Consider the following 57,671-nt stretch of genomic DNA (forward strand, 5'->3'; position numbering starts at 1 on the left):
ATGGCGGGGTGGTTCTTGAAGTAGGCGCCGGCCAGCTCGCCGTAGTAGGGCCAGTCGTATTCGGTGTCGGCGGCGGCGTGCACGCCCACGTAGCCGCCGCCTTGGTCGATGTAGCTCTGGAAGGCGGTCTGCTGGGTGTCGTCCAGGACGTCGCCGGTGGTGTTGAGGAAGACGACGGCCTCGTAGCCGGCCAGGTTGGCGCTGGTGAAGGCGGTGGCGTCCTCGGTGGCGGTGACGGTGAAGCCGCCGGCCGCGCCGAGGTCGCGGATGGCCTGCAGGCCCGTCGGGATCGAGTCGTGCCGGAACCCGGCGGTCTTGGAGAACACCAGCACCTGATAGGCCGGATCCACGGGAACGGCGGTCAAACCGGCCGCCACGAGCGCGAGGCTCAGGAGTTTGTGAAGCATCGCCGCCTACCTGGTGATCGTGAACGTGTCGATGTCGAAGAGGTTGCCGCTGCCGCCGGTGAAGACCAGGAAGAGCGGTCCGGTGGCGGAGCCGGTCAGCGTGGTGGTGACGTTCTGGAAGCTCTCCCACCCGCCCGTGACGGGTACGGCCACCGAGCCGAGCAGGGTGCCGGTCGCCGACCCCGAACGCACCTGGATCGTCCCACCCACCCCGCCGGACGAGACCCGCGCCGAGAACGTCTTCGCACCACCCGTGTCAACGCTCGAATAGCCCGCCCAGTCGCCGTTGTCCACGTAACCGAGCGTCCGGCCACCGCTGGCCGGCGCGTGCGTGGCCACCTGCACCCCGGAACCGGAGGTGTACGACTCCCCCTCGGCCGTCGTGCTCGGCGCCGTCCCGGTGGCGAAGGTGAAGGCGTCCACGTCGAACAGGTTGCCCTGCCCCGACACGCCCTTGAAGACCAGGAACAGCTCGGTCGTGCCGCCGGGGGCGTTGCCCAGGCCGGCCGAGACGTCGGTGAAGGTGTCCCAGCCGCCCGTGCTCGGCACCGCGAGCGTGCCCAGCAGGGTCCCGGTCGCGGAGCCGGCCCGTACCTCGATCGTCCCGCCGGGGCCGCCGGAGGAGACCCGCGCGGTCAGCCTGGTGACCCCCGCCAGGAGGTAGGGCTCGAAGGAGATCCAGTCGCCGTTGTCGGTGAAGCCCACGGTCGCGCCGCCCTCCGCCCCGCCGTGATTGGCGATCTGGATGCCCTGCTGGGCGCCGAAGTGCTCGGCCTGGCGGTGCGCCGGTTGCAGGGTGCGTACGCTGTGGCCGGTCAGCCCGCCCTTGTCGGTGTACTCGGCGTCGAAGACGCCGTAGAGGTTGGCCGCCGCGTCGTGCTCGCCGTCGGGCGGGATGGTGATCGACCCCTCGCAGCCGTTCTTCGAGGTGATGGCGTGGGTGTGGCTGTCATGGCCCACCAGGTACGTCACCTTGACGGCCGTGCAGGCCACGGTGCCGTCCTCGGGGTCGGTGACGGTGACCCTGAACGGCACGGCCTGCCCGTAGGTGAAGATCTGGCCGTCGGCGGGGGCGTTGAGCGTCACGGTGGGCGCGGTGTTGCCGACGGTGATCACCAGGCTGGCGGTCCCGGTCAGGCCCTGCGGGTCGCGTACGGTCAGGGTCGGCCGGAACGTGCCCACGGCGGTGTAGGTGTGGGCCGGGTCGGCCTGCGTGGAGGTGGTGCCGTCGCCGAAGTCCCACGTGTACGCGAGCGCGCCGCCCTCGGGGTCGGAGCTGCCGGCCGAGGAGAAGGCCACGGTCAGCGGCGCCTTGCCGGAGGTCCGGTCGGCGGCGGCCTTGGCGACGGGGTTGCGGTTGGCGCCGCCGAGGTACTCGATCCGGTACAGCGCCTGGTTACCGCCGCCCGTGCCGTAGTCGAGGACGTAGAGGGCGCCGTCGGGGCCGAACTCCGAGTCGATGATCTGCGTGCCGTCCCACGGGAAGTCCTCGATCACGCCGGGCGTGCCGTCGCTCTCGACCTCGATCGCCTTGATCCACTGGCGGCCGAACTCCGCGGCGAAGTAGCGGCCGTCGAGCGACTGCGGGAACTTGACCGTCGAGGAGGAGCCCGCGTCGTAGCGGTAGACGTCGCCGCCCATGGGCGACTCCGAGCCGCCGCCGAACTCCGGGGGCGAACCGGCGTCGCCGTACCTGATCCAGCTCGGCTTCGCGGCGGGCAGCCGGGCGAGGCCGGTGTTGCGGAAGGAGTTGTTCACCGGGCCGCCCGCGCAGTCGTACCTGGCGCCGGAGGGGCCGCTGGGGAAGGTGTACTCGTTGTAGGTCTCGGCGGCGGTGTTGGTGCCGGTGCAGTACGGCCAGCCGTAGTTGCCCGGGGCGGTGATGCGGTCGAACTCCACCTGGCCGCCGGGGCCCCGGCCGGGGTCGGCGGTGCCCGCGTCCGGGCCGTAGTCGCCCAGGTAGACCGTGCCCGTCTGCCGGTCGACCGACATGCGGAAGGGATTGCGGAAGCCCATGGCGTAGATCTCGGGCCGGGTCCCCGCCGTGCCGGGCGGGAAGAGGTTGCCCGCCGGGACGGTGTAGGTGCCGTCGGGCTGCGGCTTGATGCGCAGCAACTTGCCGCGTAGGTCGTTGGTGTTGCCGGAGGAGCGCTGCGCGTCGAACTGCGGGTTGCGGTCGGTGCGCTCGTCGAGCGGGGAGAAGCCGCTGGACTCGAAGGGGTTGGTGTCGTCGCCGGTGGTCAGGTACAGGTTGCCCGCGGCGTCGAAGTCGATGTCGCCGCCCACGTGGCAGCACTGGCCGCGGTCGTTGGGCACCTCCAGCACGACCTTTTCGCCGGCCAGGTCGAGGGGGTTGTCGGGCCTGAGGGTGAAGCGCGACAGGTTGAGGTGGCCCTTCCAGGGCGCGAAGTCGGCCGCCGTGCCGGTCACGGGGGCGTCGCCGGCCGGGGTGCTCAGCTTGGGCGAGTAGTAGAGGTAGACGAAGCGGTTCGCGGCGAAGCCGGGATCGACGGCGATGCCCTGCAGCCCCTCCTCGTCGTGGGTGTAGACGTCCAGCTTGCCCGCCACCTTGGTCGCGCCGGAGGCGTCGGTGTGGCGGATCGTGCCGTCGCGGGCGGTGTGCAGCACCGACCTGTCGGGCAGGACGGCGAGCGACATGGGCTCGCCCAGTTCGGACGGTCCGAGGGCGAGCTGGACGTGCTGGTAGTCGCCGGGTGGGATGTCGATCGCCGCAGCGCCGGTGAACACCAGCGACGCCGCGACGAGCAGCCTCGACCACGCAGACATGGGCTTCCTTTCCTGACCGGGGGGACGTCAGGCAAGGCGCGCGCCGACCGCGCTTTGCTGTGAGGGCTGGAGGGGTGCTGCTCCAGGTTGCGCTTGACGTTTTGGGGACGTTTCGGGCACTCAAGGAGATGCTTACCGCGCCGTAATGTGGCTGTCAAGGCGTCTTTACTTCAGTGGATGAACGGCGAGAACCGACGAAGATCCGCAAAATATCGATCATTTTGCGCAATTTCCTTTATGGAACGGTCCTGCCCCTTGCACCTCCGGGGAGGGCGGCATTTAATCCAGACTCACGCCCGCCTGGCACCGACGGGAGATTGCGGCGACCCCCTACCGCCGACCACGGGACCCGCCGCATGGGGTGCCTTCCCATCGGGCCAGGCGGGCGGGCCCCGGGTGGAACCCCGCGGCGGGCCGCTTCTTCCGGCGCGCAAAACTTACAGTCGCTGTACGCACCTTGACACCCCTTCCGCTTCCCATGCATGCTTTTCTTCACAAATCGATTTGCACATGGGGAGTACATGACCGACTTTCCGCGACGGGTGCTGGTGACGGGGGCGGCCGGAAGCGTCGGCCGGGCCACCCTCGACCTCCTCGCCCGCCAACAGGTGGCGGTGACCGGGCTTGACCTGCGCGACCCCGGTGACCTGCCGCTCGACCGCATGGTGGCAGGCAGCGCCGGCGATCCGGAGACCGTGCGGCGGGCGCTGGACGGGGTGGCGGCCGTGATCCATCTCGCCGCCCTCCCGGCTCCCGCGCTGGGCACCCCGGAGGAGGTGTTCTGCGGCAACACCCGGGCCACGTTCGTCGTCCTGGAGGAGGCCGGCCGGGCGGGGGTGCGGCGCGCCGCCGTCGCCAGCAGCATGTCGGCCCTCGGGCTGGCCTGGGCCGGCGGGACGTTGCACCCGGCGTACGTGCCTGTCGACGAGGAGATCCCGCTGCAGGTCGAGGATCCGTACGGGCTGTCCAAACAGGCCGACGAGCTCACCGCGGCGATGATGAGCCGCCGGCACGGCATGACCACCGTCGCGCTGCGCTTCCCCCGGCTGGGCGGGCCGGAGGACAAGCTGCAGCAGACGGCGGAGGAGTGGGCCGTCGACCGGGCCGCCGGCGCCAGGGAGTTGTGGAGCTACCTGGACGTCCGCGACGCCGCGCGGGCGGCGTGGCTGGCCGTCACGCGCCCGATCGAGGGCCACCACGTGGTGACCGTCGCCGCGCCCAACACGCTGATGTCCGAACCTACCGAGGAGTTGCTGGCCGTGTTCCATCCCGACAGCGAGCGGCGGGCCCCGTTGCCCGACCGCGCCGTGCCGGTCGACCTGCGCGCCGCCGAGCGGGTGCTGGGCTTCACCGCGCGGCACGTGCTGCCATGACGAGCCCGGACGCACGCGCCGCCGCGACCCGTTCCGAGTCGGGCACCGCCGCGACCGGCCCGATGGCGGAGATGCGGGCGCCCTGGCCCACCCGTGACGGCCTGCGCATCACGCGGGTGCGGGCCATCGTCACCGCGCCGGAGGGCCCGCCGCTGGTCGTGGTGAAGGTCGAGACCAGCGAGCCGGGCCTGTACGGCCTGGGCTGCGCCACGTTCACCCAGCGGTTCCACGCCGTGGCCGCCACCGTCGAGCAGCACGTGGCGCCGATGCTCGTGGGCCGCCACCCGGCCGACATCGAGGACATCACCCGGATGATCCACCTGTCGTCGTACTGGCGCGACGGGCCGGTGCTGAACAACGCGCTGTCCGGCGTGGACATGGCGCTCTGGGACATCGCCGGCAAGCGCGCGGACATGCCGGTGTACGAGCTGCTCGGCGGCCGGGTCCGCGCCGCGGCCGACACCTACCTGCACGCGGGCGGGGCCACGGTGGCGGAGACCCTCGACCAGGCCCGCGCGATCCTGGCGGCGGGCTACCGCCACGTCCGGCTCCAGACCGGGGCGCCCGGCCTGGGCCACTACGGCGCTCCGGGCACGGCGAACGGCTACCCGGGGCAGCCGTACCCCGACGGGTGGGACGTCCAGCGGTACCTGCGCGAGACCCCCGCCCTGTTCGAGCGCGCCCGGCAGGAACTCGGGGACGAGCCGGGTCTCATGCACGACGTGCACTCCCGGCTCACCCCGAAGCAGGCGATCGGGCTGGCGCGGGCGCTGGAGCCGTACCGGCTGTTCTTCCTGGAGGACCCCATCGCACCGGAGTTCTACGACCGCCTCCCCGAGGTACGCCAGGCGGCGCCGATGCCGATCGCGGCGGGCGAGCAGCTCGGCTCCGTCACCGACGCGGCCCGGCTGATCAGGCAGGGCGGCGTGGACCTGCTGCGGCTGCACGTCTCCTCGATCGGCGGCCTCACCCCGGCGCGCAAGCTGGTCGCGATGTGCGAGCTGACGGGGGTGGGCACGGCCTGGCACGCGCCCGCCGACGTCTCCCCCGTCGGGGCGGCGGCCAACCTCGCGCTCGACGTGACCACGGCGGCGTTCCAGATCCAGGAGGGACACGTCTACCCCGACGCCGTCCTGGAGACGTTCCCCGGGACGATCAACCCGCGGCAGGGGTACCTCTATCCCCATGACACGCCCGGCTGGGGCGTCGACCTGGACGAGAAGGTGGCGGCCCGGCACCCGCCGGTCACCCACCTGCACGAGCGCTGGGCCGCCCGGGTCCGCAGGCCCGACGGGGGGCTGGAGGCGCCCTGACCGTAAAATTTTAGTGACTGAAAGGATTATGCCAATGTAATATCTCCGCATGCCGACCGAGCAGCCCCCGGCCAGACGCGAGCGGAAGAAGGCCGAGACCCGGCGCGCCATCGCGGACGCCGCGCTGCGCCTGTTCGCGCTGCGGGGGTTCGACGCGGTGACGGTCAACGAGGTCGCCGAGGCGGCGGACGTGTCGGCGAAGACGGTCTTCAACTACTTCCCCGTCAAGGAGCAGCTGTTCTACGAGCACGAGCCGCTGCTGTCAGGCGACCCGGCCGAAGCGGTCCGCCACCCACCGATCGGCCGGCCGACGGGCGCGGGGGTAGCGGACGGCCGGGCGGCGAGCAGCCGGGAGACGGGCAGCCGAGCCGCGGGCCGGGCGGCGGGCGTGCGGGCTCCGGGCGGCCGATCGGGCGCGTGGGTGACGGTCGCGCTGAGCGGCCTGCTGCGCGCCGAGCCGGTCGGTGACCTGGCGGTCTTCGGCCGGGTCTACCGCGACAGCGAGACCCTGCGCGCCTACGGCCGCGAGCTGTTCGCCGCACGCGAGCGCGCCCTGGCGGAGTCGCTGGCGGAGCCGCTGACGGGACCGCTGAAGGAAGCCGCGGCTAGGCCACCTGTGGCGTCACCGGAGACGCCACCAGCGGGACCACCAGCAGGGCCGCCGGTGGGATCACCGGAGGGACTGCCGGAGGGGCCGCCGGAGGGGCCGCCAGCCGGCCCACCGGCGAGGTCAGCAGCGGGGCCGTCGGCGGGTGCCGTGGCGGAGGAGGCGGGCGGTCTGAGGCCGCGGATCCTGGCTGCGGCGGCGCTCGGGCCACTGCGGCAGGTGTGGGAGTCGATCCTGCTGGAGGCCGCCGACCGGGTGCCGCCCGCCGAAGCCGTCGCGCGCGGCGTGCGCACGCTGGAGGAGGCGTACGCCGTCCTGGGCGGCGCGTTCGAGGGCTTCCTCCACGGTCGCGGCGCGTCCGACAGCCTTCCTCGGGTCCACGGCCCGGCCGCGGGCTTTCCCCCGGGTCGCAGCCCGTCCGAGGACCTTCCCCCGGGTCGCAGCCCGTCGGAGGGCCTTCCCCCAGGTCGCGGACCGTCCGAGGACGTCACCCCATTCGAAAGCTCTCCCCCAGGTCAGGGCCCGGACGAGGGCCCTCTTCACGACCGTGGGGCGGCGGTGTACCAGGTGCCGCCGGGGCTCGACGAGCAGCCGCGGGCCGTCCGGGGTGAGCGGCCGAGCATCAGGCGGGTCGCCGACCTGGCCGGGGTGAGTGCGACGACCGTGTCCCACACGCTGAACGGCCGCCGCCCCGTGGCCGAGGAGACGCGGCGGCGGGTGCTGCAGGCCATCGAGGAGCTCGGCTACCGGCCCAACGTGCTGGCCCGCGGACTGCGGACCAGCCGCAGCCAGACCATCGGGCTGATCATCCCCGACATCACCAACCCGTTCTACCCGGCGCTGGCCCGCGGCCTGCAGGACGTGCTCGGCCCGGCCGGTTACGACCAGATCATCAGCAACACCGACGGCGTGCGGCGGGTCGAGCGGGCCGCGATCGAGCAGATGATCGCCCGCCAGGTCGACGGGCTGGCCTTCGCCGTGTTCCACACCCACGCCGAGGACCTGCGGCCGGTCATCGAGGCCGGCATCCCGGTGGTGCGGCTCGGCGGCCGGCTGGTCCAGCGGGGCGTGGACCTGGTGCACAGCGACGACGAGGGCGGCGCCGCCGAGGCCACGCGTCACCTGCTCGGCCGCGGCTACCGCAGGATCGCGTTCGTGTGCGGCCCGGCGGCCGAGGGCCCGGCGGCCGAACGCGTCGCCGGTTACCGCGCGGCCCTCGCCGACGCCGGCGTGCCGGCCGACCGTGCCCTCGTGACGCACACCGAGTTCAGCCGCGCGGGCGGCGCGGAGGGCGTGGCGCGGCTGCTGGAGCTGCCGCAGCCGCCCGACGCCGTCCTGTGCGCGAACGACGTCATGGCGATCGGGGCCCTGGACGTGGCGGCACAGCGCGGCCTGCGCGTCCCGGGAGACCTGGCCGTTATGGGCTTCGACGACATCGAGTCCGCCGGCATGGTCTCCCCCGGCCTGACCACCATGGCCAACCCGGCCCGCGAGATAGGCCAGGCCACGGCCGTGCGGCTGCTCGAACGGCTGCGCGGCGCCATCGACGAGCCGTCCACCGAGCTCGTCGTGCCCGCCCGCCTCGTACGCCGTCAATCCGCCTGAGGCGAACTCTTGACACCGCATGCGTTACGTGTAGATTTCGGAGGCATCTTAACGATTTGCGCGCCCGGCAGCTTCCTTCACCCCCCGAAAGGACGCCATGATCGCAAAACGTCGGAACCTCGTCCTCGTCCTCCTCCTGACGGCCCTGGCCTGGCTCCCCCAGGTGCCGCCGGCCGGCGCGGCGAAGCTGTCGCCGAACGTCCATCTCTTCTACTACCCCTGGTACGGCACGCCCGCCGCGAGCGGCGAGTGGCGCCACTGGCAGCAGGGCGGCCACACCCCGCCCGACGACATCGGCGCCGACCTCTACCCCGCCCTGGGCGCGTACGACTCCGGCGACGCCGGGGTCCTGGCCCGGCACATGAAGTGGATCGGCCGGACCGGCGCCGGTGTGATCGTCTACAGCTGGTGGGGCCAGGGCAGCTACGAGGACGGCCTGGCCGCGCGGGTCATGGACGCCGCGGCCGAGAAGGGCATCAAGGTCGCCTGGCACCTGGAGCCGTACGAGGGCCGCACGGCCGCCTCCACCGTCGAGGACATCCGCTACCTGCACCGGACGTACGGCTCGCATCCCGCCTTCGACAACGTCTTCTACGTCTTCTGGAGCCTGCAGATCGCCGACTGGTCCGCGCTCGACGCGGTCAACGCGGACAACGTCATCCTCGCCCAGACCACCGACACCACGAAGATCGCCCACTTCAGCGGCATGTACACCTACGACGGCATCGCCGGGGCCACCGCGCCCGGCTGGAAGCAGGCCGGCGACTACGCCAGGGCGAACGGGCTGATCTGGGCGCCCTCGGTCGCCCCCGGCTACGTCGACGACCGTGCCGTGCCCGGCAACACCACGCCGACGATCGTCCGCGACAACGGCGCCGCCTACGACCGGCAGTGGACCAACGCCCTCGACCCGGCCATCGGCGGCTCGCCGACCTGGGTGTCGGTCACCTCGTTCAACGAGTGGCACGAGGGCTCGGTCATCGAGCCGGCCGACGGCACACCGCCCGCCGGCCACGGCTACCAGACCTTCCAGGGCGCCTACGGCAAGCAGGGCAGGGCCGCCGAGACGGCCTACCTGGACCGCACGCGGTACTGGGTCCAGAAGTTCGAGAGCGTGCGCTAGCCGTACGGAAAGGAAAGACCGATGACAACGGTGCGCAAGCGTGCGCTCGGCCTGGCCGTGGCGCTCACGATGGGACTCGCCGCGTGCTCGGGCGGCGGGAGCGGGGGCGGGCAGGAGCCGGCCGGGCAGTCGTTGCGGATGTGGACGTTCAAGAAGTCGCACGCCGACGCCCTGAACAAGGCGGCGGCACAGTTCACCGCCAAGACGGGCATCCGCGTCACGGTCGAGGCGATCACCCCCGACGACGTGTTCGTCAGCAAGGTCCAGAGCGCCGCGCAGACCGACGGCCTGCCGGACGTGCTGGAGGTGCACTCCTCCGGCGAGGACTTCGAGATGGGCGCATCGGGCCTGCTGCAGGACCTCGCCACGGACGTCACCGACGCCTGGAAACAGCGCCTGCTGCCCTCCACGCGGGAGAGCGGCGTGCTCACCCAGAAGAAGATCGACGCGGTGGCCGCCGACTCGCCGATCAAGAGCGGCAAGGCCGGGCAGCGCTTCAGCGTGCCGTTCACCGCGGGCGCCTTCGGCATCGTCTACGCCAACAAGGACAAGCTCCGGGCCGCCGGGCTCGATCCCGCCACCCCGCCGGCGTCGTGGGAGGAGTTCCTGAAGGCGCTGGAGACCACCACCGCCAAGGGCCAGGGCGGGCTGTCGCTGGGGCTGAAGGTCTCCCAGACCGGCTTCAACTGGATCTACCAGCCGCTCGCCTTCGCCCACCTTGGCAAGGAACGGTTCCACGCCCTGTTCGGCAAGGGCACAACGCAGGGGTTCGCGTCGCCGGACGGTGTCCGGACGCTGGAGGCGTACGCCAGGCTGACGCCGTACTGGATGCCCGGCACCACGACGCTCGGCATCGACGAGGCCGACATCGCCTTCGCGCAGGGCAAGTCGGCCTTCGCCGTGGGCGGCACGTTCACGCTGGCCTTCCTCGCCCAGAACGGGCTCAGCCCCGACAAGGTGCTCGCCTTCCCCGTCCCGCCGACGGCCGAGGGCACGCACAAGCAGATCTCGATGGCGCCGCTCGCCCTGACCGGGCTCGGCGTCACGGCCACGACGAAGAACCGCGAGGCCGCCGTCAAGTGGATCGACTGGGTGACCTCGCCCGAGGGCGCGGGCATGGTGGCGAAGGAGTCACTCGACCTGCCCGCCACCGACCTCGGCACGCAGGCCGAGGCGCTGCTCGGCAAGGATCTGGCCGCGCTGCAGAAGCACTTCTCCGGGCCGCCGGAGAGCGCGTACGAGGCGGCCGACGACAGCTTCTTCCCCTCCGACTGGGACCAGGTCAAGCCCGGTGACCTGACCGTACGGCTCACGCCGCTGAAGGAGCTGAGCCCGCAGCAGGCGGGCGCCGAGCTGGACAAGATCGTGGCATCCATGTGGAAGTCCACGCAGTGAGCACGACCTCCGTCGAACTACCCCCTGGGCGGCTGCGCGAGCAGCCGCCCGCGCGGGCCCGGGCGGCGGCGCGGTGGCGGAGCCGGCTGGTCGGGTGGGCCTTCGTGGCGCCCGCGGTCGCCCTGTTCCTGCTGATGGGCGCGTACACGATCGCCAGCGGCTTCCTGCTGAGCTTCGCCAAATGGAACGGCTTCACCCCCGAATGGCGCTGGGTCGGGCTCGGGAACTACGCCGACCTGCTGCACGCCGACCCGTCGCTCGCCGCCGACCTGCGCCGGGCCGCCGGGAACACGGTGCAGGTCATGGTCGTCACGCCGCTGCTGACCGTGGCCATCGCCCTGCCGCTCGCGGTGATGCTGAACTCCGTCACCCGGCTGCGCGCCGTCCTGCGTTCGGTGTACTTCCTGCCGTACGTGACCACCGGCATCGCCGTCTACTACGCCTGGCGCTACGTGCTGGAGCCCGACGGCGCGATCAACCTGCTGCTCGGCTCGCTGGGCCTGGGCAGCCTCCAGCAGCCCCAGGGCTTCCTCGGCAATCCGGACACCGCGCTGCCGACGCTGATCGTCATCCTGGTGTGGTCGAGCGTGCCGGTCGCCACGCTGCTCTACGTCAGCGGGCTGCAGGCCATCGACCGCGGCATCGTCGAGGCGGCGCAGATCGACGGCGCCGGCTCCTGGCACGTCCTGCGGCGCATCATCTGGCCGCTGCTGCGGCCGATCACCGTGGCCATCGTGCTGCTGGGCGTCCGCGACGCGCTGCACGGCTTCCAGATCTTCCTGATCGCCACGAACGGCGGCCCGGGCGGCCACACCGACGTGCTCGGCCTGATGGCCTACCGGCTGTCGTTCATGAAGGGGCTGGCGCCGTCGCTCGGCCACGCGAGCGCGCTGGGCTGGCTGCTCTTCGCCGGCGCTGTCCTGCTCACCCTGGCCAACGCGCGCCTGCTCCGGAGGGTCCAGTGAAGCGTTTCGCCTACGCCGGGCTGATCGCGTACGCGCTGGTCAGCGTGTACCCGTTCCTGTGGATGGTGTCGGGCGCGTTCAAGACCCGTGCCGAGATCCTCGAGGGCAACCTGCTGCCGCGCGAGCCCACCCTCGACACGCTCATCGCCACGTGGAGCCGGCTGCACTTCCTCGACTACTTCCTCAACAGCCTCCAGGTCACGGCGATGACCGTGGCCGGCGTCCTGGTGGTCTACAGCCTGGCCTCGTACGCCTTCGCCGTGCTGGACTTCCCCGGCCGCCGCTTCCTGTACTGGTTCTTCGTGGCGCTGCTGTTCGTCCCCGGCATCACGGTGCTGCTGCCGGTGGTGATCCTGGAGAAGAACCTCGGGCTGCTGGGCACCCACCTGGGGCTGGTGCTGCCCTTCGTCAACGGCACCGCGCCGCTCACGGTGCTGCTGCTGACCAGCAGCTACGCCTCCATCCCCCGCGAGCTGCGCGAGGCCGCCAGGTCGGACGGGGCGGGCGAGGCGCGGATCTACTGGTCGGTCTACCTGCCGCTGGCCAAGCCGGCGCACATCACCGTCGCCGTGCTGACGGCCGTACCGACCTGGAACGAGTACGTGCTGACGCGCGTGTCGCTCTCCGACCGGTCGCAGTTCACGTTGCCGCTGGGCCTGGAGGCGCTCATCTCCAGCGAGGTGCCGAGCTACAACGAGGTGATGGCGGCGTCGCTGATCATCGTGCTGCCGGTGATCGCGCTCTTCCTGTTCCTGCAGCGGTACTTCATCAACGGGCTGGTGGGGGCGATCAAGGGCTGAGCACGGGCCGCCGCGCCTCAGCCCCACTCCTCCCAGGTGAGCCATCGATGTTCGCGGTTCAGCCAGTCGCCGTCGAGCCGCTCACCGGTCAGGGGCTCGCAGAGCACGAGGGCCGACGCCTTGACGGTCGCCACTCCCCCAGTTCCCCGGCGATGGCCGTGCAGCCGATGCCGGCGGCCTGGCGCGGCTCGTAGGCCGCCTCGATCGCCTCCCGGTAGGTGCGGGAGCGGCCCGTGCCGAGATCTCCGAAGGCCGCGGCGGCGCGGTCGACGCCGATGCCATGAGAGAAGGTCAGGCACACGGGCCCGGTGAACCACTCCGCCACCAGGGCGCGATAGTGCTCGTTCGCGTCTCGCATGCTCGCCCTTTCGTGCGAGCCGGGCCGTCCGGCCGTGGCGCGGTCGCCGTCGGCGGGGTCAGGGACTACCGTGAGCACAAGTGTGCCCACCCGCCCGATCTTCAGGACCAAGCATGACCCGGCCGCAACCCGAGAGCGACCACCTCGTCCCCTACGCCCGACGAGCGACCCCGCACCCCATCTGACCGACCATCGCCGGACGAGTTTCTGCGACACCCCGAAAGGATCATCATCGACGAGCACTCCGCGCGATCAAAGGCAGAGCCCGTCCGGTGCCGCCGCCGTGTGGTCGAGTCGACGACCCTCAGCACTCGCCATCAGCCCCAGGCCGAGATCGCCCGATGGACCTGCCCTCACGGGCGCCATGTCGGTGACGGCTGCGTGACGTGTTACGAAGCCGCGGCCGATGCCGATCCGGCCCTGCCGCTGTGGGAGGTCGCCGTGTGGTTCACCTCGCCCCGGGCGATCCCGATCAAGGTTCTGCACGACGTGCATCGCCACGGCCGGCACTTCGCGATCGACCAGCCGTCGACCCCTCTGGTCTTCCTCCTTACCGGCCAGGCCCCGGCCGCCAACGGGGTGGAGGCGGTGGCGGGCCTGGTCGGGTTCCTGCTGCGGAACCGGCACATCATCGACGACTTCACCGTGACAGAGGTTCGCGCCATCCACTTCTGACGCGCACCCGTCCATCGGCCTCATCGCCGAGCGGCGTCCGGCCACGGCGGAGGGGGCTCCGCCGTGGCCGGCGCGCGTCCTCAGAGCCGCAGGCCCACCAGCAGCGGGTCGTGGTCGGAGGAGCGGAAGGCGTCGGGCGCGTACAGGTAGGGCGGGTTGTACTCGGTGTTGTAGTCCATGAACCGGCCCTCGTCGGCGTTGACGTGCCAGATGGTGGCGCCGGTCACCAGCTTGCGCGCGCCCTTGTCGGCGAGGACGTGGTCGAGCTCGCCGGACAGGCCGTCGAAGACGTAGCTGTAGCGGTCCTCCTTCTTGACGTACTTCTTGCTCAGGCTGGCCAGCCCGGCGTCCTCGAAGGTGTGGATCGGGTCCTCCTCGCCGTAGGCGTTGATGTCGCCGACGACGAGCGCGTTCGTCAACCGGAGGTTGTCGAACAGCGCCAGCACGGCCTTGGCCTGCTTGACGCGCTTGGCGTTGTAGCAGCTCTGCCCGTCGCCCTGGTCGGCGTCGTCACCGGTGGCCGGGCCGTCGGCGTCGGTGCAGCCCTTGGACTTGAAGTGGTTCACCAGGACGGTGAAGGTCTTCCCGGGCCGGCCGGCCTTGGCGAAGGCCTGCACCAGCGGGGGCCGGTTGAAGATCGGGTCGGAGGAGGAGCGCGCCGGGCCGACCGGGGTGACCTTGGCCGGCTGGTAGATCAGCGCGGTCTGGATGAGGTCGGTGCCCGGGTTGGGGTGCGTGATCGCCTTGTACGTGCCGGCGCCGGCCTTGGCGTTGAGCGCGTCGACCAGGGCGTTGAGCGCCACGTCGTCGTTGCGCTCGACCTCCATGAGCCCGGCGACGGCGGGGTTGAGCGTGGTGATGTTGGCGACCAGCTTGGCGAGCTGGCGGTCGCGCTCGGCGGTGGTGGTGGCGCCGCGGGATCCGAGCGTGGTGAACCAGTTGAGCGTGTTGAGGCTGGCCACCCGGACGTCGCCGCCGACCTTCGCCGGCTGGGCCGGGCGGGGGTTCTCGGCCCGGAAGACCACGGGCTGGGTCGGCTGGACGCGGTAGACGTCGAAGCCGTACGTGAGGACGCCGGTCAGGTCCCTCACCTCGTCGCCGATCCGGACGGTGTTCGATCCCTTGGTGTGGTACGGCAGCGTGGGCGGGTTCTGCGCGGCCGAGCCGTCGTCGAGCAGGATCTTGCGTCGTGCGTCCTTCTCGGTGTCCACGCCCTTGCGGTCGGTCGGCTGCCACAGCCGCTCGTCCTCGGCGAGGGTGATCTCGCCGTACCGGGCCAGGTTGTAGGTCTCGGAGACGGCGAGGTCGTCGTCGAAGGTGACGAGCATGCCCTCGTAGCGCTCGAAGGTGACCCCGTCCTTCCTGAGCGGCAGGTCCACCTTGGCCGGCCTGATCGCGCCGGTGCCGCAGACGTTCACCGCGGTGGCGGGCGAGACCTCGGTGAGGCCGTTGTACTCGATCACCTTGCCGGAGACGAGCACCCGGTCGCCGGCCTTGACCGGCGAGGAGGAGAACACGAACAGGCCCTCGGAGGTCGCCGGGTCGGCGTCGGGCCGGGCGGCCTGGAGGTAGAAGCCGCCGAGCCCGCCGGAGCCCTGGAAGGAGCCGGTGACGATGCCCTCGACCCGGACGTTCTGGCCGGCCACGGGGCTGGTCTCGCCGCTGCCCTGCACTTGGGAGATCGGGTGCGTGGACGGGGTGTCGCAGCTCTCGGTCGGGGTCGGGGTGGGCGTGGGGGTGGGCGTCGGGGACGGGTCGGCGCCGCACGGGGCCGGGGTGGTGGCGCCGTTCCGCGGCGCGGGGGCCGCGGTCTCGAAGTCGGCGCCGTTGTCGTCGGTGTCGGCGCAGCCGCCGCTCTTGCGGAGCCCGCCGGTGGCGTTGGTGAGCGCGGGGGCGGCGGAGCCCTCGAAGAAGTTCGCGCCACCGTACCCGACCAGGTCGGCGAGCTGGGCGAGCTGGGCGTCGGAGCAGGGAGCGGAGGAGCCGTTGCAGGCCAGGCCCTCGGCCGAGCGGACCAGCGCCACCTTGCCCGCGGTGCCGCTCATGTTGATCGAGCCGACGCTGTCGGGCTGGGGCAGCGCGCCGCTGGGCGTGCTGCCGGCGGCGAGCTGGACGAGGTGGTACTGCCCCGGCGCGAGGGTGCCGACGAGGCCGGCCTTGTTGGCGGCGAAGTTCCCGGTGCCGGTGGCGCTGGCGTACTGCACGGACCAGCCGTCCAGCGACACGGGGGCGCCGCTGCGGTTGAACAACTCGACGTAGTCATTGGAGAAAGTGGCGCCGGAGTTGCCGCCTCCGCCGTAGACCTGGCTGATGACCACGGTTCCGGGCGCCGCGGCGGCCACGGAGGGTGAGGGCAGGGCGGCGATCGAGCCGACGAGGACGCCGGCCGCAACGATGATCGCCCGAACCCGGGACTTAGCATGCATGCCGGGGAGCGTAAACCGACAAACAATGAAAAACCCGTATTAGGCATGGACGAGTCATGAAATCTTAAACATTGACACTTCGTGTCCAACTCGGGGTCGCGACTATGTCGTCATCGGACGATGCGGGTCGCCCGGAGCGTCACGTCGGGCCCGCACGATGTCCACCGCCGGTTGAGCAGAAGCGGCGTTCCACGCGAAGTCCGTCATGGTCCCGCCGTTGCCGCACGCTCGCTCTCGGAGGCCGAGCGCACGCGCGGCCCTCCCAGGGTGCGGGTGAGCCACTGGGTACGGGTCCGGCGGGCGGCGGCCGACAGGCCGGCGTGGGGGAAGAGGGCGTCGAAGCCATGGAACCCACCGGCCCAGACGTGCAGTTCGGCCTGGCCGCCCGCGGCCCAGATGCGGGTGGCGTACTCGACGTCCTCGTCGCGGAAGACCTCGGCGGAGCCGGCGTCGATGTAGGTGGTGGGCAGGCCGGACAGGTCGTCCGCTGTGGCGGGTGAGACGTAGGCGGGGACCTGGTCGCCGGTGCGGTCGCCGAGGACGGCGCTCCAGGCGAACGCGTTGGTCTCGCGGGTCCACACGCCGGGTTCGCCGGCGTACTGGCGGCTGGAGGTGGTGGTGTTGCGGTGGTCGAGCATGGGGCAGATCAGGACCTGGGCGGCGATCGCGGGTCTGCCGCGATCGCGTGCCATGAGGGTGACGCCGGCGGCGAGGCCGCCGCCCGCGCTGGCGCCCGCGACGACGATGCGGCCGGGGTCGATGCCCAGCTCGCCGGCGTGGTCGGCGATCCACCGCAGGCCCCGGTAGCAGTCCTCGACGGGGGTGGTGCCGCCGGCCTCGGGGGCGAGCCGGTAGCCGATGGTGACCACGACGGCACCGAGCGCGTCGAGCCATTCGAGGGGGATGTCGATCTGCGAGAACCGGTCGCCCATGATCATGCCGCCGCCGTGCATCCAGTAGACGCACGGCGCTCCGGAACCGGCGCCGGCCGGGGTGAGGACCGTCATCGGGATCGGCGCGCCGTCGAGGCCGGGGACGGTGACCTCACGCCGGTGCACCTCCCGGCCCTCCAGCAGGGGTTCGACCGGCGACGGGGGCATCTGGCGCAACTGCGCGAGGATCTGCGGGGTGATCTGCCGGACCAGCGGCAGGCCGGCGAGCAGGGCGTTCAGCTCGGGGTCGAGAGCGGGGCGCGCGGGGGACGACATGATGTTTCCTTCCGGCAGGTGTTCGCGGGGATCAGAAGGCGGCCTTGCCGCCGACCGGCACGAGGTCGGTGTACGGGGACTGCGCGGCGACCAGGTCCTGAACCTGGGCGACGAGGGCCTGGGCGGCCTGGCCGGCGAAGATCCGGTGGTGGTCCTCCTCGCTGGTCCAGCCCTCGGTGACGTGGACGACGTCGGGGTCGGAGGCCGACCGGCAGACGAGGTAGACCAGGCAGTGCTCGTCGGCGGCCGGGCTGCCCGCGTCCAGACCGGTCAGCAGCAGGTCGGCCAGCCGCTCGCCCATGCCGGGCTTGGCGGTCAGGGTGGCGTTGAACCCGTAGCGGACGTTCACGACAGTGCTCCTTCGAGGATGGCCATGCATGATTCCCTCGGCCAGGGATTCTTCGCCCCTGATCGGATGACTCCATTTCACCGCCTGGAGCTGGTGTAACGGTAGAACGAAGCTCCTCGGCTCTTGCACGATCCTCTCCATCTGGCATGCGGATCCGGGATGGTTGTGGTGGAATCCGGGCATGGGATTCGAGGAGCTTCGCGCGTTGCTGGCCCGCCACGTCCGGCCCGAGGAGACCACCGTCATCGACGGCCTGTACATCGCGAAGGCCGAGCGGACGGGCCCGCCGTCACCCGCGATGTCCGGCACGGTGCTGGCGGTCCTCGCCCAGGGCGCCAAACGGCTCGCGGTGGGTGACCGGATCCACGAATACCGCCCCGGCAGCTACCTGGTGGCCTCCGTCGACCTGCCCGTCACCGGCCACTTCGTCGAGGTCGGCCCGGAGCGTCCGGCGCTGGGGCTGGCGCTCGTCCTGGAGCCGTCCGCCATCGCCGACCTTCTCCTGCGGGCCGGCTCCGGCGATCTCCCCCGCCCCCGGGCGGTGGCGCTGCCGGGCATCGCCGTCGCGGGCATGACGGCCGACCTGCTCGACGCCCTGATCCGCCTGGTGCGCCTGCTGGAGCGGCCCCGCGACCAGGCGGTGCTGGCGCCGCTGGTCAAACAGGAGATCCTCTGGCGGCTGCTCACCGGGGAGCAGGGCGGCACCGTACGCCAGCTGGGCCTGGCCGACAGCAGCCTCAGCCACATCGCCCGGGCCGTCCGCTGGATCCAGGACCACTACGCCGAGCCCTTCCGCGTCGAGGACCTGGCCCGGCTGTCCGGCATGAGCCCTTCGGCCTTCTACCGCCACTTCCAGACGATCACCGCGCTGAGCCCCATCCAGTTCCAGAAGCAGATCCGCCTCCAGCAGGCCCGGCTCCTGCTCGCCACCCACGCCGGTGACATCACGGGGGTCGCCCACCGCGTCGGCTACGACAGCGCCTCCCAGTTCAGCCGCGAGTACCGCCGCCAGTACGGCATCCCGCCCAGCCACGACGCCAGCCGGCTGCACGCCCCGGCACCCCTGTGATCAGGAGTGCAGTCATGCGTCCGACAGGCCGCCCGTCCGCATGATGGCCGGAGGCGTCCTTCGGGGAACCGCGCTCGGCCGGCTGGGCGCCGCCCATGCCGTGGAGCTGCCGTTCGTCTTCGACGTCACCCATCTGCCCCGGCTGCGCGGGCCCGAGGCCCTGCTCGGCCCGGGCGAGCCGCCCGCGGCCCTGGCCGCGGGGACGCATGCCGCCTGGTGGACGACCCGCACGGCGAGGAGCTCCAGGCGTGGCTCTGAATTCCGGGCCGGCTTCCGTTCGCCCCCGCACCGGCGCCGTCCGGGTGACCGGTCACTCCTTGCGGGCGTCCCACGGCACGCCCACCCAGCTGTCGAAGGCACGCAGCAGGACCGTCAGCGCGGCCGCCAGCCTCCAGTCGGTCTCCGGCGCGTGCAGGAGCAGCCGGTCGCCGCCCGACCGGAACTCCAGCGGTGTCCGTCCGTCCGCCCGCCAGATGATGCGCCTGGGCCCGCGCGCGACGTCGCCACCGTTCCCCAGCAGAGCCGACAGCAGGAACAGCGCCTGCACCGGCCACAGCGCCCACCACACGCACCACCAGACGATGCGGCCCTTGTAGCCCACCGCCTCACGGCCGCCCGCCTGCCGCACGGTCCAGCGGGTACGCAGTCCCCTGCCCCGGAGTGCCTTCTCGCGCACGAAGGTGCCGATGAGTTCGCCGTGTGCCCCGAAAACCTGAAACGTCGCGACGCCGCCGGCGGCCGAGGCGGTCACCAAGGTCGCCACCCGCTCCCGGCGGTGCTCGTCGGCCCACAGCACGAATGAGCGGGCACCGCTGCCGCGGGCGGCGAGGTACGCGGGCACGCCGCCCGGCGGGAGCTCCCGCTCCGGGTAGGCGACCAACCGCGCTGATCCGGATCCGTCGGAGAACTCGACCAGGTCCCGCACCGGCTCCGGCGCGCCGCCGGCACCGGCTCTGCCCCGCCAGACCCTCATGGTCATCTCGCTGCTCATCCGATGGTCTCCTTCGTGCTCGGAGTCCCGAGCGGCTTCGAGGATGGGCCGGCCCGGCACGAACGCGATGACCATCCGCCGCCACGGTCCGTCTCGTCGCAGGGTCACTCCTTCTAAGGGGCGGTCGGGGCCGGGCCCGTGGCGACCGATCTCCGGCACTGATCGCCGAAAGGCACCGTAGCAGCACGAATCGGGTCACCGGCTCCGGGTCCGCAGGGCCGCCGCTCCCCGATTGGTCCGGTTCATCGTCTCGACGCGTGCAGCGCGGCCAGTGCCTGCCTTTCGAGGAGGCGGAAACCGCACGACCCGGCGATCGCCACGGAGCCGAGGGACGCCTGGACCTCGCCGTGCCAGACCTCGATCGGACCGAGCACACGGATGCGCAGCGGGCCGCCACGGATCGGATCGGCTTCGGTGCGCGGGGGGCGATGGGCCTCGGCGGCGGCGTGCAGGTGCTCGGCCTCGGGCCCGCCCAATCCGAGTGCGACGGCGATGGCCTGGACCGAGTCCCGCTTCGGGCTTCTCGTCCTGCCCTGTTCCAGGTCGCGGATGGTGCCCGCGCTCACGCCCGCCCGGTCGGCGAGTTGCCGTTGCGTCAGTCCGGCGCGGCGGCGATGGGCTCGAAGCAGCCCGCCGAAGCTTGTCTCCGTCACTCGTACCTACTCCGAGTGACCAGATTGTTGATCTGCGACCTTCGGGGCACCAGACGATCCTAGGCCAGAAGACGCCACAGGCCCCAGCGTGCTGGCGAAAGCACACCGGGGCCTGTGTTATGCGGAGCGGTGGTCGTCGTCCGGCGGCGGTGTCCTGGGCGTCCCGGTCGCGGCCTGGACCCCCAGGAGAGACGTCATCCGTTGTCGATGGTCGCGACGCCGAGGATGCGGAAGGCCGCGACGCGGACGTTGCGGAGGCTGCCTTCGTCATGAACGCCGACGTTGGTTCCCGGCTCGAGCGCGTCGAGGACCCGGCCGTCCCCCTCCCAGAAGGAGACGTGGCCGACGGCTTCCGCGGTCGTCTTGTAGAAGATCAGGTCACCGACCTTCAGGTCCGAGTACGCGACCTCCTTGGCGTAGAACTTCCCGGGGGACTGGTTGTTCCTGGCCCAGTTCCACATGTCGACGGCGCGGCGGACCGGCCAGCCGGGGAAGTTCGCGATCGGGTTGTAGGAGGAGTAGACCAGGCCCGAGCAGTCGTAGCCCGGGTGCTCGGGCGTGCCCAGACCCCCGAGGATGTAGGGTGCGCCGCTCTTGGCCATGGCGTTCTTGTGAGCGATCATGCTCCAGTTGTAGATGTCCCGCTCCTGGTAGCAGTGCGTCCCCTGATCGGTCGTCCCGTTCTGGACCCGCACCCTGAGGTGATTGATGTTGGGGACGTTGTCGGGGTTCCAGTCGGACCTGAGGCCGATCTCGTTGTGGCCGTTGCCGCCTCGGAGGACGAAGTAGGGCTCGCCGCTGGGGAAGATGAAGGGTGCCACGCTGTCGTCGATACGCCAGCGGACGGTCACCTTGTCCGCGGTCTTCCAGTCGACCTGGATGAAGGCCTCGGCACCCGGGCAGGAGACGGTGAGCGTGCCGCTCGGATTGCTCAGACCGTCGGCGTACGCCGAGGGCGCGGCGGCGAGGACGGCGCTGGAGACCGCGACGCAGAAGGCCACGATCAACGTCATGATTCTGGGCTTCACATGTTTCCTTTCATGGTGAATTACGGGCATCGCGGAACTCGCGGAGGTGGGGCGGGAAGTCACGCGTTGCCGCACGTCAGCGGCTGCCGGCCGCGGGCTGACGAGGTCTTCGGCGGCTTGGTGTGAACGTTAGGGACCGGCGCTGGCACGGCGCTGTCCGTACTCCGCCCGTACCGTCGCGCACGCCGCCCGTACCGGACAGGCGTCCTTACCGACCGCAACCGGCTGCGCCGCCCCGCATCTCGCGCCCGACGGCGGCGACAATGGCCCAATTACAGTCAACGTTTTACTTTTTGCCATACACGTTGTACTTTACCGATGTTCCGAAAGCACCACGAGGAGAGCAAACATGATCAGGATTGCCATCGTCATCGGCAGCACCCGCCCCCGCCGCAGGACCGCCGTGGCGGCCCGCTGGGTCGCCGAGGTCGCCGCCCGCCACGAGGCCGGAGCGGCTGGGCGGGCGACGTTCGAGGTCGTCGATCCGGCCGCGTACGGACTGCCGGTCCTGGACGAGCCGACTCCCGCCCTGTTCGGCGAGTACCGTCACCCCCACACCAAGGCCTGGGCCGAAGCCATCGCCTCCTTCGACGGCTTCGTGTTCGTCACTCCGGAGTACAACCACTCCGCCCCCGCCGCGTTGAAGAACGCCATCGACTTCCTGCACGCCGAATGGAACAACAAGGCGGCCGGCTTCGTCAGCCACGGCGTGCACGGCGGCGTGCGCGCCGTGGAGCACCTGCGCCAGGTCATGACCGAGCTCCAGGTGGCCAACGTGCGCACCCAGGTCGCGCTGTCGGCCTTCACCGATTTCGAGATCACCGACCCGGCCGAGCCCGGCGTGATCGCCCCGGGCCCCCACCAGGAGCCCACCCTGGTCGAACTGCTCGACGAGGTCGTCGCCTGGTCCACAGCGTTGAAGGCGCTGCGCGCGCCGGTGGCGGCATGAGCATGCGGCACGGGCCGGCGGGCCGTACCGGACCGCGTGTCCCCGAGGCGTTCCCGGGCGCGGTGATCCGCGCCGGTGGAGGGCGGCCGTGACCGGGCGGCGGGCCGTGACGCTGGCAGCCGTGCTGCTGGGCTTCCTGGCGTTGCCGATGCTGATGTCCGGCACCACCGTCGCACTGCCGCGGATCGGCGCCGACCTGCACGCCTCCGGCGCCGCCCTGCAGTGGGTGGTGGTGGGCTACTTCCTGGCAGCCGCCGCGATGATGCTGGTCGCCGGATCGCTGGGCGACCTGTTCGGCCGCCGCCGCGTCTTCGCGGCGGGCGCCGCCGTCTACGCCGCCGGGGCGCTGGCCAGTGCGCTGGCCGACGGCATCCTGCTGCTGAACGCGGCCAGAACGCTGTCGGGCATCGGCGCGGCCGGGGTGATGGCCGGGGGCGGTGCCGTGCTCGGCGCCACCTTCACCGGCCGTGCCCGCACCCGGGTCTACGCGGCGATGGGCACGACGGCGGGCGTGGGCCTGGCGGCCGGCCCGACGTTGTCCGGCTGGATGGTCGGCGCGCTCGGCTGGCGGGCCACCTTCGCCCTCTTCGCCGCCGCGGGGCTGCTCATGCTGGCCGGCGCGGCCGGCATGGCCGAATCGCGGGCGGGTGGGAGACCTCGCGTCGACGTTCCCGGCGCACTGACCCTCATCGCCGCGCTCACCCTCACCCTGTTCGGCGTCAACCAGGCCTCCGACGCGGGCTGGGCCAGCACGATCGTCCTGCTCCCGGTGGCCGCGGGTCTGGCCATGTTCGTGACGTTCGTGCTGATCGAACGCGGGGCCCAGCACGCGGTGCTGGACCTCGGCCTGCTGCGCGACCGCCGTTTCCTGGCCTGGACGCTGGCCGGGCTGCTCCTCGCCGCCGGACCCGCCGGGGTGACCGCCTACCTGCCCACCTACCTCCAAGCGGCGGGAGGCGCGTCCGTCCAGGAGGCCGGGCTCATCATGCTGATGCTCACCACGCCCGTGCTGCTCCTCCCCCAGCTGGGCGGCTTCCTGATCAACCATGGCGTCCGGCCCCGTGCCCTGGTCACCGTCAGCCTGTCGCTGATCGCCGCGGGCAACGCCTGGCTCACCACGCTCCACCCCGGCATCACGGCCACCGGGCTCCTGGCCCCGCTGGCGACCATCGGCGCCGGCATGGGCCTGATGATCGGCACCACCGACGCCCAGGCCGTGAACCGGGTCGAACAGGACCGCATCGGCATGGCCACCGGCCTGCTCAACACCGTGCGGGCCGGCGGCGGCGCCCTGGCCACCACCCTGTTCGGCGCCGCCCTCGCCACTGCCCTGCACGACCGGGCCGGCGAGCCCGAACGCGCCGCGCGGATCGTCGCCGGCAAGCTCGCCGAGCCTGGCCGGGCTCTGGAGGCGACCTTGCTCACCGAGGCGTGGCACCTGACGCTGTGGTGTACGACCGGCGTCTGCGCGGCGGCCACGCTGGCTGTGTGGGCGCTCCTTGGTTCCCCCCGCCCGCACGACACAGCCACCGCGACCGCCCCCGCACCCCGGCCCGGGCTGTCCTCCCGGAACCCGGCGAAATGAGCATCCACCGGGCCGACGCCGGTCAGCTCATGCCGGGGCAGCCCCGGTCGATGCGACCGGTGTCGAAGTACGCGACCACGTCGGCGGCACAGTCCGGCACCCGGGTGGCCGAGACGTGCACGTCGTCGGCGACCGTGTAGAGGGTGCCGCCGATGGCCCGCCGCGTCTGCAACGTCCAGTCGTAGACGGACATGAACTCGTGCAGGTGCCCGGAGAGCACCAGCGAGCCCCTGCCCCGCTTCACCGGGCTGTCCCGCACCGGCAGCGGCCAGCCTGCGCACTCGACGCCCAGGCCCCACGCCCGGCCCGTGGCCGGCAGGCGCTCAACGCGCTGCTGGTACGCCTGCCACGCCGCGGGGAAGCCGACCCGGCTGCTGTCCTCGTTGCACTTGACCGCCCGGTTCATGGTGATGTTGAGCGTTTCGGGCATGCCAGGCACGGGCGCCCCCATCGAAGCGAAGAGCTCCTTCACGGTCGGCGGCGCGGTGGGGCCGGTCGCGTCCCGCAGCTCGGTCAGCGCCTTGCCCGCGCGCGCCCACTCGGTGGAGTTGCGGCGGGCCAGGTCGGCGATCGCCGAGCCGTCGATCGGCCGCTGCAGGTCGGTGAAGGTCCTGGGCCGGCTGTCGTAGTCGCGGCCCAGCTTCACCACCGCGTCGCGCACCTGCCGCGCGGTGGCGCCCAGGCCGTAGGTTCCGTCGTTGCGGGCCAGCCAGGCCGCCATCCGCCCGAAGTTGCGTTCGGCCGCCTGCGCACTGCCCTTGACGTGCTCGTCGAGGCGGGTCCACGGCGGCGGGACGCTGTCGAGGAAGACGCGTGCGGTGCGCCCGGGGAACATGCCCCGGTACACCATGCCGAGCCAGCTGCCCCAGGACAGGCCGAGCAGGCTCAGCTCGCGCTCGCCCATCGCGGTCCTGATCAGGTCCAGGTCCCTGGCCACGTTCTCGGTGGTGAGCCGGCCGAGGAAGGCGGGATCGGAGTCGCCGCAGGCCTGGTTGGCGGCCACCTGGGCGTTGTAGATCCTCCTGGCCGTCTCCTCGGTCAGCGGGCCGGGTTCCGGCATTCCGCCGGGACCAAGCTCGCAGGCGACCTTGGTGCTGTTGTTGACGCCTCGGGGGTCGAGGCCGATGAGGTCGTACCGCTCGTTGAGCCGGGCCATCTGCTCGTTCCTGAGCATCATGCGGACGGGATCGAGGTAGCCGCTGTTGCCCGGCCCGCCGGGCAGGACGGTGACGGCGCCGATCCTGCGCGCCCTGTCCGAGGCGGCCAGCCGGGTGACCGCGACGCTGATCTGCCGGCCGCCGGGGTCTGCGTGGTCCAGCGGGACGCTGACCGTCCCGCACCGCAGCCGCTTCATCTGCGCGCGGAAGGCCGGCACCTGCTGCTCGGACATTCCCAGGGCCCGGATGACCTCGTCGGAGTACTCCGGGCAGGGCTTCCAGTCGACGGTGGGCCCGGGCCTGGTCTCGGACGCGTTCGCGGCGGCCGGATGGTGGCTCAGCAGTACCGCCAGGGCCAGCAGCGCCGCCAGTGAGGTTCGGTGGTTCATGCGCCCACGTCTAGACCGGCGACCGTTTCCTGGCTGTTTCCCCTACCGGCGGTGGAAACGGTGCGGAAACCCGCCCACGTCTAGACATGTCCTCGGAGGACCGTACCCGAGGAAAGGATCTTCAGAGTGAATCGTGTGACCGCGACCGGCCTGGCCGGGCTGAGCGGCGCGATGCTGAGCCTGAGCATGCTGACGCCCTCCGCCGCTACCAGTGACCGGCCCAAGGTGGGGAACGTGCAGGCCGCGTTGACGGAACTGGCCGGAAACCCGCAGATCGTGGGCGCGATCGGCGAGGCCTACGTCGACGGCGAGCTCGCCGGGAAGGGCACGGCCGGTTCCCGGCTGATCGGCGGCAAGGGCGGCCGGATCCCGAGCGGCTCTCGTTACCGCGTCGGTTCCCAGACCAAGCAGATGACCGGCGTCGTGATCCTGCAACTGGTCGAGGAGGGCAGGCTCAAGCTCGACGACAGGCTCAGTGACCTGCTGCCGGAAGTGGCCGAGAAGGACCTGGTCGAGCGGGCCGACGAGATCACGTTGCAACAGCTCGTCCAGCACACCTCCGGCATCCCCAACTGGTTCCACCCGGACGTCGTCCCCACCTTCGACTTCACCACGTACTACTCGCCGATGGAGCTGGTGAAGAGGTCCCGTGCCCTGCCCAGGCAGCAGGAGCCGGGTGAGAGGTTCTCCTACTCCAACACCAACTACATGCTCCTGGGCCTGATCATCGAGCGGACGACGAAGCACAGCGTGGCCGCCGAGTTCGAGCGGCGCATCTTCGATCCCGTCGGCATGGACGACTCCTACCTGCCCACCAGGTTTCCCGGCGGCATCAAGGGTCCGCACGGGCACGGCTATTTCCCCGACGACAACGGCAAGCTGCGTGACATCGACCGGCTCAACATGAGCTACGGGTACGCGGCCGGCGGCGTCATCTCCACCGCCCACGACATCAGCGCCTTCCACGCCGCGTTCAACAAGAACCGGCTGCTGCCGGAGGAGCTGCGGAAGGTGCTGCAGGGGCCGCCGAGGAACCAGGCCCCGCCCTCCCCGAAGCCGTCCGAGGGCGGTCAGGGCGGCATGTGCGGAGGCACGATCCGGGTGTCCCAGGTCAAGGGCAGCGCGCCCGGTTTCAACGCCGCCACGTTCGCCACCACGGACGGTCGCATGCAGTTCGCCCTGTCCGTCACGCTGGCCGTGCCCAACACCGACGACTCCCTCCAGCCGCTCCTCGTCAAGGCCGCCGAAGCGGTCTTCTGCCCGAACGAATAGCCGGTGCCGCAGCACTCGGAGGGCGTGCCGGACCGCCGCCCTCGGAGTGCTGTCATTCGCATGAGTAGGCTCGAACGCGTCGGTTCACGCTGAGAACGGCAGGGAGACCCATAATTGGTGATCATCGCTCAGGAGACATCGTTCGACGAGGCCGAGGTGTTCGAGCTGTACGACTCGGTCGGCTGGCACCCGTGGACGCGTGACGTCGCACGTGTGTGCCGGAGCCTGGCCAACACGGCAAGGGCATCGGCCGCCGGCTGCTGGAGCGACTCAAGGACCGGTATGCGCACTGCCGCTACTTCGTTCTCACCACCGACCACGAATCCACCCCGGCCGGCCCCTCCAACCACTCCTTCTATCGCCGTCTCGGCCTGATCGAGCACCACGAGCAGGGCCTGTCGGCCTTCGGCCGGAGGGTCCCCGACCCGCAGCGCCTCTAGCCTGCCCCTTGAGCACCCGCCCCTGAAACAGCGCCGCTGCGACTCGTCATGTGCAAGGCCCGGAACAAGAACCCCCGCACCGCCATGCGCTACGTCGAACCCGGCGCCGAAGCCATCGCCGCCATCACCGAGCAGCCATCGACGCGAGACCGAACCCGGACCCTGACCCGGACCCGGACCCGGACCCGGGCCGATCCCTCCGCTACAGCTCGCAGTTGATCTCGCTTTCGGCGTCGCACAGGTCGATGTCGGAGCCGCCGTCGGCGTCGTCGTCTCCCCCTTCGCCGACGAGGAAGTCATCCTCGCTGTTGCCGAAGAGCCTGTCGTTGCCGTCCCCGCCGAGAAGGGTGTCGTTACCGTCGTTACCGTCGACGGTGTCGACGGCCGACCCGCCCTCGAACCAGTCCGTGCCCGCTCCCATGTCCGCCCTCGCCCGCAGGGAGGTCTGGTTACGCAGCACGTCATCACCGCTGTTCATGGCCGCCCTGATCCTGGCGACCCCCGCGCTCGCGCAGTCCACCTGGTTGGCGGTCACCGCCACGCACTGCGCGCCCGCCACCACCGTGTCACCGGTGTTGGTGACGAGCAGCGAGCCGTCGACGTCGACGGACACCGTAATGGCGTCCCCCATGTTGCCCGCGTTGATCTCCAGCACGGCGCCGGCCACCGCCACGTTGGTGGCGGCGTGGGCCGGCCCGGTGACGGCCAGCAGCGTGCCGCACAGCGCGGCTCCCGCGGTCAGCGCGCGGATGCCGTGCCCGCGCACCGTGGTGGCTCTTGTGCGTGTGTCGTTCCCGCGTGTACTCATCTATCCCCTTGCCGGGTGGATGATCGGGCACCGTCATCGGTGCCCGATGTCCCCAGTACAGCGCCGCAACGGCCGCTCCTCCGTGCCGGAACGCACCCGGGCTCCGCGCCCTTCGGCGTAGACAGTGCGACCAGGCGGGCGATGGCCGTCAGGGCGGCGGGGTATCCGCTGTCGTAGGCGACGAAGCGCAGGTCGCCTCACGCACACCCCCGGCTCGCGACCGGAATGACCGTCTCGTGGGCGACCTTCAACGTCAAGCGTCAAGTGGGAGTTCCAGCAGCTCGCCGGGAGGCTGGAAGCCGTGGCGCCGCCAGAGGGGGCCGCTGCGCTCGGAGGGCCAGACGACGAGAGTGTCGAAGCCGATGCTCCGGCAGTGCTGCTTCAGCGCCTCGAGCAGTGCCGAACCGGCTCCCCTGTTCCGTTGCGACGGCGTGATGTAGAAGTTCGTCACGTAGCCGATCGGGGCGCTGTCGCCGTACGGGTCCGGCATCCTCTCCACCACGCAGAGGAAGACGTGGCCGCAGATGTCGCCTCCGGTCTCCGCGACCCAGGCCAGCCAGCGGCCGTGGCTGAGCCGGTCGTGGATCCATCGCTCGGCCTCTTCCAGGGGCCGAACCGGCGCCGGTGACCGTCCTTCGTGGTCCTCCAGCTTGAACGTCCAGCGCAGCTCGGCCAGGACGCGCGCGTCGGCGGGCTGGGCCGGGCGCACGATGAGGTCTGTGCTCATGAGGGAAGTCTCGCGTCTGTGGCTCGTACGGTGAATCGATGCGCCAGACGGTGACGTCGGCCGCGCCACCTCGGCTCCCTTGTCCACGCCGAAGGGCGCGGAGCCCGGGTGCGTTCCGGCACGGAGGAGCGGCCGTTGTGGCGCTGTACTGGGGACATCGGGCACCGATGACGGTGCCCGATCATCCACCCGGCAAGGGGATAGATGAGTACACGCGGGAACGACACACGCACAAGAGCCACCACGGTGCGCGGGCACGGCATCCGCGCGCTGACCGCGGGAGCCGCGCTGTGCGGCACGCTGCTGGCCGTCACCGGGCCGGCCCACGCCGCCACCAACGTGGCGGTGGCCGGCGCCGTGCTGGAGATCAGGGCGGGCAACTTGTCGGATGACGTCACGGTGTCCGTCGACGTCGACGGCTCGCTGCTCGTCACGAACGTCACCGACACGGTGAATCCGGGCGCGCAGTGCGCGGCGGTGACCGCGAACCAGGTGGACTGCGCGAGCGCGGGAGTCACCCGGATCACGGCCGTCATGCGCAACGGCCACGACGTGCTGCGCAACCAGACCTCGCTGCGATCGAGAGCGGAGATGGGGGCGGGGGCGGACACGTTCACGGGCGGGCCGGCCAGGGACGTCGTCTTCGGTAGCGACGGTGACGACACACTCGTCGGCGAGGGAGGCAACGACGACGCCGACGGCGGCCCCAACACAGACACCTGCGACGCCGAGAACGAGGTGGGTTGCGAGTTCTAGCAGAGAGCGGCGCACGCAAGGACCGGTCCGCCGGCCTCCACGAACCCCGCCCAAGGCAGAGGTCAATTCACCTTCTGGACGCGAGTCGTGCTGGAGGTGAGCGGCGCGCCGGTGGTGCCGACGGCGCGCAGCTCGGGGACGGCCTCCCCGCGCTGGTCGACGAGCACCGAGTGCTCCTCCCCGGCGGCGAAGGCGTTGCGCTCGCCCCACTGGCGCAGGGCCAGCACCACGGTGAACAGGTCGCGGCCCGCGTCGGTCAGCGCGTAGGTCTGCCGCTTGCCGGATGGGGCGGCGCCCCGGGCGAGGATGCCGTGCTCGGTGAGGCGGCGCAGCCGGTCGGTGAGGATGTTGCGGGCGATCCCGAGCCGCTGGTGGAAGTCGGTGAAGGTGGATGCCCCGTCCATCGCGTCCCGGACGATGAGCAGGCTCCAGCGGTCGCCGACCAGGTCGACGGCCCTGGCCACCGGGCAGCTCGGGTCGGTCCAGCGCTCGGCTGTCATGCACACCCCCATTCGGTTGCTTTTCGCAACCATTCTGCCCTAGCCTCCGATTAGTTGCAATTTGCTACTGATTGGAGGACAGCGTGTCGACGATCCTCGGTGGAGGGCGCAGGTTGCTGCTGGCCGTGGTGTGCGCGGTGGCCGTGGCGAACGTCTACGCCGTGCAGCCCGTCCTGGACGCGGCGGGGTCGGACCTGGGGCTCACGGCCGGCGGTCTGGGGTGGCTCGTCGCCATCGGCCAGGCCGGCTATCTGGCCGGGCTGGTCACGCTCGTTCCGCTGGGAGACGTGCTCGACCGGCGGCGGCTCATCGCGGGACATCTGGTGCTCACCGCGGCGGGAAGCGCCGTCGTCGCGGCCTCGACGACGGCGCCGCTCGCGCTGGTGGGGCTCGGTGTCGCGGGGATGTTCGCGGTCGTGGTGCAGACGACCGTCGCCTACACGGCCGCCGTGTCGTCACCGCACGAGCGCGGCAGGAACATCGGTGCCGTGACCTCCGGCGTGGTCGTCGGCATCCTCGGCGCCCGCGTGGTCGCGGGCTTCCTGGCCGGGGCGGCAGGCTGGCGCAGCGTGTACGCCGCACTGGCCGCCGCCTCGGTGATCCTGGCCGGACTCGTCCTGATCTCGCTGCCCGCGGACGAGTCGCATGAGGGCGCCCGCGGCGGCTACCGGCAGGTGATCGCCTCCATGGGGCGGCTCGTCGCCGCCGACCGGATGTTTCGCAGCCGAGCGGCCATCGCGTTCTTCGTGTTCGCCTCGTTCGGGACGCTCTGGAGCGGGCTGGCACTCCCGCTGAGCGCCGAACCGTGGCACCTGACGCCGGCGCAGATCGGCCTGTTCGCTCTCGCCGGGCTCGCCGGCGCACTCGGTGCCGCCCGCGCGGGACGGTGGGCCGACCGCGGACACGCCGGCACGGTCACGCGCTGGGCACTGGTGGTCCTGATCGGGTCGTGGGCGTTCACCGCCCGCACCGGGCAGTCCCTGTGGCTGCTGGGCGCGGGCGTGATCCTGCTGGACCTCGCGGTGCAGGCCGTCCACGTCAGCAACCAGCACCTCATCACCACAGCGCGGCCCCGGCAGGCCGGCAGCGTGATCGGCGCGTACATGGCCTTCTACTCCCTCGGCTCGGCCCTCGGCGCGGTGACCACGGCGTGGACGTACGCGACCGTCGGGTGGCCCGCCGTCTGCCTGCTCGGCGCCGGCTACGCGACCGCGGCCCTCGCGGTCTGCGCCTTGTCCCCCCGGCCGCGCCCCGCCGGCGCGGCTCCGCACCGGCCGCCCGGGAGCCCCGAGGAGCTCGCCCGGCGGTGACGGGGGATCCACGAGCCGGAACGGCTACCGCGGCTCATCGGGCGTCAGCCGTCAGCGGTCGGCGGTGCCCGCGTACCTGCCGACGAGCGGGACGAACTGGGCAGGGGTCAGCGGTCGCACGCGCACCAGCCGGCCCTGTCGCTTGGTGTACAGGGTGACGATGTCGGCGATGTCGCCACTGATCGGCATGACCAGGCGGCCGCCCTCGGCCAGTTGCCCGGCCAGCGGCCCCGGCACCGTGGGGGCGGCGGCCGAGACGACGACGGCGTCGAACGGGGCGTGGGCGGGCAGGCCGGCGGTGCCGTCGGCGACCTGGACCTCGACGTTGGTCACGCCCGCCGCGGCCAGGTTGGTCCGGGCGTGCGCGGCCAGGTCGGGGTGGCGTTCCACGGAATAGACGCGGTGGGCCAGGTGGGCCAGCAGGGCGGTCTGGTACCCGTAGCCGGTGCCGATCTCCAGGACGGTCTCCGTACCGGTCAGCCGCAACGCGTCGATCATCTGGGCGACCAGCGACGGCTGCGAGGTCGGCTGCCCGTGGCCGATCGGGATCGGCTCGTCGAGCTGGGCCCGGCCGGCCGAGCGCGGCGGTACGAACATCTCGCGCGGCGTGGCGGCGACGGCGGCCAGCAGGCGGGGATCGGTCATCCCCATCTGCCTGACGACCTCCGCCAGCGTGCGCATCGCCGGTCAGCTCTCGCCCTCGAAGAGGCTGGTCACCGAGCCCTCCAGGAACACCTCTCTGATGGCGCGCGCCAGCAGCGGGGCGATGGACAGCACGACCAGCCGGCCGGAGGGGAAGCGCGTCAGGGTGGGCAGCGTGTTGGTGATGACGAGCCGGGCCAGGTTGGCCTTCTCGAGCCGCTCGACCGCGTCGCCGGAGAACACCCCGTGCGTGGCGACCGCGAGGACCTGGGTGGCGCCCCGGTCGGCGAGGGCCTCGGCGGCGCGTACCACGGTGCCGCCGGTGTCGATCATGTCGTCGATGATCACGCAGGCGCGCCCGGCCACCTCGCCCACCACCTCGTGCACGCTGACCTCGTTCGGCCGCTCGATGTCCCGCCGCTTGTGGATGATCGCCAAGGGGCAGCCGAGCCGATCCGTCCATTTCTCGGCCACGCGGACCCGGCCGGCGTCCGGCGCCACCACGGTCAGCTGTCGCGTGTCCACGTGCCGGGTGACGTAGTCGGCGAGCAGGGGAAGCGCGTGCAGGTGATCGACGGGGCCGTCGAAGAAGCCCTGGATCTGCGCCGTGTGCAGGTCGACGGCCATGAGCCGGTCGGCCCCGGCGGCGGCGAACAGGTCGGCCATCAGCCGGGCCGAGATCGGCTCGCGGCCGCGGTGCTTCTTGTCCTGGCGGGCGTACCCGAGGAACGGCACCACCACCGTGATCCGCCGGGCAGAGGCGCGCTTGAGCGCGTCGACCATGATGAGCTGTTCCATGATCCACGTGTTGATCGGGGCGGAGTGGCTCTGGATCACGAACGCGTCGGAGCCGCGTACGGACTCCTCGAACCTGACGTAGATCTCGCCGTTGGCGAACTCCCGCAGGTCGATCGGCGTCACCTCGATACGCAGCTCGCGGGCCACCTCATGGGCGAGATCCGGATACGCGCGGCCTGAGCAGAGCATCAGCTTCTTCTCGCTGACCTGCTTGATCCCCGTCATGACTCCCCCTTGACCGCGATCAGCCGCCCGCGCTCCGGTGCCCCCGCTTCGGTGCCTCGCTACCAGCGCGGCTACCCGGGGCCACGACGTGCTAACAGGGCCCGCAATCCGCAACACCCGCTTCGACCTGCGATGATTCGCCGATTGAGGGGTAGGCGACAGTTGGAGGTTCCATCGGCACCTGTCGAAGGAGGCACCAATGGGCACACCGGGAACCAACAAGAGGGTCCAGGACGTGATGCACCAAGGGGCCGAGTGCATCGGTGAGCACGACAGCCTGCGCACGGCCACGCAGATGATGCGTGACCTGTCGGTCGGCGCGCTGCCGATCTGCGGGGAGGACGACCGGCTCAAGGGCATCATCACCGACCGTGACATCGTGATCAAGTGCTGCGCGGAGGGCAAGGACCTCGACCGCATGACGGCGGGCGAGCTGGCCCACGGCCTGGTGTGGACGGAGTCCGGCAGCAGCCTCGAGGAGGCGCTGCAGATGATGGCTCAGCACCAGATCAAGCGGCTTCCCGTCCTCGAGAACAAGCGGATCGTGGGCATGGTCAGCGAGGCCGACCTGGCCAAGGAACTGCCCGACAACAAGCTCGCGGAGTTCGTGCACCGGGTCTACGCACCCGCCTGACCCGGCCCTGACGCCCCGGCCGGGGGTCCGGACGAGCGCCGGCCCCCGGACGGGGTCCCGGGTCACCCGACGATGACCTGGAGGTCGAACGTGCCCTGGTGAGGGATGCGCAGGGCGTGGAAGCGGCGGGCGCCGTCACGGAAGTAGCGCACGCTGCCCGCGGCGACGGTCGCCGGCAGCGGGGTGCCCCAGCGGAAGCGGATCGTGGTGCCGCCCCGGCGGACGTCGAAGCCGTCGGCGGTGGCGGTGGTCGACCCGCCGAACGCGGCCCGCGTGCCGTCGGTGAAGGTGAGGACGTCCCCGGGCTGGAGGACGAGGGGGATCTGCTCGGTGGCGGGGGCGTTCGCGGTGACGGTGCGCCGGATCGTCCGGCGGGTGACCAGGACGTCCGTGGTGACGTCCGCGTTGCCGTAACGGATGCCGAAGGCGGCGGGGGCCGAGCCGCCGGTCCACTCCGTGCCGCCGGGGGCGCCGCGGAAGTACGTGGCGGGCAGGGAGCCGTTGGAGTCGGGCACCTGGCCGGGGAAGACGGTGGACCAGCAGGCGTGGTTGTTGTCGTTGAGCCCGCAGATGATCGTGCCGGCTTCGGGGTGCCACAGGAAGGTCAGGCCGGTGCGGCTGCGGGAGGCGCGGTTGCCGAAGTAGCCGCCCAGGTACAGGCCGGGCTTGCGGACGTACAGGAAGTCCTGCCCGCCGTCTCTGCGCAGCTCGACGAAGTCGTGCGAGCGCAGGTAGGGCAGGTTCGCGATGGCGGCGGCCCGCTGCCGCCGGCTGGGGAAGCGTTCGCCGTTGAGGCCGTGGGTGAGGATGCGCGGCGAGGTGTCCTGCTTGGCCAGCGGCGTCACCGGGTCGGTGGACGCGGCCCAGGCGGCGCGGGCCTCGGCCAGGTCCTCGCGGGCGGTCATGAACGCCGACAGCAGCGGCACCTCGCGGGTGAACGTCCAGTTGAGCGCGGTCCTGTCGGGGTCGGGCCGGACCTCGTCGTACCAGCGGGCGCTGGTGCGGGTGGAGGGGGCGACGTTGACCATGTACCCGGAGCCGTCGGGCTCGCGCAGCAGGTTGTAGGACAGGAAGCCGGTGAAGGCGCGGGCCATGTCCACCAGGTTAGGGTCCGGGTTGTGGTGGTAGGCGTCGGCCAGCTCGGGGAGCATGACCTCGAAGTTGTAGTTCATGTCGTGGCCGCGCTCCTCGTGGAAGAAGCCGGCGGGGCTCACGCCGGTCGCGGCGATCCGGGCGAACGCCTCGGTCAGGCTCGTGGCGAAGGCGGGGTCGGGGTCGTGCTTGAGCGCGAACGCGACCCCGGCCAGGCCCGAGGCGGTCTGGTTGGCGTAGTGGAGGGGTTCCTGCCAGACGGTGCGGTTGCCGGGGTTCAGGAACCACGTCATGGCCGTACGCAGAGCGGTGGCCACCTGGGCCTGCCTGGCGGGCAGCACCCCGGCCGAGCGCAGCATCCACAGGGTCTTGGCGAGGTAGCCGAGCCCGAACCCGGTGGGCGCCAGGCCGTGCTCGTTGCGGCTGTACTCGGGGAAGGAACCGTCGGGGTGCTGGAGCGACAGGTAGTGGCCGAGCGCCGCGTCGAGCGCGGCCAGCAGGTTCGTGTCCCCGGCGTACGGGTTCCACGGGCGGGGGTTGGCGTAGAACCAGGCCAGCGTGAAGACGTGCTCCTGCACGCGGGCGTTGAACGTCGCCGCCGGCGTGCGCCACCAGCCACCGGCGAAGAAGCCGCTGTCGGCCATGTCGTTGACCATGGGCGCGAGCGTGACCAGGTACGGCGCGAAGCGCTGCTCGTGGGGGGCGAACAACGCGCGGTCGACGGTCGGCGGCGGCGCCAGGTCGGGAACCGCGGCGAACGCGGTGCCGGAGGCGAGCACGGGGGCGGACGCCGGGAGCAGGGCAGCGGCGCGGAGCAGGGTACGGCGGGACAGCATGGTCGGCCTTTCAGAGGGGTGTGTGCGTTCCAGAGGGCGTGCCACAGGCGTCGGCGAACCGGGTGAACGCCTGCGGCAGGGTGAATTTGGACGGGATGGGGGCGCACGATGGGCGGTGCGGGAACGTGAGGCCGGCGCCGAGCGCGTCTCCCGATGTCTCGACCAGGCGGGGAGTTACCTCCCCTCGCGTACGGGTGCCAGCGTCGATCCCTCGACCAGCTCGCACGCCAGCAGTTCCTGCGGGATGCCGCCGCGCTCCAGCACCCGGGTGAGCAGCTCGACGGCCCTGCGGCCCATCTCCCGCCGGGGGATGCGGAACCCGGCGAAGTCGATGTCGGTCGAGACGGGCCTGGTGGGCGCGCCCAGCGCGACGATGGACAGGTCGCGCGGCACGTCCAGGCCACGGGACCGGGCGGCCTCGGCGATGGCCGCGCCATCGGCCAGCTCCTCGGCGAACACCACGCTCGCGCCGGAGCCGAACAGCCGGTCCGCGGTCGCCAGATGCAGCCCTTCGACCCCGGTCGCGGCCACGCCCTCGGTGAAGCCGCGCAGCCGGTCGGCGTAGGACTCCGCGCCCGCCCCCGCTCCGACGTAGGCCATCCGCCGGTGCCCGAGCGCCGCCGCCCGCTCGACCAGCGCGCGCACCGCCGGCGGGTAGTCCGCTCCGACGAACGGCACCGGCCCACCCGCGTCGTCGCGGCGGCCGACCGAGACGAACGGAATGCCCTCGGACAGCAGCCTGGCCAGGTCCTCCCGGTCGATCGTCCGGCCGAGCAGGACGCATCCGTCAGCCAGCCGGATCCGGCTCTCCGCGCTGAAGATCCGCCGCCGCTCACCCCGCTCCACCTTGGCGCTGGTGAACAGCAGCAGGTCACAGCCCGCCTCCTCGGCGCACTCCTCGATGCCGACCAGGAACGGGTGGTAGAAATCCGCGCTCTCTGCGGGGAAGACGGCTTCGTAGGTGAACACGCCATAGATGCGGTTGCGCCGTTCGGCGAGCCGGCGCGCCGCCGGGTCGGCCACGTACCCGGTCTCCCTGATCACCTGGAGCACCCGCTCGCGCGTTTCGGGCGAGATCCGCACCTCGCCCTCGGCCCTGCCGTTGAGCACCAGCGACACCGTCGTCTGGCTCACTCCGGCCATGCGCGCGATGTCCTGCTGCGTCAGACGCCGCCCTGAAGCAGTCACAGTACGTATCACCCGTCAGCTGATAATGCGTATTAGTCCGGTCATTGTGAAACCGAACGCAACGGGGCGTCAAGAGATAATCGCCGTGATAATCCGTATTAGCAGCGGATTATCGCTTCCGGCCGTCCTGCGGCCGTGTGATCGGGCCGTGTGACCGGCAGGGCGAGGTCAACCCGCCGGGCGGCAGCGTGCGGAAGACTTTCTGTCGTGGCAGACGAAGATCGGGTGCTCAGGCATTACGTGCTGAACGACGAGGCAGGGCGTCTCTGGGCTACTCCCCGCGGTGAGCTCACCCGCAGGCGTACCTGGGACATCTTCCGGCGGTTCCTCCCCGAGAGCGGACGGGTCGCCGACGTCGGAGGTGGGCCGGGGACGCACGCGGCGCACCTGGCCGGGCTCGGCCATGAGGTGGTGCTGGTCGATCCGGTGCCGAAGCACATCGAGCAGGCCTCCGCTCTCGCTGCCCGCAGCCAGAGCGGAGGCTTCTCGTGCCGGCTCGGGGACGCTCGCGGCCTCCCGCTCCCCGACGCGGGTTTTGACGCGGTGCTGCTGATGGGCCCGCTCTATCACCTTGCCGGCGCCGCCGACCGGCAGCTGGCGCTGCGGGAGGCCTTACGGGTGCTCCGGCCTGGGGGCCGGTTGCTGGCCGAGGTCATCGGCCGCTACGCGTGGGTCATCGACGCGACCACCCGGGGACTGCTGGGTGACCAGCAGGTCTGGGACACGTTCGAGCTGAATCTGCGTACGGGGCTGAGCAACACCCCGGACAGGCCCGATGAGGTCTTCTGGGCGTATTTCCACCGGGCGGAGGAGGTGGGGCCGGAAGTGGAGCTGGCGGGCTTCGTCCACGAGCGTCTCTTGGCCGTGGAGGGGTTCGCGGGGCCGCTGGGCAATCTCGAGGAGTTGCTGCGGGAGCCGGAGGCTCTGCTGCGGGTGCTCCGGCTGACCGAGTCCGAGCCGTCCATGCTGGGGGTCAGCGCTCATCTGATGGCGGTGGCGTCGAAACCGATCACCGACGCGGACGACGACCGCTGACCGCCGGCGTCGGCGTCGGCGTCGGCGTCGGCGGGCAACGCCTGCCGGCAGGGGGCTGGACCGGTCACGAGCTGACGTCCGTGATGTGCGGTCCCGAAGTTGTTTCGCCGAGGCTGTCACAGCCTGGAGGGCTCCGCTGTCTTAGCTGAGGACCGGGGGCGACCAGGTCCCCCGGCGCGGACAGGAGGAGTTCGTCATGAAGATCGTGGTAGTCGGCGGGACCGGGTTGATCGGGTCGAAGCTGGTGACGAAGCTGGGCGAGCACGGTCACGAGGCGGTGGCGGCGGCACCGAACACCGGCGTGAACACCCTCACCGGCGAAGGGCTGGCCGAAGTGCTGAAGGGCGCGTCGGTGGTGATCGACGTGTCGAACTCCCCCTCCTTCGAGGAGGCCGCCGTGCTGGAGTTCTTCACGACCTCCACCCGCAACCTGCTCGCCGCGGAGGCGGAGGCCGGCGTCGGGCACCACGTCGCGCTGTCCGTCGTGGGTACGGAGCGGCCGCCCGGCAACGCCTACTTCCGGGCGAAGATCGCTCAGGAGAAGCTGATCCAGGAGTCGTCGATCCCGTTCTCGCTCGTGCACGCCACCCAGTTCTTCGAGTTCGTACGGCGCATCGCCGACGAGGCCACCGACGACGGCAAGGTACGGATGCCGCCCGTGCTCTTCCAGCCCATCGCGGGCGACGAGGTCGCGCAGGCGGTCGGCCGGGCCGCGGTGGGAACCCCGCTGAACGGCAGGACCGAGGTGGCCGGGCCCGAGGTGTTCCGGATGGACGAGTTCTTCCGCGAGGCGCTGGCCCACTGGGGTGACCCGCGCGAGGTGGTGACCGACCCGCACGCGCACTACTTCGGGTCCGAGGTGCTGGAGCGCTCGCTGGTGCCGGACGACGGCGCCGCCCTCGGCCAGATCCGCTACCGCGACTGGCCCGGCCGCGACGAGCTCCCCAAGTAGCACGGTTCGCGCACGAGGACAGCACGCGATGAGAGTGCGTGAGACTCGCGAAGCGCCGATCTGGTGGCGGTGACCTCCGCCCCTTCCGACAACTGAGGTATGTCACAAATGAACCACTCCCAATCCCGGAACGCCGTCGCATCGGCCCGGATCGACACGCTCGACAGCCTGCGCGAGCACCTGCAGTGGGCGGTCGAGCTGGAGCACGCGACCCTGCCGCCGTACCTGTGCGCTCTGTACTCGCTGAACCCGGAGCGCAATCCGGCGGCCGCCGAGGTGGTGAGCAGCGTCTTCGTGGAAGAGATGCTGCACCTGGCGCTGGCCGCCAACCTGCTGAACGCCGTCGGCGGCAGCCCGCGCCTGGACACGCCGGAGATGCTGCCGCCGCATCCCCGGCGGCTCCCCCACGCCGCCCCCTCCCTGGAGCTGTCGCTGCTGCCCTTCGGCGCGGAAGCGCTGGAGATGTTCCTGCGGCTCGAACAGCCGGCGCCGCCCGGCGGCCCGGCCGAGGGCGCCGGCTACGAGACGATCGGGCAGTTCTACGCCGCGATCGAGCAGGGGCTGCGCCACCTGTGCGAGCAGCTCGGCGAGCAGGCGGTCTTCACCGGCGATCCGGCCCGCCAGGTGAGCGGCACCCATTTCCGGCACACCGCCGGGCAGCTGTTCCCGGTGGAGGACCTCGAGTCCGCGCTGGGTGCGATGGAGGAGATCGTCGAGCAGGGCGAGGGCACGGCCCGCGGCGGGGTCTGGGACGGCGACCAGGACATCTTCCACCCCGAACGGGACGAGGTGGCCCACTACTACCGGTTCCAGGAGCTCAAGGCCGGCCGGCGCTACCGGCGCGGCGACACCGCGCAGACCGGGCCCACCGGCGAGACGGTCTCCGTGGACCTGGCCGCCGTGTCTCCGATGCGGCACAACCCGCAGCTGGCCGACCACGCCCCGGGCAACCCGATCCGTACGGCGCAGGAACAGTTCAACAGCACCTACTGCGACCTGCTGAACCTGCTGGAGCAGGCGTTCAACGGCAACCCGAAGCTGCTCGCGGACGCCACCGGCACCATGTACGCGGTCAAGGGCAAGGCCCAGGCCCTGATGCAGCTGGCCGACGAGGAAGGCACCGTGGCCGGGCCCACCTTCGAGTACGTCCCGCCGGAGTCGCGCGGCTGAGTGCCGTCGGCCGGTGGCAGCGGTGAGTGCGACTGGCCATCGCCCGCGGGGCCTACGCGCCGGCCCCGTAGGTCCCGTACTCCGGAAGGCCTGTCGACTCGAAGGTGTGCACCGACAGGCCGCCCGGTGTCGTCTGCTGGCTGACGAGCCGCAGGCCGGCCGGGGCGCCGCCGTCCGGGAACAGGCGCCGGCCCCGGCCCACCACCACCGGGGCGATCGCGAGCCGCAACGTGTCGACCAGCCCGGCGGCCAGCAGGGACTGCGCCAGCCGGGCGCTGCCGTGGATCTGCAGCTCCCGGCCGGGCTGCCGCTTCAGCTCGGCCACCTGGGCGGGGACGTCGCCGGACAGGATCGTGGTCGGGTTCCATCCCGCCGTGGTCAGGCTGTGGGAGGCCACGTACTTCGGCAGGCCGTTCATGATGGCGGCGGCGGGATGGTCGGTCATCTTCGGCCAGTCCCGGGCGAAGTTCTGGTAGGTACGGCGGCCGAGCAGGAGCGCGTCCGCCTCGCCGAGCCAGGCGCCGACCAGCCGTTCGAACTCCTCGTCCAAGTACGGCACGAACCAGCCGCCCTGCGTGAACCCGTCACTGGTGTCCTCGTCCGGGGCACCCGGGCCCTGGGAGACACCGTCGAGCGTCAGGAACTCCTGCACAACCAGTTTCATCGCGCACCTCTCTCCTCGGCCTTCGACGGCCGACGTAACCGCTTCGAGGGGAAGGCACAACCGTCCCACTTCTTGGACTCCGCGGGGCGCGGAAACTCGTCGCCGCCCGTCTCCGGAGGCACGGAGATCGGTTGCGTGACGCCGGTGGTGGAGTGTCGAATGGGATCGGCACCGATCCTTGGAGAGGCTATGAGGCCGTTGGCCATCGCCCTGTTAGCGGTCCTGATGGCCGCGGGCTGTGCGACGCCGCGCCGGGACAAGATCACGGTCGCGTGCGGTGCGAGCGAGCAGTGGTGCGCGATGATGGTCAAGAGGTTCTCCGATGCCACCGGCGTGGAGGCCGACTTCGTCCGGTTGTCGAGCGGGGAGGCGCTGGAGCGGATCAAGGCGGCCAGGGAGCGGCAGGAGTTCGACGTCTGGCACGGCGGTCCGGCCGACTCGTACGTGGCCGCCAAGGGGCAGGGGCTGCTGGAGCCGTACAGATCCGAGAAGGCTGGCGAGATCCGGCAGGGATGGGCCGATCGGGAGAACGCCTGGAGCGGGATCTACGCCGGCGTGCTGGCCTTCTGCAACAACACCGAAGAGCTGGCCGAGCGCGGCCTGCGGCCGATCCGCTCCTGGCGGGAGCTGCTGGACGAGCGGCTGCGCGGCGGCGTCGCCCTCGCCCATCCGGCCACCTCCGGCACCGCCTACACCACGTTGTGGACGCACGTGGAGCTCGCCGGCGGCGACCAGGACGCGGCCCTCCGCTACATGCGCGACCTCCACCCGAACGTGCTGCGATACAACTCCTCCGGCAGCGCGGCCGCCGTGCAGGCGGCCAAGGAGGAGGTGGCGGTCGGCGTCGTCTTCTCCCATGACTGCGTCGCCGCGCAGGAGCAGGGCTATCCGAACCTGGAGGTGACCTTCCCGCAGGAGGGCACCGGTTACGAGCTCGGCGGCCTGGCCGTGCTGGCCGGGTCGCACAATCCCGACAGCGCGCGCGAATACGTCGACTGGGCGCTGAGCGGCGCGTCCCAGCGGCTGGGTCCGCTGGCGAAGTTCTACGCCCTGCCGACCAACACCAACGTGCCGGCCCACTCCAAGGCGGCCGATCCGGCGACGGTCAAGCTGGTCTCCTACGACGTGGAGGTCGCCGGGCGGGCCAAGCAGGCGCTCGTCGGCCGGTTCGGCGCGGAGGTCGCCGGGCCGCCCGCCTGATCGCCCGTCTAGGAGCAGCCCTCGAACTGCGGGACCGCGATCACGGACAGGTCGATGCCCGACTTGCCGAACCACTTGTCCAGCAGCATGTGCGCCGTGCCGTCCTGGTACATCTCGGTGATCGCCCGGTTGAGCTCCTCGCAGCCGGCGACGTCGCCCTTGCGCACGCCGATCGACGTCCGTTGCTCGTTGAAGGCCGCGCCGACCAGGTGCAGGTCGACGCCCGGCTTGGTGAGCAGCCCCGCCAGGATCTGGCTGTTGGTGGAGATGGCGTCGATCCTGCCGTCCTTGATCATCTCCAGGCAGACGTTGTAGTCGGGCGCCTCGACGGGGATCGCCTCGACCCGGCGCTCCTGGACGATCCGCTGCGCGATGTTCGTACCGCGCACCCAGCAGATCCTGCGGCCCGCCAGGTCGCGTACGTCGCGCACCTTGTCCTTGTCGGCCGGCCGCACCGCGATGTCCTGGAAGTCGACGTGGTACGGCCCGGCGAAGTCGATCACCTTCTTCCGCTCCAAGGTGACCGACATGTGGGCGAAGACCAGGTCGGCCCGCCCGTCCGTGAGCACGGTGAGCTGCTCCCCTGCCTTGATCTCCAGCCAGCGGATCCGCTTGCCCAGCCGGGCGACGAGGTCCTCGGCCACGTCGACGTTGAAGCCGTGGTAGGCGTTGTCCTGCCCCTTGAAGCTGATCAGCGGGACGTCGGAGCGGATGGCGACGATCAGCTCGTCGTTGTCCACGATGGAGGCGGGCCGCGTGGAGCCGCACGCGGTGAGCAGCAGGATCAGGCAGATCAGCAGTCGTCTCACCGGTACTCCCTGAGTCGTGGCCAGACGCCGGCCAGGACGAGCAGGGCCCCGGCGGCCAGCCCCGCGGGGATCCACCGCCACAGCGTCTCCAGGGCTCCGTCGCCGCTGTCGATGGCGCGCTCGAAGTCGGACTCGTGCCGCCTGACCAGCTCCTCCAGCACCTTGTCGTAGCCTTCGTAGGCCTCGGTGAGCTCGCCGTCCCAGAACTTGATCGCCGCTTCGCCGGGCATGGTCCGCATCCGCGCGTCGGCCTGCTGGAACTTCTGGTAGGCGGCGAAGAGCCGGTTTCGGTCGTCGCCGGTGAGGCCGCCGAGCAGCCCCTCGAAGTCCACGTGCAGCTTGCTCTGGTAGTCGGGCAGGCTGGTGGACTCGACGGCCGCGACCGTCAGCGACTTGTCGAGGAAGGTGTGTTCGTAGGTGTCTTTCCGGAAGCGGTCGAGCAGGTAGCGGCTCTCGTCGCCGTGCATGCTCATGCTGATCGCCCGCGCCCTGGTCAGGGTCAGCACCGAGTCGAACCCGCGCCGCTTGGCCTCCTCCAGGGCCTCGCCCTGGAGGTTGAGCAGGGTCGTGCCGGTCAGCAGGCCGGCCGCGGTGAGCAAGGTGGCGACCACCAGCGCCGGCGCGAGGATCCGGCGGAACCTGCGGGTCAGGTAGATCTGCAGGCCCAGCAGGCAGGCCAGCGCGAGCAGCCCGGTGACGACGACGGCGAAGCTGGCCAGCGAGGTGGCCGACCGCTCGGCGTCGTGCGCGCGCCTGACGATCGTCCCGGTCTCCAGGGTCAGGTTGTACGCCTGGGGCAGCAGCTCGCGGTGCATGAGGTCGGTGGCCTTCTGGTAGGCCTCGACCACGTTGTCGGGCGGCTGTCCGGCCGTGTGCCCGGACTGGGTGTCCAGCAGCCGGGCCTGGGCCGCCAGCCGCTCGTAGCGGCCCAGCCCCTCGATCAGCGACTCGACCGTGCGCTGCTCGACCGGGTCGTCCAGGGCCAGCCGGTACGCCTTGAGCAGGCTCTCGGAGATCTCCAGCCGCCGCTGGTCGTAGCTGGTCAGGTCGGCCTGCTGCTGGGGGCCGTACTCCCTGCCGAGCAGCAGCGTCTCGGCCACCAGCGCGTCCATCTCCGACATCTGCCGGTACAGGCCCGCGGTGGCGAGCACCTGCGGGCCGGCGTCATGCCCGATGGTGCGCAGGCTGGCTCCCGTGCTCGCCGCGCCCGCCAGGATCGCCGCCAGCAGCAGGGCCAGCGTCACCAGGGACAGCCCGGCCAGCGTGCGCACCCGCCCGGAGACCGATCTCTTGCGCCGGACCGGAGGCGGCGGCACCGTCACCGTCATGGCCTGCTCCGGCGGGAGACGCCGGGATCGTTGGTGCGCACCACGCCTCCCGAGATCGACTCGTGCTGGATTCGAGCATGGCCGCGGGCGCGGCGGGTCCGCAAGAGGAGCGCATCGAGAGCGAGAAATCGGGCCGCGCCAGTGCTGGGGGGAACTGGCGCGGCCCGTTCGCCGGGGGAACCATCCCATGCCCTGGAGGTGGCCGGCGAGTCTGCGGGGTCAGTGGGCGAACTGCTCCTCCTCCGTCGACCCCTTGAGCGCGGTCGTCGAGGAGTCGGGTGCCACGGCGGTGCTGACCAGGTCGAAGTAGCCGGTGCCGACCTCACGCTGGTGGCGGGTGGCGGTGTAGCCGCGCGCCTCGGCGGCGAACTCGGCCTCCTGGAGCTCGACGTACGCGGTCATGCCGTCCGCCGCGTACCCCTGGGCCAGGTCGAACATGCCGTAGTTCAGCGAGTGGAACCCGGCGAGCGTGATGAACTGGAACTTGTACCCCATGTGCCCCAGCTCCCGCTGGAACTTCGCGATCGTCGAGTCGTCCAGGTGCTTCTTCCAGTTGAACGACGGCGAGCAGTTGTAGGCCAGCATCTGGTCCGGGTACTCGGCCTTGATCGCCTCGGCGAACTCGCGGGCCACGTCCAGGTCGGGCGTGCCGGTCTCCATCCAGAGCAGGTCGGAGTACGGCGCGTACGCCAGGCCGCGCGCCACGCACGCCTCCAGCCCGTTCCTGACCCGGTAGAAGCCCTCGGAGGTGCGCTCGCCGGTGGTGAACGCCTGGTCGCGCGGGTCCACGTCGCTGGTCAGCAGGGTCGCGGCCTGTGCGTCGGTCCGCGCGACGACCAGTGTGGGGACTCCGGCGACGTCCGCGGCGAGGCGGGCGGCGTTCAGGGTCTTGATGTGCTGGCCGGTCGGGATCAGCACCTTGCCGCCCAGGTGGCCGCACTTCTTCTCGGAGGCGAGCTGGTCCTCCCAGTGCACGCCCGCGGCGCCGGCCGCGATCATGCCCTTCATCAGCTCGAACGCGTTGAGCACGCCGCCGAAGCCGGCCTCCGCGTCCGCCATGATGGGCGCCAGCCAGTACGGCGCGTCGGCGTCGCCCTCCGACCAGGTGATCTGGTCGGCGCGCAGCAGCGCGTTGTTGATGCGGCGCACGACGGCGGGCACGGAGTTGGCCGGGTACAGGCTCTGGTCCGGGTAGGTCTGCGCGCCCAGGTTCGCGTCCGCGGCGACCTGCCAGCCGGACAGGTAGATCGCCTTCAGACCGGCCCTCACCTGCTGCACCGCCTGGTTGCCGGTCAGCGCGCCGAGGGAGTTGACGTAGTCCTCGGTGTGCAGCAGGCTCCACAGCCGTTCGGCGCCCAGCCGGGCCAGCGTGTGCTCCTCCTGCACACTGCCGCGCAACCTGATCACGTCTTCGGCGCTGTAGGTGCGCTCGATGCCCTCCCAGCGAGGGTCGTTGTCCCATTCGTCCTGCAGCTGCTCAGCAGCTCCCTTGAGGCGATCGATCATTGTTCGCTCCTTTGCCGTCCCCTGGGTGCTCACGCCGAGTCTCTGCCCCTGGGTGGGGGGTCAAACAGTGCGAAGACAGCAGAAGAATCGCGAAAATTTCGCTGATGTGCATTACCTGTGGGTATTCAGCTGTGAAGAAATCGCAAGTTTTACCGTTGGCCTAGACCAATCGTGCGGTGAGAACGCGGGCCGGGGCAGGCGGGCCGCCGCCGGGAACCGTCCGATCGCGAAGGCTAGAAAATGGGCCGAATTTCTGTCTAAGATGCCGACATGGCCTCCTTGCTGGGCGAAGAACCGCTGTCTTTGACGCAAGAGCTTGATCTGATCGCGTTTGGCCAGCGCCTGCGCCACCTGCGCAAACAACGCGGGCTCACGCTGTCCGACCTCGGCTCGCGCGTCAGCAGGGCCCCCAGCCAGCTGTCGCTGCTCGAGAACGGCAAGCGCGAGCCGAGGTCGGACAAGCTCTCCTTGCTCAAGTCGCTGGCGACCGCCCTGGGCGTCCCGGTCGAGGAGCTGCTGCGCCGCCAGCCGCCCAACCGCCGCGCGCAGCTCGAGATCGCGCTGGAGGAGGCGCAGCGCGACCCCGTCTACGCAGGGCTGGGCCTGCCGCGGCTCAAGGTCTCCGCACGCGTGCCGAACGACGTGCTCGAACACCTCCTCGGCCTGTACGGCGAGCTACGCGCCCGCCAGGCCCGCGGCACCGCCACGCCGGAGGAGGCCCGGGCCGCCAACGCCGAGCTGCGCCGCCGCCAGCGCGAGGTGGGCAACTATTTCCCCGACATCGAGAAGGCCGCCGCCGAGGCCCTCGACGCCGTCGGCTACCGTGCGGGCGCCCTGTCCCAGAGCATGATCCAGAGCCTGGTCACGCACTTCGGCTACACCGTGCACACCGCTCAAGACCTGCCCCGCTCCGTGCGCTCCATCACCGACCTGCGCAACCGCCGCATCTACGTCAAGCACGAGCAGCTCGGCATGCACACCCCGCGCACGATCCTGCTCCAGACGCTCGGCCACCTCGCGCTCGGCCACGACAAGCCGCGCGACTTCGCCGACTTCCTGCGCCAGCGCACCGAGGCCAACTACTTCGCCGCCGCCGTCCTCGTGCCGGAGAAGGCCGCCGCCCTCTACCTTCAGGAGGCCAAGTCCGACCGGGCGCTGTCGGTGGAGGACCTGCGGGACGTGTTCGCCGTGTCGTACGAGATGGCCGCCCACCGCTTCACCAACCTCGCCACCCACCACCTGGGCCTCGTCTGCCACTTCGTGCGCAACGACGCCGGCGGCACCATCTACAAGGCGTACGAGAACGACGGCATCGTCTTCCCCGCCGACGAGCAGGGGGCCATCGAGGGGCAGCGGATGTGCCTGCAGTGGTCGGGGCGGCAGGTGTTCGCCTCGCCGGACCGGTTCTCGGTGTTCTACCAGTACTCCGACTCGCCCACCGGGACCTACTTCTGCGTGGCGCACGTCGATCCGTCGCGCGAGCGGGACTTCGCGATCACGCTGGGGGTGCCGTACAAGGAGTCGCGCTGGTTCCGGGGGCGCGAGACCACCCACCGGACGAAGTCCAACTGCCCGAACGGCGACTGCTGCCGCCGCCCGCCGACCGATCTGGCCGAACGCTGGGAGGGTTACGCCTGGCCGTCCGCCCGCGCCAACTCCCACGTGCTGGCCGCCCTGCCGCCCGGGTCGTTCCCCGGCGTGGACGAGGCCGACGTCTACACCTTCCTGGAACGGCACGCGGCAACCAGCTGAGCCGCCCGCCGCCGCCGGGCGCGGTAGCCGGTTCCCTGGAGTCGGCGGGCGTCGGAGGCGTCCCGGCGGGGTGGTCACCGCCGGAACGCCCGCGCCGCGTCAGACCAGGGCCTCGGCGGCCGGGCCGGTCTCGCCGAGGGTCAGCGCCATGCCGCGCTCGATGGCCTCGATGATGCGCGGCCGCAGCTCGGCGGCGCTGATGATCGCGTCCACCGAGCCGACCTCCACCGCCCGCTGGATGCTGTGCACCCGGTCGAACTCCGCCGCGACCTCGCCCAGCTTCTCCGCCCGGACGGCCGACTGCACCTCGGCGAGCCGGGCGTTCAGCGCCGCCCGCTCGGCGCCGCTGGCCGCCGAGATCCGCCTCTGCAGCTCCGTCACCCGCGGGTCGGTCGCCGTGCGGTTGTTCACCTCGCCGGAGAACACCACGGCCGCCGCCGGCGCGCCGCCCAGCACCGAGGCGAACGAGCCCTCCAGCGCCAGCACGGTCATGTTCGGGTTGAGCGCCTTGGAGAACACCACGAACGCGCCCCCGTGGTAGCGGGAGATCACGCAGAACACGATCGGGCCCTCGAAGTTCACGATCGCCCGGCCGATCTCCGCACCGTACTCCAGCTGCAGCTTGCGCATCGACTCCGGTGAGCCGTCGAACCCGGACAGGTTCGCCAGCACCACCAGCGGCCGGTTGCCGGACGCCGCGTTGATCGCCCGCGCGGTCTTCTTCGACGACCGCGGGAACAGCGTGCCCGCGGTGTAGGTGTCGGGCCCGTCGGTGGGCGGGAAACCGCGCCGCGGCACCGACCGCGACTCGATGCCGACCAGGCAGACCGGCCAGCCGCCGATGTGCGCGTCCTGCACCGCGGACGTCTCCGCGTCCGCCATGCCCGCCCAGCGCTCCAGCACCGGGTGGTCCTGGTCGGACAGCGCCCGCATCACCGTGCGGATGTCGAACGGCTTCTTGCGGTCCGGGTTGTGCCGCGCGGAGAAGATCTCGCCGACGGTGGTGAAGTCGCTGCCCGCGATCTTGTGCGGGAACTCGGTGACGTCGCGGTCGGCCGGGTCGGAGGTGCGGGCCCGCCGGGGCGCGGCCTCGCCGGGCACGACGTAGGTGTGGTCGTAGTGGGCCATCAGCACGTCGCGGGCCGCCGCCAGGTTCGGCGCCCAGTATTGCGCCTGGCCGTTCGGCCCCATGACGCGGTCGTAGCCGCCGATGCCGAAGTTGTCCTCGGCCGACACCCCGCCGGAGAAGTCCAGCGACTGCTTGCCGGTGAGCACCATCGCCGAGTCCGGCGTCATCACCAGGATGCCCTTGGTGTGCATGAGCATCGTCGCCTCGGCGTTCCAGTACGGCTGGGCGCCGACGGTGATCCCGGCGACCACGATGTTGATCTCGCCGCCGTCCTGGGTGAACTCGACGATCCGCTTGAGCGCGGCGGCCACCCAGTCCATGTTCTCGGTGCCCGAGCTCATCGAGATCCGCGCCCCCGCCGACAGCGCGAACCACTCCAGCGGGACCCGCATCCGCTGCGCCAGGTCGAGCGCCGCGATCACCCGCGAGCACTCCGGCTCCGACAGCGCGCCCAGCGCCTTGGTCGGGTCGCCGAGCAGCACCACCCGGGTGACGCCCTCGGGATGCCGCTCGGTCGGCGTCGTGACGACGCCCGCCACGATCGCCGCGGAGTTCTTCCCCTTCGGCCGGTCCACCGGCACGAGGGCGCCGTGCTCGTCGAGGTCGTGCTCGGCGAAGCTGCCCTGCGGGCCGGCGAGCAGGCCGGTCAGCTCGTACGGGTAGACGTTCCCGCGCCGGGCCGCGCGCAGCACCTTCTGGCGGTAGTCGTCCAGCGGCTGCACCGGCTCCGTCGGCGGCTCGCCGACGTGCAGGTGCGCTCCGTGGCCCGGGTCGAGGGTGATCGTCACGGCGACCTCGGTCAGCTCGCCGGAGGCGGTGCGCTGGCGGGCCACGAACTGCACCTCCTCCAGCCCCGCGCCGGCGGTGGTCGGCAGGATGCGCTGCAGGAGCATGTTGAGCTCTTCGGTGGACAGCTCGGTCGACGGCCAGACGTACATCATCATCCGGTTGGTGTCGAACCGCTTGTTCTGCGGCCGCTGCGCCTGGATGTTGCGGATCGCGTCCAGGCCCGCGGTGATCGCGTCCTCCACCGAGGGCAGCGCGACCAGCCTGCCGTCGGCCTCGCGCAGCGGTGTCAGGTCGCGGACCTGGCCCATGGCGATGAGCCGCTCGTCGGCCGGGTTGCTCTTCGCGACGGCCTTGAACAGGTAGATCTCCTCGTCCGCGGACGGCAGCCGGGTGAGGTCGAACTCGCGCCACCGCTGCAGCTGCAGGCGCTCCGCGATCTGCGGGTGCAGGCCGCGGATCAGCCGGTCCTCGGCGAAGCCGGTGCCGTCGGGGCGGAACGTGAAGTGATGGTGCATCACGGCGCCGCCGGTGCCGGCGACGGTGGTGGTGATCCGGCGGACGCCCGCGGGGTGCGGGTGCTCGGCGAGGAGCTGCCCGAGCCGTACCGCCATCGCGTCGGCGTCCGGCTGGTCCTCCCACGTGACGTAGAGGTCGGCGACCAGCCCGTGCCCGGCCTCGGTGGCGTCGGCTTCGGTGGCGAACGTGGCGACGGCGCCGATGGCGTCGGGCAGGGCGGCGATGTCGACCGCGGTGGTGATCACCCGCGTCACGCCGCCCGCGCCGGTGTGCTCGGCGGTGACGAACCGGCACCCCGCGATCTCGCGCACGGTGACCTCGGACAGGCCGCGGTTGCCGTAGTAGCGGCGGGTCAGCACCTCCAGCAGCGGGGCGTGGTCGCGCCCCGAATGGCCGATCCGCTGGCCGATCAGCCGGACCAGCGGCTCGGAGCTGGCCACCATGGCCTGGATCCGCTCGGCGCGGTCCGGCGCGTCCGGGTTGCGGTCAAGGTGACGCAGCTCGCCGCGGACGGCGGCGTACACCCTGGCGCGGTTGCGGCGCAGCAGCGGCTGGGCGAACCAGCGGAACACCACGCCGCGGGCCAGGTCGGACACCGCGGGGAAGCGCACCTGCGTGGCCTCGACCAGGTGCTCCAGGGCGAGCCCGGAGCGCTCGCTGAGCTCCTCGACCGGCTGGGCGCCGGCCAGCCACCGGCGCAGCAGCTCCGACACGATCCCGACGCCGGTGCTCATCCGCTGCTGGGCCAGGAAGATCCGGAAGACCGCGGCCTCCAGCTCCGGCGTGCGGTCGAGGTCGTCGACGCCGTAGTGACCGAGCACCTTCCGCAGCTTCGTCTGGAACCCCTCGGTGACGCCGGCGCGCTCGACGTCGAGGCTCTGCAGGTAGCTGTGGAAGTATTCGCGCGGGCTGTGCACCGGGCTGTGCGGCTCGACGTCGATCTCGCCGCCCGGCTTGTTGCGGCTCAGCTCGCACAGGTCGGCGAACACGGTGAGCAGGTCGAGCTCGCCCTCCAGCGGCCGGTTCCCCAGCTCGGCCCGCGCGGCCAGGTAGCCGGACAGCGCGCGCTCGCGGTCGTAGGGGTCGGCGTCGAAGCCGAGCAGCAGGCTGCGCAGGTCATGCAGGTCGCGCGCGGCCCGGTCGGCCGCGGGCACACCGGACGGCTCGGCGGGCAGGTCGATCTCCACGGTCTCGCCCGCCACACCCTCGTCGGCGCCTTCGTCGGCGAGGGGCTCCAGGCGCATCAGCGGCGCGCCGGTCTCGACCTGGCTGCCCACCGACACCGGGCACTCGCGGACCCGGGCGCGGAACGGCGCGCGCAGCACCGTCTCCATCTTCATGCTCTCCAGCACCAGGATCGGCGCACCGGCCTCGACCTCGTCGCCGACCGACAGCGGCGTCGCCACGACCAGCGCGGGCGCGGGGGAGCGTACGACGCCGCCCTCGTCACGGCTGATCCGGTGGGTGACGCCGTCGACCTCGACCAGGTGGATCGGCCCGTGGGTGGCCGACACCAGCCGGAACCGGCGGCCGTTGACCACGATCCGGCCGCTGTGCTCGTCGAAGCGCTCGACCTCGACGTCGACCGGGTGCGGCTCGCCGCCGCCGGAGATGCCGACGCGGAAGCGCTGCTGCCCGACCCGCGCCACGCTCAGCCGGTAGGCGGCGCCGCGGAGCTTGAGGTCGAGCGGGCGGCCCGGTTCGTGCTGCACCTGCGGGCGCCCGCCGTGCGCGGTGGCCAGCAGCCGCCGGCGGCTGACCTCCTCCTCGTCCCGGTACGCCTCGATCGCGGCGGCGGCCAGGGCGATCGCGGAGTGCCGGTGGCTGACCAGGCGGCCCTCGGCGCGCACGCGGTCGATCCAGCCGGTGTCGGCGCTCGCGTCGATGACCTCCGGCTGGTCGAGCAGGTCGAGCACGAAGCTCTTGTTGGTGGCGCCGCCCTCGATGATCACCGTGGTCTCGGCCATCGCGCGGCGCAGCCGGCCCAGCGCCTGCTCGCGGTCGCGGCCGTAGGCGATGATCTTCGCGATCATCGAGTCGAAGTCGGCCGGGATGGTGTCGCCCTCGCTGACGCCGGTGTCCACGCGGATGCCGGGCCCGGAGGGCAGCACCAGGCGCGCGATGCGGCCCGGGGCGGGCGCGAAGTCGCGGTCGGGGTCCTCGGCGTTGAGCCGGGCCTCGACGGCGTGGCCGGACTCGGCCGGCTGCGGGCCCTCCAGCCTGCCGCCGGCGGCCACGTGCAGCTGCAACCGGACCAGGTCGGTGCCGGTGGTGATCTCGGTGATCGGGTGCTCGACCTGCAGCCGGGTGTTGACCTCGAGGAAGGCGAACAGCTTGTCGCCGGGGTGGTAGAGGAACTCCACGGTGCAGGCGCCCTGGTAGCCGACGGCCACGGCGAGCCGCTCGGCGGAGGCCTTCAGCTCGGCGGTCTGCTCGGCCGACAGGACCGGCGAGGCGGACTCCTCGATGATCTTCTGGTTGCGCCGCTGCACCGAGCAGTCGCGCACGCCCAGCGCCCACGCGGTGCCCTGCCCGTCGGCGATGACCTGGACCTCGACGTGGCGGGCGCCGGTGACCAGGCGCTCCAGGAAGACCACGCCGGAGCCGAACGCGCGCAGCGCCTCCTGGCTGGTGCGCTCGTAGGCGTCGGTCAGGTCCTCCTTCGAGGAGACCATGCGGATGCCGCGCCCGCCGCCGCCCGCGGTCGCCTTGAGCATCAGCGGGTAGCCGATCTCGTCGCCGGCGCGCAGCGCCTCGTCGAGGGTGGCGACCTCGCCCCGGCTCCACGGCGCGACGGGTACGCCGACCTCCTCGGCGATGAGCTTGGCGCCGATCTTGTCACCGAGCCGGCGCATCGCCTCGGCGCTCGGCCCGATGAAGGTGACGCCGATCTTCTCGCACAGCTCGGCGAACGCCGGGTCCTCGGCGACGAAACCCCAGCCGACCCAGGCGGCGTCGGCCCCGGTCTCCATCAGCGCCCGCTCCAGGACGGCGTGGTCGAGGTAGGGCCGGGCCGAGGCGGGTCCCAGTAAATAGGCGGCGTCGGCTTCACGGACGAAGGTCGCGTTGCGGTCGGCGTCGGTGTAGAGGGCGACCGTCTCGATCCGTGTCCCGGTTTCCGCGGAAAGATCACGGACGGCGTGGATGAGCCGCATCGCGGCCTCTCCACGGTTGACGATGGCGACACGACTGAACACCGGCAGAGCCTCCCAAATACGCATGCGCAGAAGGCGACGTCCGGATCTCGGATCGTCGCCCGTAGCTTTCTCTACCCTGCTTGATTACCACCTGGTACACCAATGTCCCGCATGGCGCATGCCGGACCCGCTGCTTTGTGGAGACCCCACAAAAGGCTTTCCGGCCATGGCGACCGGCCGCCGTCTCATGTGAGGTCTGCCACAAACACGCTCACAGGTCCGCGGAGAGCCCGGGCGGGCCCCCCGGGCTGCGGCAGGGCTCGGGTGCCGATGGTGGACCTGCCCTGGTAGGCGGCCTGCCGTACGCGGCCGGACGGTGCCGCGCACTCGCCCCGGCCGGTCGCCGTCAGCGGCGATTCACCCCGCGCACCACCGGCAGCCCCGTGCCGGAGTCGAGCACGAGGCGGTCGCCGAGCGGTCGCGCGAGCGTGACGGTGATCGTGTCGATCTTGAGCATCGCCGGGCACAGCCCGTCGGAGCCCTCCTGGTCCACGTCGACCACCACCACCTGGCCGGTCTCGTACGCGCGCGCCCCGTGGACGGTGTCACAGGCGCCGTGGCCGTACTGGAGCAGCAGCTCGGCAGGCCGACCGGCGACGGGCTCGAACCCCATCACCTCTTCGGTGTCCTCCTGCCGCGGCTCGGGGCGGGCGGCGACGGCCGAGGGGTCGACCGCCACGTGGACGTACCTCTGCTCGATCCCTTTGACGGTGAACATCCAGGCGGGCACCCCGATCCGGCCCCGGCTGGTCTCCAGCGGCACCTCGCCCAGCTCGGCGCCGGTCACCCGGAGGGGGCGGCAGCCCTTGGCCGGGCACTCCTCCTCGATGAAGTCCTCGGGTGCGCTGAACGCCGCGTACGCGCTCGCCGCCGCGACGAGCGGCACCTGCGAGACCGACCCGTCCGGCCAGCGCACGTCCGCGGGGGCCGGGGCGTCCGCGGGCAGCTCGGTGGCCTGCTGCCACACGCCGTTGTGCGCGCTCAGGAGCGCCCAGGCCGGTACCTGGTCCGCGCTCGCCCACCCCCGCGGGTTCAGCGGTTCCAGCGGCACGAACCCCGCGCGCCAGGCGCGGTCGTCGGCCGACCCCTGCCAGCGCGCCGTCACCTCCCGGGCCCGGGTCTCGAACTCGCCGGGTGAGACGCGACGGGACCAGCCGCAGGAGGACAGCAGCAGGAGCGCCAGGGACAGGCACGCGATCGTCCTACGCACGAGACATCCTCCGCCGCCGGCTCCACCTGTCGGGCGATCACGGTAGCCGTTCGCGTGCCGACAAACCGGGCGTATCGCCAAACTGACCCGCGTGGCGCGGTCCGGATCAGGGGATCAGGACGATCTTGCCCCGGGTGTGACGGCGTTCCAGCTCGCGGTAGGCGTCGCGGACGCGGGCCAGCGGGTAGGTGGCGGCGATCGGGAGCTCGAGGCGGCCGGTGCCGAGCAGCTCAGCCAGGGCGGCGAGCACCTCGGCGGTGGACGCGGTGCTCCCGCCCACGGCGTGCACGCCGTGCTTCTCCGCCGCCGGGAAGTCCGCGATCGTGTTGACCCGGCCGGGCGGCACCCCGAGTTCGAGGGCGAGGTCGACGTAGCCGTTGCCGAAGGTGTCGAGGAAGGCGTCCACGTGGCCGTGCGCGGCGCGGACGGCGGCGGCCAGGTCGGGCCGCCGGTAGTCGACGGGGACGATGCCGTGCTCGTCCAGCCAGGCGTGGTGGGGCTCGCTCGCCAGGCCGATGACCCGGGCGCCGCGCAGGCGGGCGAGCTGCGAGGTCAGGATGCCGACGCCACCGGCGGCCGCCGAGACGACGACCACGTCGCCCTCGTGCACGTCGACCGCGCCGACCGAGGCCCAGGCCGTGGTCCCGGCGACCTTCAGCGCGCCGGCCTCCGGCCAGCCGACGCCCGCCGGCTTGCGTACGAGGTGGTCCTGCTCGGCCACGACGTAGTCGGCGTGGCTGGCCCGGTCGTCGGTGAAGCCGAGCACCTCGTCGCCCACCGCGAAACCGTGCGCGCGCTCGCCGAGCGCGCGGACCGTGCCGGCCAGGTCGCTGCCCTGCCCGGACGGGAAGGTGGCCGGCCAGATGTGGTCCAGCCGGCCCGAGCGGATGGCCGCCTCGCCGGGGTTGACGCCGGCCGCGCGCACCGCGACGAGCACCTGGTCCGGCCCCGGAACGGGCTCGTCGACCTCGACCACCTCGAGGACGTCGATGTCGCCGTAGTGCCGGAACTGCACCGCGCGTGCCCGGCTCCGCGTCTGCCGCATCTCACCACTCCTTGTACGGGCCGTGTCGCCCTTACCCCCGATCCGGGACGGCACACGCAGGTGTCCGCCCCACGGGGCAAACCAGGACGCTGGCCGCCTGCCTCTGGCCCCGGCGAGCTGGATCAGCGGTGACGGCTCGTACGCCACCGTGTCCCACTGCGGGGGACCGACGGCGGTGACCGTCGTGCTGCACGCCGCCCTCGGCGAGGCCCGGGGGGCGCTGTCCCTCATGGACGACGCGGGGTGCGGCGGGTCGTGCCGGAAGGATCACGAGCTGATCGTCCTCACCTTGTGACGTCAGGGGGTCGCGGTGGCCGTCGGTGTCGGGGTGTCCGAGACCGACGTCGACGGGCCGGGCGACTCCCCCGGCCCGTCCTGCGGGATCGTGGTGATCGAGCCCGACGGCTGCGGGCAGTCGCGCCGGGCCGCCGCGTTGCCGCGGCGCCGCCCGGCCGGGCTCGCGCACTGGCCCGGATCGTCCCCGTCCTGGTCGCCGGGGCCGCTGGTGTGCGGGAGCGGGGGCGGGAACGTGCTCCGGCGGCCGGGCTCGGGGGTGAGGACGGCGACCGGGCCCTTGGTACGGGTCTGGGTGACGAACACCGTGGGCGTGCCCGGCGGCGGGGCCGTCGTCGCCGGGCGGACGGTCGGCAGGCCCCTGACCGTCGTGGCCGTGGGCCGGACCGTGGAGTCCGCGGTGCCGTGGGGCTGCACGGTCGGCAGGGGGCCGGGCAGCAGCGAGCCGCCCCCGATGCTCAGCCCGTCGCCGCCCGAGGCCGCGATGACCGTGATCGCCGCGATCGTGACCGTGGCCAGGGCCGCGAAGCTGGCGTGCGAGAGCTGTGCCCCCGACTTCGCCCGGCTCCTGCGCCGGGTCGCCCCGGAACGCTCCATCTCGGGGTCGGGAGCCGGCGCCAGGCGGACCAGCCCGCCCCCCGGCGGGTACGGCACGGGCGTCCAGATCTCTCCCAGCACGCTCGCCACCGCCTGGCGCAGATCCCACGGATCCCCCACGCCCCCGGCGGCCAGCAGCGCCCGCAGCAGATCGGCGGCCCCCGGCCGGTCGCCCGGTTCCTTGGCCAGCGCGGCCTCGACGGCGGGCCTGAGCATGGCCGGCACACCCTCGACGCGCGGCGGCTCGAACAGGATGCGCCGGGTCAGCACGTCGGCCTCCCCGCCACCGAACGGGTGATGCCCGGTCGCGGCGAAGGCCACCAGGCACCCCCAGGCGAAGACGTCGGAGGCGGGCAGCGCCGGGCCGCCCGTCAGCCGCTCCGGCGCCACCCAGCCCGGGCTGCCCATGACCTGCCCGGCCTGCGTGTGCGCGGACAGCGTGTCCACGTCGCGGGCGATGCCGAAGTCGATGACGCGTGGCCCCCGGGTGGACAGCAGCACGTTGCCCGGCTTGAGGTCCCGGTGCACGAGTCCGGCCTCGTGCACCGCCACCAGCGCCGCCGCGACGCCGAGCGCCACCCCATAGGCGAGGTCGGGCGTGAGCGGTCCCCTGGCCAGGACGACCTGGGAGAGAGCGGGGCCGGGGATGTACTCGGTGACCAGGTACGGGCGGTCCCGGTCGGTGCCGTCCTCCACGACCGCCGCCGTACAGAAAGGCACCAATCTTCGCGAGAAAGCCACTTCCTCGGCGAAACGCGCCCGCAACGTGGCATCGTTGAGATGCACCGCATGCGGCGTCTTGAGCGCCACCAGGCCACCCTGAGGGTGTTCGGCCAGATACACCACTCCCATCCCGCCCGTTCCGAGGCGGCCGAGGAGCAGGTATCGCCCGATGATGACCGGGTCCCCCACCGTAAGCGGTCGCACGCCAGGAGGCATGTCGCTTGCACCACGCGCCATCCGGGTTCGCCTCTCCTGATCAGTGTCATGGCAAAGCACACTGTGGCGGCATCCGGCGGGGCTTTCCGCATGTCTTACATAAGGGGTATTGGAGGTAAGGCTGTCGTTCCTCCCAAGTAAGTAAATGGTGTGACTTGGCGGTCTGAAGTGGACTTTTGCGCCTGGGGTGCCGGGCGGGGAATGATCGTCGTCACCGTCCCCGCGGCCGCTCGATTGCCGAGCCGCGCGCCGGATCGGGCGTGCCCGTACGCGCCCCCAGCCGCCCTGCCCGAGGCTCGGCAGGCGGTCGCGCTCCGTGAGCCGCGGACGATCGGACGCTCAGGAGGCGATCGCGGCCTGCTCCTCGGCCTCGACCTGGCGGTTCCAGTCGCGCTTGACCGCCCGCCACGTCTCGTCGTCCACACCGATCCGCCAATATCCGGAAATGGACAGCTGGTCCATCCCGACCCCCCGCTCGACGCGCAGGTGGCGGCGGAGCTCCTTCACGAACCCGGCCTCCCCGTGCACGAACGCGTGCACGTCGCCTTCCGGGAACTCCAGCGCCCGCACCGCCGCCACGAGCCTCTCGCCCACGGGCCGGTCGCCCCGGTAGATCCACCTGATCCGCGCGTCGGCGGCCGTTTCGAGCTTCTGCTCGTCCTCCGGCGCGTCCACCTCGACGAACACGTGCGCCCGCACCCCGTCCGGCAGCGCCTCCAGCGAGGCGGCGATGGCCGGCAGCGCGCTCTCGTCGCCCACCAGGAGGTGCCAGCCGGCCTCGGGGTCGGGTGCGTAGCCCCCTCCGGGGCCCAGCATCAGCAGCTCGTCGCCCGGCTCGGCGCGCTCGGCCCAGGGGCCGGCCAGTCCCTCGTCGCCGTGGACCACGAAGTCGAGGGTCAGCTCGCGGGAGTCGGGGTCCCAGGCGCGGACGGTGTAGGTGCGCAGGCGCGGCCACAACTCGCGCGGCATGGTCTCGCGACAGGTCTTCACGCTGAACGGCTCGGGGTATTCGACGCCCTCGTACGGGAAGACCAGCTTCACGTAGTGGTCGGTGAGCCCCGTGCAGGCGAAGTCCGCGAGGCCGTCACCGCCGACCACG

47 protein-coding genes (1 of these 47 running past the window's edge) are annotated in these 57,671 nt (G+C 71.7%); 21 read left to right on the forward strand and 26 right to left on the reverse strand.

Annotated elements, in window-relative coordinates:
• Together ACTWPW_RS39755 and ACTWPW_RS39760 are read right to left on the reverse strand one after the other, a co-directional pair.
• Positions 1–407 (reverse strand): ThuA domain-containing protein (locus tag ACTWPW_RS39755; protein ID WP_443171709.1); only part of this gene is annotated, 407 nt, incomplete at its 3' end.
• Positions 408–413: 6 nt separating this feature from the next.
• Positions 414–3,194: a carbohydrate-binding protein gene (locus ACTWPW_RS39760; protein ID WP_443171710.1), complete on the reverse strand. Its 2,781-nt coding sequence runs from the start codon at positions 3,192–3,194 to the stop codon at positions 414–416.
• 521 nt (positions 3,195–3,715) lie between these two features.
• Here ACTWPW_RS39760 and ACTWPW_RS39765 point away from each other — a divergent pair.
• From ACTWPW_RS39765 to ACTWPW_RS39795, 7 genes are all read left to right on the forward strand, one after another.
• Complete coding sequence (locus ACTWPW_RS39765; protein WP_443171711.1) at positions 3,716–4,567, forward strand: NAD-dependent epimerase/dehydratase family protein; 852 nt, start codon at positions 3,716–3,718, stop codon at positions 4,565–4,567.
• Entirely contained in the window at positions 4,564–5,880 is a 1,317-nt protein-coding gene (locus ACTWPW_RS39770; protein WP_443171712.1) for an enolase C-terminal domain-like protein, read from the forward strand. Before ACTWPW_RS39765 ends, ACTWPW_RS39770 begins: the two co-directional genes overlap by 4 nt.
• A gap of 49 nt (positions 5,881–5,929) precedes the next feature.
• Positions 5,930–8,092 carry a substrate-binding domain-containing protein gene (locus tag ACTWPW_RS39775; protein ID WP_443171713.1) on the forward strand — a complete coding sequence of 721 codons (2,163 nt, stop codon included), beginning with the start codon at positions 5,930–5,932 and terminating at the stop codon, positions 8,090–8,092.
• Between the two features lie 97 nt (positions 8,093–8,189).
• A complete protein-coding gene (locus ACTWPW_RS39780; protein ID WP_443171714.1) occupies positions 8,190–9,215 on the forward strand; it encodes a glycoside hydrolase family 99 protein in 1,026 nt (341 codons plus the stop codon).
• Between the two features lie 21 nt (positions 9,216–9,236).
• Positions 9,237–10,610, forward strand: coding sequence for an ABC transporter substrate-binding protein (locus tag ACTWPW_RS39785; protein ID WP_443171715.1), 1,374 nt, complete (start codon positions 9,237–9,239; stop codon positions 10,608–10,610).
• Entirely contained in the window at positions 10,607–11,575 is a 969-nt protein-coding gene (locus ACTWPW_RS39790; protein WP_443171716.1) for a carbohydrate ABC transporter permease, read from the forward strand. Before ACTWPW_RS39785 ends, ACTWPW_RS39790 begins: the two co-directional genes overlap by 4 nt.
• Positions 11,572–12,375: a carbohydrate ABC transporter permease gene (locus ACTWPW_RS39795; protein WP_364137656.1), complete on the forward strand. Its 804-nt coding sequence runs from the start codon at positions 11,572–11,574 to the stop codon at positions 12,373–12,375. Before ACTWPW_RS39790 ends, ACTWPW_RS39795 begins: the two co-directional genes overlap by 4 nt.
• A gap of 88 nt (positions 12,376–12,463) precedes the next feature.
• Here ACTWPW_RS39795 and ACTWPW_RS39800 read toward each other — a convergent pair whose 3' ends face one another.
• Positions 12,464–12,733: a hypothetical protein gene (locus tag ACTWPW_RS39800; RefSeq protein ID WP_443171717.1), complete on the reverse strand. Its 270-nt coding sequence runs from the start codon at positions 12,731–12,733 to the stop codon at positions 12,464–12,466.
• Positions 12,734–13,114: 381 nt separating this feature from the next.
• Between ACTWPW_RS39800 and ACTWPW_RS39805 the strand changes: the two genes are divergently transcribed.
• Complete coding sequence (locus ACTWPW_RS39805) at positions 13,115–13,408, forward strand: hypothetical protein (RefSeq protein ID WP_364137660.1); 294 nt, start codon at positions 13,115–13,117, stop codon at positions 13,406–13,408.
• A gap of 80 nt (positions 13,409–13,488) precedes the next feature.
• Here ACTWPW_RS39805 and ACTWPW_RS39810 read toward each other — a convergent pair whose 3' ends face one another.
• The 3 genes from ACTWPW_RS39810 to ACTWPW_RS39820 all read right to left on the reverse strand — a co-directional run bounded on the left by ACTWPW_RS39810 (position 13,489) and on the right by ACTWPW_RS39820 (position 17,391).
• Positions 13,489–15,834, reverse strand: coding sequence for an ExeM/NucH family extracellular endonuclease (locus tag ACTWPW_RS39810; RefSeq protein WP_443171718.1), 2,346 nt, complete (start codon positions 15,832–15,834; stop codon positions 13,489–13,491).
• A gap of 203 nt (positions 15,835–16,037) precedes the next feature.
• The gene (locus tag ACTWPW_RS39815) at positions 16,038–17,042 is read right to left on the reverse strand and encodes an alpha/beta hydrolase (protein WP_443171719.1); all 1,005 of its coding nucleotides are present in this window, start codon (positions 17,040–17,042) and stop codon (positions 16,038–16,040) included.
• Positions 17,043–17,073: 31 nt separating this feature from the next.
• Complete coding sequence (locus ACTWPW_RS39820) at positions 17,074–17,391, reverse strand: putative quinol monooxygenase (RefSeq protein ID WP_443171720.1); 318 nt, start codon at positions 17,389–17,391, stop codon at positions 17,074–17,076.
• A gap of 181 nt (positions 17,392–17,572) precedes the next feature.
• Between ACTWPW_RS39820 and ACTWPW_RS39825 the strand changes: the two genes are divergently transcribed.
• Positions 17,573–18,460, forward strand: coding sequence for an AraC family transcriptional regulator (locus ACTWPW_RS39825; RefSeq protein WP_375116419.1), 888 nt, complete (start codon positions 17,573–17,575; stop codon positions 18,458–18,460).
• Between the two features lie 310 nt (positions 18,461–18,770).
• On the opposite strand, the gene ACTWPW_RS39830 is transcribed toward ACTWPW_RS39825, so the two are convergent.
• The 3 genes from ACTWPW_RS39830 to ACTWPW_RS39840 form a co-directional block, all read right to left on the reverse strand.
• Complete coding sequence (locus ACTWPW_RS39830) at positions 18,771–19,451, reverse strand: hypothetical protein (RefSeq protein WP_375116420.1); 681 nt, start codon at positions 19,449–19,451, stop codon at positions 18,771–18,773.
• Positions 19,452–19,693: 242 nt separating this feature from the next.
• Positions 19,694–20,104, reverse strand: coding sequence for a helix-turn-helix domain-containing protein (locus tag ACTWPW_RS39835; RefSeq protein ID WP_375116421.1), 411 nt, complete (start codon positions 20,102–20,104; stop codon positions 19,694–19,696).
• Between the two features lie 194 nt (positions 20,105–20,298).
• A complete protein-coding gene (locus tag ACTWPW_RS39840) occupies positions 20,299–21,132 on the reverse strand; it encodes a C40 family peptidase (protein WP_443171721.1) in 834 nt (277 codons plus the stop codon).
• Between the two features lie 349 nt (positions 21,133–21,481).
• Between ACTWPW_RS39840 and ACTWPW_RS39845 the strand changes: the two genes are divergently transcribed.
• Together ACTWPW_RS39845 and ACTWPW_RS39850 are read left to right on the forward strand one after the other, a co-directional pair.
• Positions 21,482–22,081: an NADPH-dependent FMN reductase gene (locus tag ACTWPW_RS39845; RefSeq protein ID WP_375116423.1), complete on the forward strand. Its 600-nt coding sequence runs from the start codon at positions 21,482–21,484 to the stop codon at positions 22,079–22,081.
• Positions 22,082–22,169: 88 nt separating this feature from the next.
• Positions 22,170–23,666 (forward strand): MFS transporter, encoded by a 1,497-nt coding sequence (locus ACTWPW_RS39850; protein WP_443171722.1) that lies wholly within the window; start codon positions 22,170–22,172, stop codon positions 23,664–23,666.
• Between the two features lie 22 nt (positions 23,667–23,688).
• Here the strand turns inward: ACTWPW_RS39850 and ACTWPW_RS39855 are convergent, their stop codons facing one another.
• The gene (locus ACTWPW_RS39855; RefSeq protein WP_443171723.1) at positions 23,689–25,212 is read right to left on the reverse strand and encodes an alpha/beta fold hydrolase; all 1,524 of its coding nucleotides are present in this window, start codon (positions 25,210–25,212) and stop codon (positions 23,689–23,691) included.
• Positions 25,213–25,338: 126 nt separating this feature from the next.
• On the opposite strand from ACTWPW_RS39855, the gene ACTWPW_RS39860 reads away from it, so the two are divergent.
• Positions 25,339–26,484 (forward strand): serine hydrolase domain-containing protein, encoded by a 1,146-nt coding sequence (locus ACTWPW_RS39860; RefSeq protein ID WP_375116426.1) that lies wholly within the window; start codon positions 25,339–25,341, stop codon positions 26,482–26,484.
• Between the two features lie 215 nt (positions 26,485–26,699).
• Positions 26,700–26,924, forward strand: coding sequence for a GNAT family N-acetyltransferase (locus ACTWPW_RS39865; protein ID WP_375116427.1), 225 nt, complete (start codon positions 26,700–26,702; stop codon positions 26,922–26,924).
• A 202-nt stretch (positions 26,925–27,126) separates the two neighbouring features.
• On the opposite strand, the gene ACTWPW_RS39870 is transcribed toward ACTWPW_RS39865, so the two are convergent.
• Entirely contained in the window at positions 27,127–27,732 is a 606-nt protein-coding gene (locus tag ACTWPW_RS39870; RefSeq protein ID WP_443171724.1) for a hypothetical protein, read from the reverse strand.
• A 253-nt stretch (positions 27,733–27,985) separates the two neighbouring features.
• On the reverse strand, positions 27,986–28,459 hold the full coding sequence (locus ACTWPW_RS39875; RefSeq protein WP_443171725.1) for a GNAT family N-acetyltransferase: 474 nt from the start codon (positions 28,457–28,459) through the stop codon (positions 27,986–27,988).
• A 204-nt stretch (positions 28,460–28,663) separates the two neighbouring features.
• On the opposite strand from ACTWPW_RS39875, the gene ACTWPW_RS39880 reads away from it, so the two are divergent.
• On the forward strand, positions 28,664–29,215 hold the full coding sequence (locus ACTWPW_RS39880; protein ID WP_443171726.1) for a hypothetical protein: 552 nt from the start codon (positions 28,664–28,666) through the stop codon (positions 29,213–29,215).
• A gap of 62 nt (positions 29,216–29,277) precedes the next feature.
• On the opposite strand, the gene ACTWPW_RS39885 is transcribed toward ACTWPW_RS39880, so the two are convergent.
• On the reverse strand, positions 29,278–29,715 hold the full coding sequence (locus tag ACTWPW_RS39885; RefSeq protein ID WP_375116431.1) for a winged helix-turn-helix transcriptional regulator: 438 nt from the start codon (positions 29,713–29,715) through the stop codon (positions 29,278–29,280).
• Between the two features lie 83 nt (positions 29,716–29,798).
• On the opposite strand from ACTWPW_RS39885, the gene ACTWPW_RS39890 reads away from it, so the two are divergent.
• Positions 29,799–31,025, forward strand: a complete 1,227-nt coding sequence (locus tag ACTWPW_RS39890) for an MFS transporter (RefSeq protein WP_443171727.1) — start codon at positions 29,799–29,801, stop codon at positions 31,023–31,025.
• Positions 31,026–31,076: 51 nt separating this feature from the next.
• Here the strand turns inward: ACTWPW_RS39890 and ACTWPW_RS39895 are convergent, their stop codons facing one another.
• Together ACTWPW_RS39895 and ACTWPW_RS39900 are read right to left on the reverse strand one after the other, a co-directional pair.
• Positions 31,077–31,706 carry a protein-L-isoaspartate(D-aspartate) O-methyltransferase gene (locus tag ACTWPW_RS39895; RefSeq protein ID WP_375116433.1) on the reverse strand — a complete coding sequence of 210 codons (630 nt, stop codon included), beginning with the start codon at positions 31,704–31,706 and terminating at the stop codon, positions 31,077–31,079.
• Positions 31,707–31,712: 6 nt separating this feature from the next.
• Positions 31,713–32,690, reverse strand: a complete 978-nt coding sequence (locus ACTWPW_RS39900) for a ribose-phosphate diphosphokinase (protein ID WP_375116434.1) — start codon at positions 32,688–32,690, stop codon at positions 31,713–31,715.
• Between the two features lie 199 nt (positions 32,691–32,889).
• On the opposite strand from ACTWPW_RS39900, the gene ACTWPW_RS39905 reads away from it, so the two are divergent.
• On the forward strand, positions 32,890–33,324 hold the full coding sequence (locus ACTWPW_RS39905) for a CBS domain-containing protein (protein WP_375116435.1): 435 nt from the start codon (positions 32,890–32,892) through the stop codon (positions 33,322–33,324).
• A 62-nt stretch (positions 33,325–33,386) separates the two neighbouring features.
• On the opposite strand, the gene ACTWPW_RS39910 is transcribed toward ACTWPW_RS39905, so the two are convergent.
• The gene (locus ACTWPW_RS39910) at positions 33,387–35,252 is read right to left on the reverse strand and encodes a hypothetical protein (RefSeq protein WP_375116436.1); all 1,866 of its coding nucleotides are present in this window, start codon (positions 35,250–35,252) and stop codon (positions 33,387–33,389) included.
• 174 nt (positions 35,253–35,426) lie between these two features.
• Entirely contained in the window at positions 35,427–36,452 is a 1,026-nt protein-coding gene (locus ACTWPW_RS39915) for a LacI family DNA-binding transcriptional regulator (protein ID WP_443171728.1), read from the reverse strand.
• A gap of 195 nt (positions 36,453–36,647) precedes the next feature.
• On the opposite strand from ACTWPW_RS39915, the gene ACTWPW_RS39920 reads away from it, so the two are divergent.
• The 3 genes from ACTWPW_RS39920 (at position 36,648) to ACTWPW_RS39930 (ending at position 39,597) form a co-directional block, all read left to right on the forward strand.
• On the forward strand, positions 36,648–37,475 hold the full coding sequence (locus ACTWPW_RS39920; protein WP_443171729.1) for a class I SAM-dependent methyltransferase: 828 nt from the start codon (positions 36,648–36,650) through the stop codon (positions 37,473–37,475).
• A 196-nt stretch (positions 37,476–37,671) separates the two neighbouring features.
• A complete protein-coding gene (locus ACTWPW_RS39925) occupies positions 37,672–38,427 on the forward strand; it encodes an SDR family oxidoreductase (protein ID WP_443171730.1) in 756 nt (251 codons plus the stop codon).
• Between the two features lie 108 nt (positions 38,428–38,535).
• Positions 38,536–39,597, forward strand: coding sequence for a ferritin-like domain-containing protein (locus tag ACTWPW_RS39930; protein WP_443171731.1), 1,062 nt, complete (start codon positions 38,536–38,538; stop codon positions 39,595–39,597).
• Positions 39,598–39,649: 52 nt separating this feature from the next.
• Here the strand turns inward: ACTWPW_RS39930 and ACTWPW_RS39935 are convergent, their stop codons facing one another.
• Positions 39,650–40,261, reverse strand: coding sequence for a dihydrofolate reductase family protein (locus ACTWPW_RS39935; RefSeq protein ID WP_375116441.1), 612 nt, complete (start codon positions 40,259–40,261; stop codon positions 39,650–39,652).
• A gap of 189 nt (positions 40,262–40,450) precedes the next feature.
• Here ACTWPW_RS39935 and ACTWPW_RS39940 point away from each other — a divergent pair, with 189 nt between their 5' ends.
• Positions 40,451–41,461, forward strand: coding sequence for an ABC transporter substrate-binding protein (locus tag ACTWPW_RS39940; RefSeq protein WP_375116442.1), 1,011 nt, complete (start codon positions 40,451–40,453; stop codon positions 41,459–41,461).
• A gap of 8 nt (positions 41,462–41,469) precedes the next feature.
• On the opposite strand, the gene ACTWPW_RS39945 is transcribed toward ACTWPW_RS39940, so the two are convergent.
• The 3 genes from ACTWPW_RS39945 to aceA form a co-directional block, all read right to left on the reverse strand.
• On the reverse strand, positions 41,470–42,270 hold the full coding sequence (locus ACTWPW_RS39945) for a substrate-binding periplasmic protein (protein ID WP_375116443.1): 801 nt from the start codon (positions 42,268–42,270) through the stop codon (positions 41,470–41,472).
• Entirely contained in the window at positions 42,267–43,598 is a 1,332-nt protein-coding gene (locus tag ACTWPW_RS39950) for a hypothetical protein (RefSeq protein WP_443171732.1), read from the reverse strand. The genes ACTWPW_RS39945 and ACTWPW_RS39950 overlap by 4 nt, the downstream gene beginning before the upstream one ends.
• Positions 43,599–43,817: 219 nt before the next feature.
• Entirely contained in the window at positions 43,818–45,104 is a 1,287-nt protein-coding gene (gene aceA / locus ACTWPW_RS39955) for an isocitrate lyase (RefSeq protein WP_375116445.1), read from the reverse strand.
• 270 nt (positions 45,105–45,374) lie between these two features.
• Here aceA and ACTWPW_RS39960 point away from each other — a divergent pair, with 270 nt between their 5' ends.
• Entirely contained in the window at positions 45,375–46,856 is a 1,482-nt protein-coding gene (locus tag ACTWPW_RS39960) for a helix-turn-helix domain-containing protein (protein WP_443171733.1), read from the forward strand.
• A gap of 99 nt (positions 46,857–46,955) precedes the next feature.
• On the opposite strand, the gene ACTWPW_RS39965 is transcribed toward ACTWPW_RS39960, so the two are convergent.
• The 5 genes from ACTWPW_RS39965 to ACTWPW_RS39985 form a co-directional block, all read right to left on the reverse strand.
• Positions 46,956–52,487, reverse strand: a complete 5,532-nt coding sequence (locus ACTWPW_RS39965; RefSeq protein ID WP_443171734.1) for an ATP-binding protein — start codon at positions 52,485–52,487, stop codon at positions 46,956–46,958.
• A 346-nt stretch (positions 52,488–52,833) separates the two neighbouring features.
• Positions 52,834–53,697, reverse strand: coding sequence for a hypothetical protein (locus ACTWPW_RS39970; RefSeq protein WP_443171735.1), 864 nt, complete (start codon positions 53,695–53,697; stop codon positions 52,834–52,836).
• Between the two features lie 106 nt (positions 53,698–53,803).
• Positions 53,804–54,742, reverse strand: a complete 939-nt coding sequence (locus tag ACTWPW_RS39975) for an NADP-dependent oxidoreductase (protein ID WP_443171736.1) — start codon at positions 54,740–54,742, stop codon at positions 53,804–53,806.
• Positions 54,743–55,039: 297 nt separating this feature from the next.
• The gene (locus ACTWPW_RS39980) at positions 55,040–56,560 is read right to left on the reverse strand and encodes a serine/threonine-protein kinase (RefSeq protein ID WP_443171737.1); all 1,521 of its coding nucleotides are present in this window, start codon (positions 56,558–56,560) and stop codon (positions 55,040–55,042) included.
• A 351-nt stretch (positions 56,561–56,911) separates the two neighbouring features.
• Positions 56,912–57,671 carry the 3' portion of a siderophore-interacting protein gene (locus ACTWPW_RS39985; RefSeq protein ID WP_364112418.1) on the reverse strand. 77 nt of this gene lie beyond the right edge of the window, so the window shows 760 of its 837 coding nt (coding positions 78–837); its start codon lies off the right edge, out of view — the gene reads right to left on this strand; the stop codon is at positions 56,912–56,914.

This window comes from Nonomuraea sp. KM90 (assembly GCF_052246675.1).
Classification (GTDB): domain Bacteria; phylum Actinomycetota; class Actinomycetes; order Streptosporangiales; family Streptosporangiaceae; genus Nonomuraea.

What these genes read in the sequence shown, in the direction of transcription:
- ACTWPW_RS39760 (WP_443171710.1), bottom strand. Translation starts at nt 3,194, where the DNA reads ATGTCTGCGTGGTCGAGGCTGCTCGTCGCGGCGTCGCTGGTGTTCACC.
- ACTWPW_RS39765 (WP_443171711.1), top strand. Translation starts at nt 3,716, where the DNA reads ATGACCGACTTTCCGCGACGGGTGCTGGTGACGGGGGCGGCCGGAAGC.
- ACTWPW_RS39770 (WP_443171712.1), top strand. Translation starts at nt 4,564, where the DNA reads ATGACGAGCCCGGACGCACGCGCCGCCGCGACCCGTTCCGAGTCGGGC.
- ACTWPW_RS39775 (WP_443171713.1), top strand. Translation starts at nt 5,930, where the DNA reads ATGCCGACCGAGCAGCCCCCGGCCAGACGCGAGCGGAAGAAGGCCGAG.
- ACTWPW_RS39780 (WP_443171714.1), top strand. Translation starts at nt 8,190, where the DNA reads ATGATCGCAAAACGTCGGAACCTCGTCCTCGTCCTCCTCCTGACGGCC.
- ACTWPW_RS39785 (WP_443171715.1), top strand. Translation starts at nt 9,237, where the DNA reads ATGACAACGGTGCGCAAGCGTGCGCTCGGCCTGGCCGTGGCGCTCACG.
- ACTWPW_RS39800 (WP_443171717.1), bottom strand. Translation starts at nt 12,733, where the DNA reads ATGCGAGACGCGAACGAGCACTATCGCGCCCTGGTGGCGGAGTGGTTC.
- ACTWPW_RS39810 (WP_443171718.1), bottom strand. Translation starts at nt 15,834, where the DNA reads ATGCATGCTAAGTCCCGGGTTCGGGCGATCATCGTTGCGGCCGGCGTC.
- ACTWPW_RS39815 (WP_443171719.1), bottom strand. Translation starts at nt 17,042, where the DNA reads ATGTCGTCCCCCGCGCGCCCCGCTCTCGACCCCGAGCTGAACGCCCTG.
- ACTWPW_RS39825 (WP_375116419.1), top strand. Translation starts at nt 17,573, where the DNA reads ATGGGATTCGAGGAGCTTCGCGCGTTGCTGGCCCGCCACGTCCGGCCC.
- ACTWPW_RS39830 (WP_375116420.1), bottom strand. Translation starts at nt 19,451, where the DNA reads ATGAGCAGCGAGATGACCATGAGGGTCTGGCGGGGCAGAGCCGGTGCC.
- ACTWPW_RS39845 (WP_375116423.1), top strand. Translation starts at nt 21,482, where the DNA reads ATGATCAGGATTGCCATCGTCATCGGCAGCACCCGCCCCCGCCGCAGG.
- ACTWPW_RS39855 (WP_443171723.1), bottom strand. Translation starts at nt 25,212, where the DNA reads ATGAACCACCGAACCTCACTGGCGGCGCTGCTGGCCCTGGCGGTACTG.
- ACTWPW_RS39870 (WP_443171724.1), bottom strand. Translation starts at nt 27,732, where the DNA reads ATGAGTACACGCGGGAACGACACACGCACAAGAGCCACCACGGTGCGC.
- ACTWPW_RS39875 (WP_443171725.1), bottom strand. Translation starts at nt 28,459, where the DNA reads ATGAGCACAGACCTCATCGTGCGCCCGGCCCAGCCCGCCGACGCGCGC.
- ACTWPW_RS39880 (WP_443171726.1), top strand. Translation starts at nt 28,664, where the DNA reads ATGAGTACACGCGGGAACGACACACGCACAAGAGCCACCACGGTGCGC.
- ACTWPW_RS39885 (WP_375116431.1), bottom strand. Translation starts at nt 29,715, where the DNA reads ATGACAGCCGAGCGCTGGACCGACCCGAGCTGCCCGGTGGCCAGGGCC.
- ACTWPW_RS39895 (WP_375116433.1), bottom strand. Translation starts at nt 31,706, where the DNA reads ATGCGCACGCTGGCGGAGGTCGTCAGGCAGATGGGGATGACCGATCCC.
- ACTWPW_RS39900 (WP_375116434.1), bottom strand. Translation starts at nt 32,690, where the DNA reads ATGACGGGGATCAAGCAGGTCAGCGAGAAGAAGCTGATGCTCTGCTCA.
- ACTWPW_RS39905 (WP_375116435.1), top strand. Translation starts at nt 32,890, where the DNA reads ATGGGCACACCGGGAACCAACAAGAGGGTCCAGGACGTGATGCACCAA.
- ACTWPW_RS39910 (WP_375116436.1), bottom strand. Translation starts at nt 35,252, where the DNA reads ATGCTGTCCCGCCGTACCCTGCTCCGCGCCGCTGCCCTGCTCCCGGCG.
- ACTWPW_RS39925 (WP_443171730.1), top strand. Translation starts at nt 37,672, where the DNA reads ATGAAGATCGTGGTAGTCGGCGGGACCGGGTTGATCGGGTCGAAGCTG.
- ACTWPW_RS39930 (WP_443171731.1), top strand. Translation starts at nt 38,536, where the DNA reads ATGAACCACTCCCAATCCCGGAACGCCGTCGCATCGGCCCGGATCGAC.
- ACTWPW_RS39935 (WP_375116441.1), bottom strand. Translation starts at nt 40,261, where the DNA reads ATGAAACTGGTTGTGCAGGAGTTCCTGACGCTCGACGGTGTCTCCCAG.
- ACTWPW_RS39940 (WP_375116442.1), top strand. Translation starts at nt 40,451, where the DNA reads ATGAGGCCGTTGGCCATCGCCCTGTTAGCGGTCCTGATGGCCGCGGGC.
- ACTWPW_RS39950 (WP_443171732.1), bottom strand. Translation starts at nt 43,598, where the DNA reads ATGACGGTGACGGTGCCGCCGCCTCCGGTCCGGCGCAAGAGATCGGTC.
- aceA (WP_375116445.1), bottom strand. Translation starts at nt 45,104, where the DNA reads ATGATCGATCGCCTCAAGGGAGCTGCTGAGCAGCTGCAGGACGAATGG.
- ACTWPW_RS39960 (WP_443171733.1), top strand. Translation starts at nt 45,375, where the DNA reads ATGGCCTCCTTGCTGGGCGAAGAACCGCTGTCTTTGACGCAAGAGCTT.
- ACTWPW_RS39975 (WP_443171736.1), bottom strand. Translation starts at nt 54,742, where the DNA reads ATGCGGCAGACGCGGAGCCGGGCACGCGCGGTGCAGTTCCGGCACTAC.